The sequence below is a fragment of the Nostoc sp. 2RC genome (assembly GCF_014222165.1).
Taxonomy (GTDB): Bacteria; Cyanobacteriota; Cyanobacteriia; order Cyanobacteriales; family Nostocaceae; genus Nostoc; species Nostoc linckia.
Genome location: NZ_JACKZU010000004.1, coordinates 1 through 57,671, shown reverse-complemented (window position 1 = coordinate 57,671; position 57,671 = coordinate 1). Strand labels below are relative to the sequence as shown.

The 57,671-nt window shown below is 40.9% G+C and carries 44 protein-coding genes; 30 read left to right on the top strand and 14 right to left on the bottom strand.

The window, feature by feature from the left end; translation table 11 throughout:
* The first annotated feature begins 465 nt into the window (after positions 1 to 465).
* Positions 466 to 1,320 carry a cell division protein FtsQ/DivIB gene (locus GNE10_RS01325; RefSeq protein WP_185563313.1) on the top strand — a complete coding sequence of 285 codons (855 nt, stop codon included), beginning with the start codon at positions 466 to 468 and terminating at the stop codon, positions 1,318 to 1,320.
* Between the two features lie 1,067 nt (positions 1,321 to 2,387).
* Positions 2,388 to 3,689 carry a cell division protein FtsZ gene (gene ftsZ / locus GNE10_RS01320; protein ID WP_185563312.1) on the top strand — a complete coding sequence of 434 codons (1,302 nt, stop codon included), beginning with the start codon at positions 2,388 to 2,390 and terminating at the stop codon, positions 3,687 to 3,689.
* Between the two features lie 486 nt (positions 3,690 to 4,175).
* Here the strand turns inward: ftsZ and gshB are convergent, their stop codons facing one another.
* The 4 genes from gshB to hflX all read right to left on the bottom strand — a co-directional run bounded on the left by gshB (position 4,176) and on the right by hflX (position 8,674).
* A complete protein-coding gene (gene gshB / locus GNE10_RS01315; RefSeq protein ID WP_185563311.1) occupies positions 4,176 to 5,150 on the bottom strand; it encodes a glutathione synthase in 975 nt (324 codons plus the stop codon).
* 200 nt (positions 5,151 to 5,350) lie between these two features.
* The gene (gene grxC / locus GNE10_RS01310) at positions 5,351 to 5,623 is read right to left on the bottom strand and encodes a glutaredoxin 3 (protein WP_099067313.1); all 273 of its coding nucleotides are present in this window, start codon (positions 5,621 to 5,623) and stop codon (positions 5,351 to 5,353) included.
* Positions 5,624 to 5,950: 327 nt separating this feature from the next.
* Complete coding sequence (locus GNE10_RS01305; protein WP_185563310.1) at positions 5,951 to 6,676, bottom strand: PEP-CTERM sorting domain-containing protein; 726 nt, start codon at positions 6,674 to 6,676, stop codon at positions 5,951 to 5,953.
* Positions 6,677 to 6,925: 249 nt separating this feature from the next.
* A complete protein-coding gene (gene hflX / locus GNE10_RS01300; protein ID WP_185563319.1) occupies positions 6,926 to 8,674 on the bottom strand; it encodes a GTPase HflX in 1,749 nt (582 codons plus the stop codon).
* A 307-nt stretch (positions 8,675 to 8,981) separates the two neighbouring features.
* On the opposite strand from hflX, the gene GNE10_RS01295 reads away from it, so the two are divergent.
* The 3 genes from GNE10_RS01295 to GNE10_RS01285 all read left to right on the top strand — a co-directional run bounded on the left by GNE10_RS01295 (position 8,982) and on the right by GNE10_RS01285 (position 11,372).
* Positions 8,982 to 9,197, top strand: a complete 216-nt coding sequence (locus GNE10_RS01295) for an antitoxin family protein (RefSeq protein ID WP_185563309.1) — start codon at positions 8,982 to 8,984, stop codon at positions 9,195 to 9,197.
* Positions 9,198 to 9,204: 7 nt separating this feature from the next.
* A complete protein-coding gene (locus tag GNE10_RS01290) occupies positions 9,205 to 9,630 on the top strand; it encodes a type II toxin-antitoxin system VapC family toxin (protein ID WP_185563308.1) in 426 nt (141 codons plus the stop codon).
* Between the two features lie 173 nt (positions 9,631 to 9,803).
* Positions 9,804 to 11,372, top strand: coding sequence for a metallophosphoesterase (locus GNE10_RS01285; RefSeq protein WP_185563307.1), 1,569 nt, complete (start codon positions 9,804 to 9,806; stop codon positions 11,370 to 11,372).
* 13 nt (positions 11,373 to 11,385) lie between these two features.
* On the opposite strand, the gene GNE10_RS01280 is transcribed toward GNE10_RS01285, so the two are convergent.
* Positions 11,386 to 13,647 carry a cation:proton antiporter gene (locus tag GNE10_RS01280; protein ID WP_185563306.1) on the bottom strand — a complete coding sequence of 754 codons (2,262 nt, stop codon included), beginning with the start codon at positions 13,645 to 13,647 and terminating at the stop codon, positions 11,386 to 11,388.
* A gap of 341 nt (positions 13,648 to 13,988) precedes the next feature.
* On the bottom strand, positions 13,989 to 14,807 hold the full coding sequence (locus GNE10_RS01275; protein WP_185563305.1) for a class I SAM-dependent methyltransferase: 819 nt from the start codon (positions 14,805 to 14,807) through the stop codon (positions 13,989 to 13,991).
* A gap of 6 nt (positions 14,808 to 14,813) precedes the next feature.
* Here GNE10_RS01275 and GNE10_RS01270 point away from each other — a divergent pair, with 6 nt between their 5' ends.
* A complete protein-coding gene (locus GNE10_RS01270; protein WP_185563304.1) occupies positions 14,814 to 15,572 on the top strand; it encodes a class I SAM-dependent methyltransferase in 759 nt (252 codons plus the stop codon).
* A gap of 150 nt (positions 15,573 to 15,722) precedes the next feature.
* Here GNE10_RS01270 and GNE10_RS01265 read toward each other — a convergent pair whose 3' ends face one another.
* Both GNE10_RS01265 and GNE10_RS01260 read right to left on the bottom strand, forming a co-directional pair.
* Positions 15,723 to 16,016: a hypothetical protein gene (locus GNE10_RS01265; RefSeq protein ID WP_099067322.1), complete on the bottom strand. Its 294-nt coding sequence runs from the start codon at positions 16,014 to 16,016 to the stop codon at positions 15,723 to 15,725.
* Positions 16,017 to 16,043: 27 nt separating this feature from the next.
* A complete protein-coding gene (locus GNE10_RS01260; protein WP_185563303.1) occupies positions 16,044 to 16,511 on the bottom strand; it encodes a VOC family protein in 468 nt (155 codons plus the stop codon).
* Positions 16,512 to 16,679: 168 nt separating this feature from the next.
* Here GNE10_RS01260 and GNE10_RS01255 point away from each other — a divergent pair, with 168 nt between their 5' ends.
* The 4 genes from GNE10_RS01255 (at position 16,680) to GNE10_RS01240 (ending at position 23,061) form a co-directional block, all read left to right on the top strand.
* Complete coding sequence (locus GNE10_RS01255) at positions 16,680 to 17,135, top strand: DUF4385 domain-containing protein (RefSeq protein ID WP_185563302.1); 456 nt, start codon at positions 16,680 to 16,682, stop codon at positions 17,133 to 17,135.
* Between the two features lie 637 nt (positions 17,136 to 17,772).
* Complete coding sequence (locus tag GNE10_RS01250) at positions 17,773 to 19,122, top strand: glutamine synthetase family protein (RefSeq protein WP_185563301.1); 1,350 nt, start codon at positions 17,773 to 17,775, stop codon at positions 19,120 to 19,122.
* Positions 19,123 to 19,214: 92 nt separating this feature from the next.
* Positions 19,215 to 21,788, top strand: coding sequence for a GAF domain-containing protein (locus GNE10_RS01245; RefSeq protein ID WP_185563300.1), 2,574 nt, complete (start codon positions 19,215 to 19,217; stop codon positions 21,786 to 21,788).
* A gap of 118 nt (positions 21,789 to 21,906) precedes the next feature.
* Positions 21,907 to 23,061, top strand: coding sequence for an amidohydrolase family protein (locus GNE10_RS01240; protein WP_185563299.1), 1,155 nt, complete (start codon positions 21,907 to 21,909; stop codon positions 23,059 to 23,061).
* Here the strand turns inward: GNE10_RS01240 and GNE10_RS01235 are convergent.
* Positions 23,058 to 23,405, bottom strand: coding sequence for a hypothetical protein (locus GNE10_RS01235; RefSeq protein ID WP_185563298.1), 348 nt, complete (start codon positions 23,403 to 23,405; stop codon positions 23,058 to 23,060). The genes GNE10_RS01240 and GNE10_RS01235 overlap by 4 nt on opposite strands.
* 934 nt (positions 23,406 to 24,339) lie before the next feature.
* Positions 24,340 to 25,002, bottom strand: coding sequence for a class I SAM-dependent methyltransferase (locus GNE10_RS01230; RefSeq protein ID WP_185563297.1), 663 nt, complete (start codon positions 25,000 to 25,002; stop codon positions 24,340 to 24,342).
* A 217-nt stretch (positions 25,003 to 25,219) separates the two neighbouring features.
* On the opposite strand from GNE10_RS01230, the gene gloA reads away from it, so the two are divergent.
* From gloA to GNE10_RS01130, 20 genes are all read left to right on the top strand, one after another.
* Positions 25,220 to 25,654: a lactoylglutathione lyase gene (gene gloA, locus GNE10_RS01225; RefSeq protein WP_218963839.1), complete on the top strand. Its 435-nt coding sequence runs from the start codon at positions 25,220 to 25,222 to the stop codon at positions 25,652 to 25,654.
* A gap of 263 nt (positions 25,655 to 25,917) precedes the next feature.
* The gene (clpB, locus tag GNE10_RS01220) at positions 25,918 to 28,560 is read left to right on the top strand and encodes an ATP-dependent chaperone ClpB (protein ID WP_185563296.1); all 2,643 of its coding nucleotides are present in this window, start codon (positions 25,918 to 25,920) and stop codon (positions 28,558 to 28,560) included.
* Between the two features lie 132 nt (positions 28,561 to 28,692).
* Positions 28,693 to 28,896, top strand: coding sequence for a hypothetical protein (locus tag GNE10_RS01215; RefSeq protein WP_185563295.1), 204 nt, complete (start codon positions 28,693 to 28,695; stop codon positions 28,894 to 28,896).
* Entirely contained in the window at positions 28,877 to 29,230 is a 354-nt protein-coding gene (locus GNE10_RS01210; RefSeq protein ID WP_185563294.1) for a type II toxin-antitoxin system PemK/MazF family toxin, read from the top strand. The genes GNE10_RS01215 and GNE10_RS01210 overlap by 20 nt, the downstream gene beginning before the upstream one ends.
* A gap of 281 nt (positions 29,231 to 29,511) precedes the next feature.
* Positions 29,512 to 33,042, top strand: a complete 3,531-nt coding sequence (gene metH, locus GNE10_RS01205; protein ID WP_185563293.1) for a methionine synthase — start codon at positions 29,512 to 29,514, stop codon at positions 33,040 to 33,042.
* Positions 33,043 to 33,662: 620 nt separating this feature from the next.
* On the top strand, positions 33,663 to 38,339 hold the full coding sequence (gene hpsA / locus GNE10_RS01200) for a hormogonium polysaccharide biosynthesis protein HpsA (protein ID WP_185563292.1): 4,677 nt from the start codon (positions 33,663 to 33,665) through the stop codon (positions 38,337 to 38,339).
* A 30-nt stretch (positions 38,340 to 38,369) separates the two neighbouring features.
* The gene (gene hpsB / locus GNE10_RS01195; protein WP_185563291.1) at positions 38,370 to 39,092 is read left to right on the top strand and encodes a hormogonium polysaccharide secretion pseudopilin HpsB; all 723 of its coding nucleotides are present in this window, start codon (positions 38,370 to 38,372) and stop codon (positions 39,090 to 39,092) included.
* A 143-nt stretch (positions 39,093 to 39,235) separates the two neighbouring features.
* Entirely contained in the window at positions 39,236 to 40,249 is a 1,014-nt protein-coding gene (hpsC, locus tag GNE10_RS01190; protein WP_185563290.1) for a hormogonium polysaccharide secretion pseudopilin HpsC, read from the top strand.
* A 37-nt stretch (positions 40,250 to 40,286) separates the two neighbouring features.
* Positions 40,287 to 40,988, top strand: a complete 702-nt coding sequence (locus tag GNE10_RS01185) for a prepilin-type N-terminal cleavage/methylation domain-containing protein (RefSeq protein WP_185563289.1) — start codon at positions 40,287 to 40,289, stop codon at positions 40,986 to 40,988.
* Between the two features lie 305 nt (positions 40,989 to 41,293).
* Positions 41,294 to 42,262 (top strand): hormogonium polysaccharide biosynthesis glycosyltransferase HpsE, encoded by a 969-nt coding sequence (hpsE, locus tag GNE10_RS01180; protein WP_185563318.1) that lies wholly within the window; start codon positions 41,294 to 41,296, stop codon positions 42,260 to 42,262.
* 11 nt (positions 42,263 to 42,273) lie between these two features.
* Positions 42,274 to 43,266: a hormogonium polysaccharide biosynthesis glycosyltransferase HpsE gene (hpsE, locus tag GNE10_RS01175; protein WP_185563288.1), complete on the top strand. Its 993-nt coding sequence runs from the start codon at positions 42,274 to 42,276 to the stop codon at positions 43,264 to 43,266.
* Position 43,267: 1 nt separating this feature from the next.
* Positions 43,268 to 44,338: a glycosyltransferase gene (locus GNE10_RS01170; RefSeq protein ID WP_185563287.1), complete on the top strand. Its 1,071-nt coding sequence runs from the start codon at positions 43,268 to 43,270 to the stop codon at positions 44,336 to 44,338.
* A 105-nt stretch (positions 44,339 to 44,443) separates the two neighbouring features.
* A complete protein-coding gene (locus GNE10_RS01165; RefSeq protein ID WP_185563286.1) occupies positions 44,444 to 45,004 on the top strand; it encodes a Tfp pilus assembly protein FimT/FimU in 561 nt (186 codons plus the stop codon).
* The gene (locus GNE10_RS01160; RefSeq protein ID WP_185563285.1) at positions 44,982 to 45,662 is read left to right on the top strand and encodes a TIGR04282 family arsenosugar biosynthesis glycosyltransferase; all 681 of its coding nucleotides are present in this window, start codon (positions 44,982 to 44,984) and stop codon (positions 45,660 to 45,662) included. Before GNE10_RS01165 ends, GNE10_RS01160 begins: the two co-directional genes overlap by 23 nt.
* Before the next feature lie 367 nt (positions 45,663 to 46,029).
* Positions 46,030 to 46,872 carry an HpsJ family protein gene (locus GNE10_RS01155; RefSeq protein ID WP_185563284.1) on the top strand — a complete coding sequence of 281 codons (843 nt, stop codon included), beginning with the start codon at positions 46,030 to 46,032 and terminating at the stop codon, positions 46,870 to 46,872.
* A 118-nt stretch (positions 46,873 to 46,990) separates the two neighbouring features.
* On the top strand, positions 46,991 to 47,899 hold the full coding sequence (locus GNE10_RS01150; RefSeq protein ID WP_185563283.1) for a glycosyltransferase family 2 protein: 909 nt from the start codon (positions 46,991 to 46,993) through the stop codon (positions 47,897 to 47,899).
* A gap of 411 nt (positions 47,900 to 48,310) precedes the next feature.
* Entirely contained in the window at positions 48,311 to 49,024 is a 714-nt protein-coding gene (locus GNE10_RS01145; RefSeq protein ID WP_185563282.1) for a DUF502 domain-containing protein, read from the top strand.
* Positions 49,025 to 49,146: 122 nt separating this feature from the next.
* Entirely contained in the window at positions 49,147 to 49,788 is a 642-nt protein-coding gene (gene nusB, locus GNE10_RS01140) for a transcription antitermination factor NusB (RefSeq protein ID WP_099067346.1), read from the top strand.
* A 207-nt stretch (positions 49,789 to 49,995) separates the two neighbouring features.
* Entirely contained in the window at positions 49,996 to 51,636 is a 1,641-nt protein-coding gene (ftsY, locus tag GNE10_RS01135; RefSeq protein ID WP_185563281.1) for a signal recognition particle-docking protein FtsY, read from the top strand.
* Between the two features lie 715 nt (positions 51,637 to 52,351).
* A complete protein-coding gene (locus GNE10_RS01130; protein ID WP_185563280.1) occupies positions 52,352 to 53,743 on the top strand; it encodes a PP2C family protein-serine/threonine phosphatase in 1,392 nt (463 codons plus the stop codon).
* Between the two features lie 27 nt (positions 53,744 to 53,770).
* On the opposite strand, the gene plsY is transcribed toward GNE10_RS01130, so the two are convergent.
* From plsY to GNE10_RS01110, 4 genes are all read right to left on the bottom strand, one after another.
* Positions 53,771 to 54,451: a glycerol-3-phosphate 1-O-acyltransferase PlsY gene (plsY, locus tag GNE10_RS01125; protein WP_185563279.1), complete on the bottom strand. Its 681-nt coding sequence runs from the start codon at positions 54,449 to 54,451 to the stop codon at positions 53,771 to 53,773.
* Between the two features lie 202 nt (positions 54,452 to 54,653).
* Complete coding sequence (locus GNE10_RS01120) at positions 54,654 to 55,931, bottom strand: DUF3086 domain-containing protein (protein ID WP_185563278.1); 1,278 nt, start codon at positions 55,929 to 55,931, stop codon at positions 54,654 to 54,656.
* A 194-nt stretch (positions 55,932 to 56,125) separates the two neighbouring features.
* Positions 56,126 to 56,542, bottom strand: a complete 417-nt coding sequence (locus tag GNE10_RS01115; RefSeq protein ID WP_185563317.1) for a DUF3119 family protein — start codon at positions 56,540 to 56,542, stop codon at positions 56,126 to 56,128.
* 255 nt (positions 56,543 to 56,797) lie between these two features.
* Entirely contained in the window at positions 56,798 to 57,595 is a 798-nt protein-coding gene (locus GNE10_RS01110) for an MlaE family lipid ABC transporter permease subunit (protein ID WP_185563277.1), read from the bottom strand.
* Positions 57,596 to 57,671 lie beyond the last annotated feature (76 nt).

Sequence of the window (57,671 nt, the reverse complement as noted above, 5' to 3'; positions counted from 1 at the left end):
CCTTTGTCCTCTTGGTTTGCTTAGCACAAATGTTAATCCTAAAGTTAACAAGTCGCAAAAACTACTAGACTAGATGATTTTCAGTTTGTATAGCTCATGAGGTAGGACTGGTATTAATTATAGCAATGTATACATAAATCTAGTAAATTTTCACTTATCATTTCACATTGTATTTGTCAATAAAACAAAATTTTAAATATTTCAATTAATATTTCGTAATCATTGAGAGAAGAAAGTTCGATGAAAACTTGTCAAAAAGACTACAGTCAGTTCAAAATGGACACCGGAAACTTTAATAACCACTAATGACTAGCGCCACGATTTTTGTTTAGTTACTGTAAAGTGTTACTAAAAATAAAAAAAGTCTTGAGGAGTACGGCTAACAGATGCCGACAGTGTTTACTGAAATTAATTAATGATACAAATACGTCAAGGATTTTGGACTGCAAGGAAAAAGGGGTTTGAATGGCTGGCATAATATCAGTTTCCCGCACGGATCTAGCCCAGCGCCGTAAAAAATTACGTCGGCAAAGGCAGATGAAAATTATTCAGGCGATTTGGCGAACCATTGCCATTACCAGTTTGGCCAGTGGATTGCTGTGGGTGGCAGTCCAACCAATGTGGATGCTCAAAGCTTCTAAGCAAATAGTGATGAAATCAGGCAATAAATTACTGTCCGATGAAACAACTCGATCGCTATTGGTGCTGTCTTACCCCCAGTCATTGTGGCGAATTGAACCGTCGGCCATCGCCAATTCCTTGAAGCAACAACCAACTATTGCCAATGCCACCGTTAGACGCCGCCTATTTCCTCCTGGGTTGATTGTTGACATCCAAGAACGAGTACCTGTGGCGGTGACTCAAACACCAACAGTCCAAAATCAAGGCACTAGTAACAAAAAAGTCACAATTGGCTTACTAGATGCAAGTGGAGTTTGGATACCCTTAGAAAAATATACATCACTCAACCCCACCAGAAAATTACCCAATCTCAGAGTTATTGGATTGCCAAAACAATACTGCCTCTATTGGAATCAAATTCATCAAGCTATCAGTCAAAGCCTGGTGAAAGTGATGGAAATTGATTGCCAAAATCCAACGAATTTAATTTTAAAAACAGAATTAGGAAACGTGCATCTTGGCACTCCAGGGCCGCAATTATCAGAACAAATCAAGGTACTAGCTCAAATGCGCCACATAACAGCAAAACTCAATTCTGGCGAAATAGAGTATATTGATTTGAAAAATCCCGAATTACCATTAGTACAAATGAACCAAAAAAATTCCAAATTAACTCCCAAAATCCCTGGAAACATTTAGACTGTCTGATATGTTCAGCGCTCTTAGTAAATTAAGAAGCTTTATGCTGATAAATATATTTATTATTTTTAGCTTTCTCGCAAACCGCAGGAAAATCGGCATTAACTTCTAATTAAAATGAGAAGACCGATCGTAAAATCTCCATTGTGAGTCAAAAAACCCGTAGTTGCGCTCCTAATATCTATGTAGTGGGGTGCAAGATGCCAGACAATCTAGTGATGGCATATAGCGTGCAAACACTTTCTGCCATACATTCTGCAACTAAATCCAGTGCAAAAAGCAGAAAAATGTTTGAGTTTTCCATTAAAATCTGACTCACAAGCAGAGAACAATCTCTGAGAATGGTTGAGGCCGCTATTAAAGTGCAAAGCCGAGAATGCTCTGACTTTAGTCTTTTTAAGACACTTTGGAACTGGCCAAACAGGGTGTAGCAAGAGAGATTTCGATCTTTTGTTGTCGGTGCAACTCACACAGTCTCTTATACTAGACTATTGCTACAACAAAGTGTCCATTAAGACTCCCCAAATAACAAATTAATCAGGTATAGTCTGACAAGCAAATTATTCCTTACTTCCATCTCTAGGATAAGTAAGTATCATGTAAATTTTGTGTCTTAAATTGCAATCATCCCCAATGGTGAAATCTATTAACAATATTATTAAGGCAAAAAAAATCCAATGTAGTGTGTGCTTACAAGTTATGCCATCTACGGAGGAAAATGAACAGATTAATATCTGGTTAAAGTTATACAGAAGGCTTTTAGATACATGTAGGTATTGCAATATATTCAACATTATGCAGAAATTATTGTTCTTCAGACATATCTGTAGTAGTGTGGCTATATTTGACTACGTAAGATGGAATTCTACTTCTGTAGAATTTGTTGTGCCATCGCCTATTTTAAAAGCGTACCCCAGAGTAAATTTTCGCACAACGAATTCTGTTAGGCTTGGCAGTAGTGAAAACAATAAAAAACACTGCCACAATGTTATGGCAGTGTCAAACTATAGTTGACTCTTAGTTGAATAACACCCCAAAAAGTCGTTTATCTACCTCTCACAAATCCAATGACACTTGATAATAACCAAGGACTTACCTATAAAGATTCCCAATCTACCGGACAGCCCGGTTTCTCTTTGGCAGTTAACTCCACCAATCCCTTTAACTCTGGGTTGAACTTCGGACAAAATCACGATAATAAGAAGATTTCTCCTGAAAACAGCCGCATTGGGGAAATCGTTCCCGGTCGGGTTGCCAATATTAAAGTAATTGGTGTAGGTGGTGGTGGCGGTAATGCTGTTAATCGGATGATCGAGTCTGATGTCTCTGGTGTAGAGTTTTGGTCAATTAATACTGATGCTCAAGCCCTAACTCTAGCTGGCGCTCCTAGTCGATTACAAATTGGACAGAAGCTGACACGGGGTTTGGGAGCAGGTGGTAATCCTGCCATTGGCCAAAAGGCGGCTGAGGAATCACGAGATGAAATTGCCACGGCTTTAGAGGGTGCAGACCTAGTATTTATCACTGCTGGTATGGGAGGTGGTACTGGAACAGGTGCAGCTCCCATTGTGGCCGAAGTAGCCAAAGAAATGGGTGCTCTGACTGTTGGCGTGGTTACACGTCCATTTGTTTTTGAGGGACGCCGCCGCACCAGCCAAGCAGAACAAGGTATTGAAGGACTAAAAAGTAGGGTAGATACGCTGATTATTATCCCCAATAACAAACTCCTGGAAGTGATCCCGGAACAAACCCCGGTACAAGAAGCTTTTCGTTATGCAGATGATGTGCTGCGTCAAGGGGTGCAAGGTATTTCTGATATCATCACGATCCCCGGATTGGTAAACGTTGACTTTGCGGATGTACGAGCTGTAATGGCAGATGCAGGATCGGCATTGATGGGAATCGGCGTTAGCTCTGGAAAATCTAGAGCCAGAGAAGCGGCGATCGCAGCTATTTCCTCTCCTTTGCTAGAATGCTCCATTGAAGGCGCTAGAGGTGTAGTCTTTAATATTACCGGTGGTACTGACTTGACTTTGCATGAAGTGAACGCTGCCGCAGAAGCAATCTATGAAGTAGTCGATCCCAACGCTAATATTATTTTTGGCGCTGTCATTGATGACAGACTCCAAGGCGAGGTCAGAATTACTGTGATTGCTACTGGGTTTACAGGTGAAGTACAAACAGCACCACAACAAAGCGTGGCTAATGTTCGGGTAGCACCCAATACTCCCAAGCGACCAACAACACAACAACCCACAATTAATCCTCCAACTCCAACTCCAGCCCCTACTCCCATTCCAGAACCAAAAGAAAAACTGGGACTAGACATACCTGATTTTCTGAAAAACCGACGTACACCACGGAATTAAGAAATTTTGGATTTGAATTAACTTCAGAGTCTTAGACCAGGCTGAGTGTTGTATAAAATCTGCTAGTTTCAGGGTTTTACCAAAGGTAGGGGTAAGCAATACGTTGCCATCCCTAATATTGCTAATTGGTAGAAAAATTTCTCAACGCTACTTACAAAATCAACTTGGGCAGGAATTCACTGATTTCCATGTCTAGCTGTGCTTTTGTCAAAAAAGCAGAACGACCTGCTCGACTCAGGATGTGTATGTAGACCTTGCCCCTTGTAGATATGGCTACATCTATGATTGTAATTTATTTAACTCAAGAAATATGTTTACTTAATTTTATACCAACTGAAAGAAACAATGCAACAGATACATGCTGGCAAACCCTTGTTATGTCGACTTTCTTAATACGTCAATTTTGATTTGGTATTAAGTAGCGTGAAAAAATTATGCAAGTGTCCTAACTCAGTATATTTGCTAAGAATAGGACACAAATAAAAATTATTTTTTAATTTTTAAAATTTCTTCAATCCATTGAATCACCTGATGAGCCAGACGAGTACCATCTAAGCGGTCAATCTCACGAATACCTGTGGGGCTGGTGACGTTAACTTCAGTCAGATAGCCACCGATAACATCAATACCCACAAAAATTAAGCCTTCTTGGCGTAAACGTTCAGCTATTTGGGTGCAGATTTCATGCTCTCTTGGAGTAATTTCGGTTTGGGCAACTGTACCACCAGTGGCCATATTATTGCGAAAGTCAGTGCCACTGGAAAGGCGATTCAGGGCACCTATGGGTTCGCCATTGAGTAAGATAATTCGTTTATCTCCTTCCTTTGCCTGTGGTAGGTAAGTCTGCACCATCACTGGTACTTTACCTTGGAGAGTACTGAGTTCGATAATGGAGTTGAAATTGCGATCGCTTGATTGCAAAATCAAAATTCCTTCCCCAGCTTTGTTACCCAATGGTTTGAGAACCGCAGTCCCCTTTGCTGCCACAAATTCTCTAATAAACTGCTTATCAGCACTAACAATGGTTTCTGGAATTGCTTTGGTAAACTGGAGGGCGTACATTTTTTCATTAGCCCCCCGGATACCGCTAGGACTATTAATCACCAAAGTTTGATTTTGGTCAATGTAATCGAGAATATAGGTAGCGTACAGGTAGGAATCATTGACAGGTGGATCTGTCCGCATGAATACAGCATCCATTGTTTCTAAGGAAGCGAAAAAGCGTTGGCTCAACTTATACCAAGGATTCGCTGCTATCCACCGTCCCTCAACCAATTCCACCGGTACAAGTTCGACTTGCTGTAGGACAGCCCAAGCTTTGCTCCCGACCACACTCAACAGATTTGTCTGAGTCACCCAAACTTCGTGTCCCAGGATTTGCGCTGCTTCCATCAGGGCAACGCTAGTATCATGACACGGGTCAAGCTGATGGATGGGATCAATGATAAAAGCCAGTTTCACGCTGTCTGCCTCAATCACCAGAAAATTAAATGGTTATTCAACTATTATCTCCTGATGTTCTCACCAATTGATGTATGGGCATAGCTTAGAACCTAATATTTTAATAGACAGCGCTTTTGCACTGCCTTACTTTTAAAGAATTGTAGCGACTGCCGTGTATGTCCAGCGGCTTGTCGCCAGAAAGAGCAATATTTTTTGAACTAAACGCTATTGCTAGAAGTTAGTAATTCGTCTAGCTTGCCTTGATTATCTAAAGCGTGGATATCATCACAACCACCAACATGCTCGTCATTGATGAAAATTTGGGGTAAAGAACGGCGTCCATTTGCTCTTTGAGCCATTTTATTTCTGGCTGCCTCATCTCCGTCAATGCTGTATTCGATAAATTCAACTCCCTTGTTTCTCAGCAGATTTTTAGCACGGATGCAAAATGGGCAAGTCCTCCAAGTGTAAATTTCTACTTTTGCAGCCATAAAGTCCTCAAAATGATTTAATACTCCTTAATTTTAGAACTTTGTTATGGAGTGTAGCTGCCCCATTTTGTTTTGATTTGATTTTGAGAAATAGCTAATTGGTTTCGCAACAATAAAAGTTAGTCAGAAAATAATAACTTTAGGCTTTCGGCTGAGATAATGTTGATGTCAAAATCATTAATATATATGAATTACTAAAAGTATATTTGAGTATCTGATGAATCAAGAAATCTATAAGATTAAAAAAGACACACCCAATCCTACTAAAAGAATAACTAGACATTGTATTCTCTGAGTGAATATGACTGGTGTGTCATTATGCAGTTTTTAGGAAACTGCCATTGAAGTTGGGGCTAAAGTTTTTTTCTTTGCTACTTTCAGCGCACCCAGAGCAAATAGCCCAAGGGCAGCTACTGTACTAGGTTCAGGTACTTTTTTTGGTGGAGGTGGGGGAGGAGTGTAGTAAGGGGCTTGTCCTTTGAGCTTGCTACTGTCTTCGCGGTTGTTTTTAGAACCAACGCTCATTAACCGCACCCCAAAGTTTTGTTCAGAAAATTGAGCCAACGTTAAAGCTTGGGAAGTATGGGATAGGGTAAAGATCGTAGATTGAATGTCACCCTTTCCTTTACCTATACCTTCTTGTCCAATTTCTACCCCCGCATCAAAGAAGCCGCCACCACCATTTAAATTGTTACTACTGCTACCAATGGAGTTAATTGTTCCAGCAGGGCCAAATTTGCTGGCTGTTATATCTGTACCGACTACTTTGAGACCACTGAGGAGTGAGTCATCTTTAATGTTGAAGAAAATACCGCGAATGTCAGCAATTGTGTTACTGCCAGTAGATAAATAATCTACTTTAAACTGAATTTTGCCTGACCCTGCTGCTGCATCATCTAAGGTAAATTTTACCCTAGTATCCGCGCCGGTGAAGTCGTTAATAGTAAAACTCATCGAAGCGGCGTTAGCTGGGGAAAAGGCAGAAGACGATATCACAACGGCAGTAGCAGCTAAAAACGAAGGTATTGCTGCGGTGGAAAATAAATGTTTCATGTTAATCAATGTTTTGGAAAACGAAATGGTAAGACTTTGTTGGTAGTTATGGGAATTTGCTGCTTGCTATCCATGTATAATCAGATGCACCGAGTGAAAAGCCTTCTCCCACTCTAAATACTGGATTTTAAGTTGTCTATAATACAAGACTCATATTCAAAAAGACTTCATTTTTCTCTTCACATAATAAAATCACCCAGTAATAATACTGGGTGATTTGATAATTAAAAAATTATTTGATTTCAGTATTTATCCACAATCAACCGCATATTCAATCAGTTGCCCAAGGCGCTGACGTAAAGTTTCTAATCCCAACCGCTGACTGGCAGAAATAAACACCGCTAAGGGGAATTCTTCTCTAGCCAAAGCCAATGTCTCACTGGTGGCTCGATCGATTTTATTAAAAACAACCAGCGCTGGGCCGGGAGTGACTGGCATTTGTGCGAGGATTTCCCTAACCGAACGAATATGACGCAACCAAGCTGGATGAGATAAATCTACTAAATGTAGTAGGGCATCGGCTTCTGTAACTTCCTCCAAAGTGGCGCGGAAGGCATCCATTAAGGATGGAGGTAGTTCGTGTATGAATCCCACTGTATCTGTGATCAGAATTTCTTGAGGTTCATCAGTTTCGCCATGAGGAATTACTAGGCGGCGGGTAGTAGGATCGAGAGTGGCAAATAGCTGGTCGGCTGTATAAACTTCTGCATTAGTCAGAGCATTTAGTAAAGTAGATTTACCAGCATTGGTGTACCCAACCAAAGCTACTGAAGGAACTTCTCGATGCTGTCGTCGCTGTCGTAAGCGCGAACGATGCGCTTGTAACTGGTTAACTTCTTTTTGTAATCGCGAAATCCGTTGCCCGATCGCACGTCGTTCGGTTTCTAGTTTAGTTTCACCAGGGCCACGAGTCCCAATACCACCACCGAGTCGGGACATGGCGCGACCTCTACCAGTTAGTCGCGGCTGCATATATTCCAACTGTGCTAGTTCTACTTGCAATTTGCCGGCACGGGATTGCGCGCGTTGGGCGAAGATATCTAAAATTACTTCGGTACGGTCAACTACGCGGACACCAATTTGCGCTTCTAGGTTGCGGACTTGGGAGGGTGAGAGGTCGCGGTCAAAGACGACGAGATTCACTCCCAGTGTTTGGGCTGTGAGGGCGATTTCTTGGACTTTGCCTTCACCCACTACTGTTTGGGGATGAATGCGCGATCGCTTTTGTTGTATTGTCTGCAATACATCTCCCCCTGCGGTGTCAACTAAACGTGCCAATTCCGCTAGGGTGTCTTGGAATTGTTGGGGGGTCATTTCATCAGTCATTAACCCCACAATTAACACGCGATCGTGGTCAGCATCTACTTCTTGGGCAACAAATTCTCGCTGGAATTCGGCTTCCAGATTTTCCACCAAATCGATCAAATCCTGCTGTGCCAGTTCTTCCAAATCCAGAGGAGGCGATATATTCCAGATCGGAGATTGGACTTGCTTGTGTTCTGTGTTGAAGCCAGCAGGACTTGTAATCAAAGTCCGCGAGTCTTGTTGCGGCGTCAGATGAGCCAAATAAGCTTCTTTGACGTAGCCAGTAGCGCCGCCTCCCCGCCGGGTAAATCCTGTTCCGGTAATATTTAGCACTACTAAAGCATCTAAACGTTGTAATGCCATAGCCGTAAGTGCCGCTTCATTGGGTGGTTCCGACTTAAGATGAGTGGCGATACAACGAATACCACTGAGTCGTTCTGCGCCATAACGAGGTAATTCCAAAGGTGGAATTTGCGTTTGACGCGGTGTGCCCACCCCAACACGAATCACTTGTCCGCGACGGTTGAGATAGGCACACACAGGGTGATTGAGTTCTGTACTGATTGCTGCCAGACGCTGGGAAAATTCAGACGTGGTGATGCGATCGCCTGGTATGCGCTGGTGATAAAGCCGCTGTAGTTGTTTCAGCTGGCTGGTCTTTAGACCTTGGAGATTTCCAAAGATAGTCTCTATAGGCGTTTCTGACCAGTTAAATGGCCCCCCGAATCCTTCTTTAGTCTATTTTACAACAGCCTAAGGGGTGCAAACTCTTTCCTTTGAGGGATGAAATCTCAATTATTCAGGACTTACGCAGGGAGATTATTGGTTGAGGTTGGGAATAGGACATGGGGCATTGGGTATTGGGCATTGGGCATTGGGTAGGCGAGAGTAATAACTCCCCAGTCACCAGTCAACTGTCAACTCTCAACTTCTCCCTCCACTTAACCTACCCGTATTCCCGCAACCAGCTTAGGATAGACTAAAAGAATTTTTTGAGGAAATGGTAGAAAAAATTACAGCCATATTTAATGGCAAAGTGTTTTATCCGTCTGAACCCATCGTACTGCCAACTAATACCCGCGTGCGAATCAGTATTGAAATTTTACCGCCCAGCGAAGATGAAACAGTATCATTTTTGCAAACAGCGCCATCGCTTAGTCTACAAGGGCCAAGTGATTGGTCTGCCAATATAGACAAGTATTTATACGCTAAATAAACTTTTCATGCATTCTGAAGTTTTTCTGGATACATCATTTGCTATTGCCTTATCTGCACCAAGCGATCGCTTGCATCACCGAGCTTTACATCTCGCTAAAATGTTACAAGCGGCAGAAACTCGTTTAGTGACAACACAAGCTGTGATGTTGGAAATTGGCAATGCCCTATCCCAGCTACCTTATCGTCAGGCAGCGATTATATTATTGAATTCTTTGGTAGCAGACTCGAAAGTCGAAATTGTCCCCCTTTCCCAAGAAATCTACGAACGTGCTTTTCAACTTTATTGCGATCGCACTGAGAAAGAATGGGGATTTGGCGATTGCATATCTTTTATTGTCATGGAATATAGCGGAATTACCGAGGCCTTAACTGCTGACGAGCATTTTCAACAAGCAGGGTTTCGAGCATTATTGCGAGAAAATTTGCCCTGACTGTTGAGTGTTAACTGTTGACTGAGAAATAAGGTCTAGCAACTAGGTAATAGTAAATAAATATTTAGAAATACCTTCTCAGTACCCAATCAACAGTCAACAGTCAACAATCAACACTCCTTATTATTCCGTTACAATCAGCTTGTGCGTTAGGCTTTCACGAGTTATCAGCCATGAATTTGATTTTCGATCCACCGATTCCTGTGAAAATTCAGAAGATGAAGGAACGGGTGCGGTGGATGCATCCGAGTTTTGTGCAACGGGGAATTGACCAAACCACTTTGGCCATCGACGATGGCAAAAATCATAGTCCAGAATTTTCTTTTATGGTTATCGGTGATTCTGGTACTAAATCCCATTCTCCACACCACCCCCAGCGAAAAGTTGCCGAACTGATGCTTCCTCACCGCGAGGATTGCAGTTTTGTGTTGCACACAGGAGATGTAATTTATGTGGTGGGTTCTCATGAGTATTACTCAACAAATTTTATTCAGCCTTATCGGGAATTTCTTGTAGGTGGCCACAACCCCAAAAGCATTTCCTATAACCAAATGGTGTTTAATCTACCATTCTTGCCAGTACTTGGTAATCATGATTACTACGATGTGCCGTTGTTGTACCGTTTATTTACGGGTACAACATGGTCTCTACGTCGGCTGTTGAAGTACAAAGATATTGAGATTGGCTGGCATGGTTCCTATCAAGGGAATGCCTATGCACGGGCGTTTATGGATTACACTGCGGGGATGTCTTCCCAAGAGTTAGAACGGCATTTAGATAGACACTACACTGCTAAAACTGACACAGGACGCTGTTTGCGTTACGAGCCGGGAAAATTCACCCGTTTACCCAATCGCTATTATACGTTTCGTTACGGGGGAATTGACTTTTTTGCACTGGATTCTAATACATTTAATACACCATCACCTTTACCTGCAACTCAAGAGGGAGAGATTTACCGTCAGGAATTGCAAAAGCGCCGTCATGAAATAGATACAGAAGAATTGCAAATTTTGAAAATATGCGATGGACTGAACCCTGATAAACCTACCGAAGCGGAAAAACTAGATGAACTGAGTGCCAAATTAGACCAAATTGATGAAATTAAAATCGATATTGAAAAACAACTAGCATCAGAGAAAATACTTACCATCGATTTTGAACAACTAGAATGGTTACGAACTAGACTTATTGAGTCTTGGAATACCTCCGAGGTGCGGGGACGCGTAATCTTTTTCCACCATCCACCCTATGTTACAGAAGCTACCAAGTGGCATCAGGCACAAACCTTAGCGGTTCGCCATCGTTTGCGCTTGGTGTTTGAACAAGTGGCTAAAACTCTTGGTTCTTTAATAAAAGAGCGCCCCATAGTGGATTTGATTTTAAACGGTCACGCCCATTGTTTGGAATATCTCCGCACAACTGACACAGGATTTGCGGATTCCCACATTAATTGCATTATCTCTGGTGGTAGCGGTCATCGCCCCCGGTATCAACGGCAAGAGGGCACTGAATTGATGGAGACTTTTGCAGAAATGGCTGGCGATCGCACTCGTAAAATTGCTGATTCTAAGCTTTTTATTGGTCGCTATAAATACAATTTACAAAAGCGATTGCCTTACTCTTGCGTGCGGATTGATGTATTAGATGGTAGTCCACCGAAGTTTATTGTCAAACCGCTAGTTACTGAGCGTATTGGTGAACAATGGTATAACAGGGAATTTGAATCTTTTGTGATTTAGGCAGTTAAAAAGACTATGGCCCAGTAATCACAGCTACTGGACAGTGTGCTTTATTGAGAATTGCATCTACTCTATGACCGAAGAAAACACGACCCGTAACCATTCGGATATTGCTCCCTAAAACAATTAAGTCAGCATGTTTGCTTTGGGCAAACTTGAGGATTTCCTTTTCTGGGCTGCTTCCTTGAAGGATATAAGTTTGGACATCAGCGCCTAAATTACGACCAATAGCTGCTTGCTGTTCTAACAGATCTTCGGCGATTTCCTTTACTGGAGCTAGCGATCGCTGTTCGTAAAGAATATACTCAACCTGTGGTAAGTTAATCACGTTGACAATAGTGACTACTGCCCCAGTGTGAGCGGCGATGGTACTTGCTACTTCTACAGCATTTTTACTGTATTCTGTGCCCACTGTTGGCACAAGAATATTTTTCAGCTGTTGTTGAGCGATTTTGCATGTCTCACCTTGGGGCTGGGGTAGGTGCGACTTCACCACCATTGTTGCACAAGGGGCTTCTTGCACCACTCGGTCAACAAGTAAATTGAACAATGCTTTTTGAGGGCGTATCTGTTCAGAAGCTCCCAGTACAATTAAGTCATAGTTTTTGTTTGCTTCATTCAGAATCACCTCTGCCTTACTATGCCCAGACTCCGTTTTTATTTGTAAGGTGGTATCAGCAGATAATTGCATTTCCTCAGTCACACAAGCAAGAGCTTCCTCAGCAGCAGTATCTTTAACTTGGGTTGCTGTACGACGTGCTTTTTTTGGGGGCTGCTTGTCGCTCAAAGCGTATAAAGCTGTGACTTCTACCTGGTTTTGATGAGCCATATAACCAACTAACTGGGCTGCAAGTTGGATGTTACTTCCACCACTAGTCGGCACTAAAATACGATGTATCCGCTTGATAAAGCTACGGCTATACTGTTCTTCTTGCTCTAAACGTCGAGCTTCCTCTTCACCCATAACCACCTTCGACAGGGTGAAACGTAAGAGTGCTGGAGCCATTAAAGAAGTTACGATCGCCACCATGACTATAATTGAGTACATCTGCGGATTGAGGACTCCCAAAGATAAACCAATTGTGGCAACAACAATCTCCATTGCTCCACGCGCATTCATCCCGGAACCCATTGCTAAAGCTTCCCAATGGCTCAACCCCCCTACACGAGAACCAAGATAAGCACCCGTAAATTTACCAATACAGGCCACAGCAAGCACAATCAAACCAAATATCAAGGTCTGGGGAACTAATAGGGCTAGCAAGTTAACTTTCAAGCCAGCGGCGGCAAAGAAAATTGGCGCTAAAAAGCTGGCTGTGAATACTTCTAGCATGTGTCCAGCTTCACTACTAAAGCGCCGGGATTGTCCCGCCAGAATCCCCAACACGAAAGCACCCAAGGCTGCTTCTAGTCCTAATGCGTGGGTGAATGCTGCTGCGGAGAGTGAAAGAACCAGCACAACCGACATACTAGCAGCGATGCCGCCAACGTAGTCATCAACCCAGCGCAAAATCTGGTCTACGATGGTACGCCCAATTGTAAAGGCAATGCCGAGAAACAATACTGCTGCACTCACGGAGTGGAAAATTGTCCCAAAGTCAAATTTGCCGCTGCTAGCTAAACCCGAAACCACAGAAAGTAAAATCCAGCCAATGGTGTCGTCGGTCATACCGGCTGCTAAGGTAACTTGACCAATGTCACGGCGAATCAGGTTCAAGTCCATCAACACCTTAGCAATCACAGGTACTGCTGAAATACTCATTGCTGTGGCGATAAACAGACTGAATACCAGTCGCTTTTCTGGGTCGGCTAAAAAACTATCCGGCAATAGCCAGCCTAGTCCAAATCCGGTGATAAAAGGGACAATAATTCCACCGAGTGAAATCAGCAAAGCCGTTTTACCTTTACGCAGAATCAATTTTAGATCTGTCTCTAGACCTGTGACAATCAACAAAAATAACACCCCTAACCAAGAAATTACTGAAAGTAAATCAGACTGTTCTTGGCTTTTGGGAAAGATATGCGCCTGTAAGTCTGGAAAAAGCAAACCAAATAAAGAAGGGCCAAGGAGCACACCAGCCAGTAATTCTCCAACAACGGGAGGTTGATTAATCCGGCGCATGAACTCACCTAATCCCCGCGCTACTAAAAGCAACAGCGACAGTTGTACCAGCACCAACAGCAGTTCGTGATGACCGAGAGGTTTAATTAGACTAGCACCTGCTCCTTTCTGTGTAGCTAGTACAGGCAGTAACATGAGGGATAGGTTTTGCATAAAAAATTTTGAAAAAGCTAGCTTTCAGTAAAGAGTGTTAGTGTTTACTTCCACATCATTCTAGAAGATTAAAATTTGGTTCCGAAAGGTATGATTATGATGAGCGATCGCCTTGAGCTTGGGAGCATTGCAAATGGGCAAGTTTATCAAACTACGAGATTGTAACTTACCTCAAAGATTGAATCAACAAACCACAAAGGACGCATAGACGCGTTAGCGACTTCCCGCAGAATCGGACACAAAGATAAGAGAGTTCAAAAGGATTTTTGCATGATTTTTGTATATTTTTGCAAAATTGAGATGCTTCCTTGAGTTCTCTGTTCAGTAGCCAAGCCGATGACTTATTTTTGAGCGCGAACAAAGAATTTTGTGGTGTCTTCCCAAATACCTTGAGCAGTTGCTAATTTTTCAATTTCTGCTTTGTATTCAACTTGCAACTGATTTAATTGTTCTGGTGATAATTTAGACAATAGAGGATGACCTTTAAAATTTATATTATTTATTGTCTGTGATAATCTGTTATCTGTTACAGGCCGATAACGTCCTGATGGTTCAATTTTAATTTCGATATCTTTAAAACCTGCTTGAGTGAGCAATTTACGACATTTTTCTGTAGTTCCAAGTGGTTCAAGGATATGTGGTAGCGATACACCCAAAACTTTAGCGCATATTCTTTGCTGAAGAGAGGCCATATAAGCAGTTTCGGGAGGACAAGTAAATGCCACAAACCCTCCTATTTTTAGGAAGCGATACCACTTTTGTAAAGCAGCGAGGATATCAGGAAAAAGTACAATCGCCTCACAGCAAAAGACAACATCAAAACTACTATCACTAAAATTGAAATCTTCAGCATCTGCCTCTATCAATTCTATATTTTGTAATTTTTTCGCGGCAATTTTTTGTCTTGCTTGATGCAACATTCCAGGGGTCATGTCAATCCCAATCACATAGCCTTCCGATCCAACTTTTTTTGCTGCGGATATCGCAACTAAACCTGTTCCAGTGGCCACATCAAGGATTTTCTGACCTGAGTGTAGAGGTACAAATTCAAGTAAAATTTTGGCATCTAGAGGATGGCGAGTACCTTCTTCATGGTCATAAGTAGTTCTACTACCATAAAATTCTTTTAGTTGCTGTTTATAACTATCCACATCAGTCATAAGTAAATGTCAATTTTTCTACACTTTATAGTAACTCTTGTTGTGGTGTTGAGTTGCTTGCTGCTAAATCCAACCTTGATAGCACAAGCCGCGTCTTCACCCACTGTTTACGAAGAGCATATCATCCATAGTCCAGATGGGATCGGCAAATATTACATGGGGCGAGAAATTGCCAAAGTTATGGGATACACCGGTGCCGGTTGGCTAGAAAGACCGAAGCGAGAAGTGGAAGAACAGCCAAGTAAAATAGTTAGCATCCTGAACCTAAAACCTGACAATGTGGTAGCAGATATTGGTGCTGGTACTGGTTATTTAAGCTTTCGCATTGCGCCACTGTTAACAAAAGGCAAAGTGTTGGCTGTTGATGTTCAGCCAGAAATGTTAGAAATTATTGAATTGTTCAAACAAGAAAAAAATATTACCAATGTTGAGCCTGTTTTAGCAACTCTCACTGACCCAAATTTACCATCTGAAAGTATCGATTTGGCATTAATGGTAGATGCATATCATGAATTGGCATATCCCCAAGAAGTGATGCAAAAAATTGTCAACGCCCTGAAACCTGGAGGGAGGGTAGTATTAGTTGAGTATCGGGGTGAAAATCCTTTTATCATGATTAAACCTCTGCATAAAATGACTCAAAAACAAGCCCGCAAAGAAATGCAAGCTGTTGGTTTAGTTTGGCGCGAAACTAAAAATTTGTTACCTCAGCAGCATTTAATGGTGTTTGAAAAACCCAATGGTAGTGATTTTTGGACAAGATAAATATCCAGCAAGTCATAATAAAATAAGCTATTGGGCTTTTAAATTGCACAGTTGTTTGTTAAGTTTGTTGACTGTTGAATGTTGACAGTTAACTGTCAACCGTCAACATTCAACAATCCCAAGTAATATTTCACAAATTATTTAAAATCGCTATATATTTTGAGGTACAAAAGTCGCGGTTTTGGTTGTACTATCCCAAACTATCCAGCTAATAGAATTATCTAAATCATCATCGCTATTGGAAACTTTAAAATAGAGTTTTTCTTCACCTTTAGTTTCAATAGCAAAGTCGGCATTTTGGGCATAAACAACCTTAAAACCTCTGTCCCGCAGACAATACATCGCCCAGGCCTTTAATGATTGTTTGTATGGTTCGTGGGGAATTGGCGGTTTGGTAATTGTGTCTTCAATTACTTTGAATATTTGCGTGAGTTTCGCGCTCATAAGAGATATTTCGTGATTACTCCTGAATTAGCTAGCTTCTGGATCGCAACGAATTTCAATCATAAAGCCATCTGGGTCATAGAAATACACACCTCTACCAGTAGGACGACTGACTGGGCCGTGAGCGATCGCTATTTTATTTTCTCTGATTACTGCCACGGCGCGATCGAATAACTGCGGCTCGATATCAAAAGCTAAATGATAGGCTCTAGTAAATGTCTTTTCAGGATTGGGATCTGGTGGTGATAATTCTGGTTCCCCAAATAAATCTAATATCGTACCATCCGGGGTGATGAAATTCGCTACTTTTCCAGATGCGACCAATTCCACCAAGGTTGCGGGTACTTCCTCGCCGGTAAGTTCATGCAAACCTAGAATAGTCCCGTAAAAATGTCGGGAAGCTTGCATATCCTTGACATTGAGCGCAATATGATGCACTTTCCGCAAATCCCCTGGAACAAGGACACTGTTTGCACATTGACTGCTAGATAGCATAGTAAACAAAATTTCCCTACAGAGATAGAAGTTGAACTTTTTTCTTAAAGTTTACTATTCCTAATGAGAACCTATCAACAAAAGAGTCAAAATTCACAATAAATTTTCTACCCAAGTGGTAGAAAATCCAGCAGATGATTTATTTTGACTCCTGAATTCTGTTTTCCTATGCCTTTTGATTATTCCTTAGACTTTCAAAATATCGATTTTCGTCAACATCCCGAACTTTATCGCATTGGCAAAGGCGAGCAAGGTGTACTTTTAATAGAACCATACAAATCAGAAATTCTTCCTCACTGGCGATTCAAAACCCCTGAAATTGCCAAAGAATCTAGCGAAAAAATCTATGAAATGTTTGTTGCTTATTTAGAACAAAATGATTTTGTTGGAGCAGATATGGCGCGAAAATTTATGCAAATGGGTTATACTCGCTCACGCCGTTATGCTAATCATAAAAGTGGCAGAAAATATAAAAAAGGTTCATCTCAAGAAATTTTACCTTATGAAGTAGACCCAATAAAAGCAGAATCAGCAGCTATTTTTAAAGCTAAATGGCTGCAAGCAAAAACAAACGAAAAATATCTCCAGCTTTTAGCAAGACATAAACAAAACTATGAATTATAGAAATATTATTTAAGTTGTAAAAAATATTGCTGTTGACTGTTGACTGTCATTTTAACTTGTAAAAGGCAGTCTAGATAAAGCAAGTTTCAGAATCCAATATGAAAGTAGTGGTCTATCGTATTAATTTTGATGAGTTTGTAGTAAGCACTTCAGTGCTTAAAAATCAAGGACTAAAGTCCTAACTACAAACTTATTTACCCCTCGTAACTAATGCAATGAACCAGTAGTCTTTTCCCATTCCCTACTTTCTACTCCACACTTTAAAGCTAGTAGAGAAGGGGAATATAGCCAATACGCTTGATGTTAAGAAACTTGATGTGTGGAGGTAAGGGAACAGCGAACAAGGACAAGAAAAAACAGGCTTAAGGAACTCCAAAAAATAAATTATTCTAAGTCAAGCATCACCAGTCAACAGTCAACAGTCTTCTATGGAATATTTTTTTACTTAGAAGTCCCTTATCTGAACTGTATTGGAATATAGCCGAAAAATCACGTAATTAATTTAGTATTTATAAATACAATTAATTAATATTATCTGTTAAGTGTTCTTTCTTTCAAAAGAAATTGAAGTCAAAAAATTGTCAAATTCAACCAAAAACACGATAATTTTCACAAAGTCATTGCGTATTCTGCAAAAATGGCAGCAAATAAAGCGTTTAAGAAAGTTAAAAAATCTCTTGAAGAAGCTGGAATCAAGTTTGTTCGTATTCTCTGGTGTGATAACGCTAACATCATTCGCGGTAAAGCGGTTCATGTGGAAATGTTATCTCATTACTTTGACTATGGCGTAGGCATTTCCGCAGGACAACAGGGAGTACCTGTAATGTATGATGCTGTTATTCCTGAAACTGGTCTTAGTCCAGTAGGTGAAATCCGCTTAATACCAGATTGGTTTAGCTTCACTCCTTTACGCTACGCTCCAGGACATGCTTCTATCATGGGAAACATGGTACTTGATGGTAGTCCTTGGGCCTTGTGTCCGCGTAATTTTTTAGTGCGAATGATTGAAGCCGCCAGACGGGAAGGTTTAGAAATTCGCGCTGCATTTGAAAATGAGTTTTACCTGTTACAGCAAACATCACAGGGAATTGTAGCCGCAGATTCTACGGTTTTCGCTTCTACCCAAGCAATGGATAGAAATCGAGTAGTAATTGATGAAATTGCTCAAGCACTCATTAGCCAAGGAATTCCTGTGGAGCAGTATTATCCAGAATCCGGCCCAGGTCAACAGGAAATCTCCATACGGTATACTAATGCTTTACAGGCAGCAGACTGGCAAATTACTTTTAGAGAAACCGTCAAAGCGATCGCTCATCAACACAACCTTACAGCCTCTTTTTTACCGAAAATTTTTGCTGATGCAGCTGGTAGCGGTTGTCACATTCATCTTAGTGTTTGGCGTAACGGTCAAAATCTCCTACCAGACCCCCAAGGTGTCTGCGGTATTTCCCCCATAGGCGAAGCATTTATCGCTGGTATTCTAAATCGTTTGCCTGCACTCATGGCCTTGACTACCCCTAGTACTAATTCTTACCGCCGCATCCGTCCCCACTGTTGGAGTGGTGCTTTTCGTTGTTGGGGACTAGACAACCGAGAAGCGGCTGTGAGAGTACCAAGCAATCCTGCATTCAATGGTTCCACCCATTTTGAGTTAAAAACCGTTGATGCATCGGCTAATCCTTACCTGGCTTTAGGTGCTGTAATTGCAGCCGGAATCGACGGCGTGCAACGAAACCTCAAACCAGGGAATCCCGTTACAAAAGATCCCGGACATTTGCCAATTGAAGAACGTCATACCAATGGTATTGACCTTTTACCACAAAACTTGGGTGAAGCCCTAGAATTTTTGAAGCGCGATAACATGCTTTTAATTGCTTTGAACCCACAATTGTCACAAGCTTTTTTAGCAGTGCGTCAAGCTGAGTGGGAAGCGATGAAAGATTGGGAATTACAAGCAGAAGTCAAACTTTTATTAGAGAAATACTAAACTTGTAGTAGTTTTCACAAAAATTATTAGGTAATGATAATAAGAAGTTATTTACTTGACTTGCTAAATTGCAACGCATTCAGGTTTCATTTATGAATAAGTCTTTTTCTCAAAATCAAGCAAGGCGAAATCGTCAGCAAAATCTGTGGCAACAAAAATGGAGTTTAAAGACTAAAGCTATAATTTGGGCACTAAGTATCAGTGTCCTACCTGTAGTTGCAATTGGAACAGTTACTTACTATTCCGGTATTGATATAATTACTAAAAAAATCCCGCAAGTAAGACTTGACAATGGCAAAAGTTCAACAGAAATTGAACTAGCTTTAGAAAGAAAACTATCACTTTTATTAACTGGTGTCGGAGTCACAGCAGTTTTGGCGGGTGCGGTGGCAACTTTTGTAGTTAATCGAACTGTTACGCGAATCAAAAACGCTGCTGAAACTACTAACGCCATCAAAAATAAGCTGCGTCCAGATAGTGAGTTTACTCAAGTTTACATTGCCAGTAATGATGAATTAGTGATGTTAGAAAGAAACATCAGCTTATTCACAAAGTTGCTTTCAGTTTTGGAACAGGAAAAAGCAGCCGAAACTGATTACTCACAACTATCGCTCAAAATTACCCGTTGGGTTCGAGAATCATTCAACGAGGAAGACGTTCTTAAAACGACCTCAGAAGAAATTCGTAGAGCTTTAAACCTCGATCGCGTAACTATTTTTTCCTTCAATTCCAACTCTCATGGCAGCTTTATCACAGAATCAGTAGCACCAGGGTTACCAAAAATATTGGGGGTTACAGTCTCTGATCCTGGGTTAGAGGCGGGATACATAGAAAAATATCAAAATGGTGCTATCCGCACCATTGATAATATTTATAAATCCGATCTCACAGATGCTGATATTGATTTACTAGAGCAATTTGCTGTTAAATCTAGTTTAGTAGCACCTATTTTCAAAGATAAACAATTATTCGGTTTATTAATTGCACATCAGTGTTCTAGAATTCGCTTTTGGCAGCAATCTGAAATTGATTTATTCACTCACATAGGTATGCAAATCGGTTTTGCCCTTGATTATGCCACGGTTCTAGAACAGGTAGATACTAAAGCGAATAAAGCTCAGCTATTTATAGAAATTACCCGTAGGATTCGCCAATCCCTCAACGAAGAAGATGTTCTAAAAATAACTGTAGAAGAAGTCCGTAAATTACTTAGTACTGACCGAGTGCTAGTTTATAGCTTTAATCCTGATTGGTCTGGAATTATAATTGCCGAATCAGTGATTCCAGGTTATCCAAAAGTTTTGCGGTCTGAAATTGAAGACCTATGTTTTGGTCAAGGTTACGTACAAAAGTATCAGTCTGGACGCGTTCAAGCCACAAACAACATTTACCAAGCAGGTTTGACTGATTGTCACATCAACTTGCTGGAATCTTTTGCCGTCAAAGCAAATTTAGTTGCACCGATTATCAAAGATAAACAGCTATTTGGCTTATTAATTGCCCATCATTGCTCTAGACCCCGAAATTGGCAACAGTCTGAGATTGATTTATTTTCCCAAATAGCCATCCAAGTGGGATTTGCTCTCGATCATGCGAGACTGCTACAACGCATCGAAGCGGAAGCTGTGCAAAGTCAGTTACTAGCAGATATTATCCGCAGCATTCGCCAATCACTTAACGAAGAAGATGTCCTGAAAATCACTGTAGAAGAAGTTCGTAAAGTACTCAGCGCTGATAGAGTGCTGGTTTATAGCTTTAATCCTAATTGGTCTGGAACCGTAATTGCCGAATCTGTTGTTCTCACCTACCCAAAAATTTTACGAGCTGAAGTCCAAGACCTATGTTTAGGTCAAGGCTATCTACAAGATTATCAATCCGGACGTGTTCTAGCCGTAAACAACATTTATCAAATCGGTTTGGATGATTCTGAGATTAGTCTGTTAGAATCCTTTGGTGTAAAAGCAAACTTAGTTGCACCCATTATTAAAGATCAACAGTTATTCGGCTTGTTAATCGCACATCAATGTTCTAGACCCCGAAATTGGCAACAGTCCGAGATTGATTTATTTGCCCAAATAGCCATCCAAGTGGGATTTGCTCTTGACCATGCTAGACTGCTGCAACGAATCAACGCTGAAAGTATGCGAAGTCAGTTATTGATGGATATTACCCGCAGCATTCGCCAATCACTCAAAGAAGAAGATATCCTCAAAACCACTGTGGAAGAAGTTCGCAAAGCACTTAGTATCGACCGAGTGTTGATTTATAGCTTTTACGCCAATTGGTTCGGAATTATCATTGCAGAATCAGTGGTTCCGGGTTATCCCAAAGTTTTGCGGTCTAAAATCCATGACCCCTGTTTCACTCAAACCTATGTGGAAAAGTACAAATCTGGTCAGGTTGTGGCAATTAAGAACATTTATCAAGCAGGTTTAACAGACTGCCATATTACCTTGCTGGAATCCTTTAGTGTGAAAGCAAATTTAGTTGCACCCATTATCAAAGATGAGCAACTATTTGGTTTGTTGATTGGACATCAGTGTTCTGCCCCCCGTGACTGGGAACAGCCTGAAATTGATTTATTTGCCCAAATAGCCATGCAAGTAGGATTTACTCTCGACCATGCTAGGCTTCTACAAGCGTATCAAGCTGCTGAAAATAACTGAGTAGAGACGTTGCACAGACGTTGCACAGACGTTGCACAAACGTTATACAGACGTTGCACAGACGTTGTAGAGACGTTGCAGTGCAACGTCTCTACAGGGCGCACTATTGCTTATTTTTATGAATCTTGCTGATATTCCCTTAATTGACCAACACGCACACAATTTGTTACGACCTGAAGTAGCTAAGCGTTATCCTTATGCTGCTGCTTTTACCGAAGGCTATGATTCGGAAATTATCAATTATCATGCCCGCCAAACTTTCTTTTATCGGCGCAGCTTAAGAGAAATTGCCACTTTATTAGCATGTGAACCTCAGGAAGCAGCAATTTTGGCACGTCGCGAAAACTTGGGACTAGAAAATTTAACACAAGTTTATTTCAGTGCTGCTAACTTGGAAGCAATTTATTTAGATGATGGATTGCAACCAGAAAATATTTTGCCCATATCATGGCATGAAAAATTTACTTCAGTGCAAAGAATTTTGCGTTTGGAAGTATTAGCAGAACAGTTGATTCCTCAAATCGAAGATTTTGATACTTTTGTGCAAACATTTACCAGCCAAATTGACCCGCCACCAAGTGAAGTTGTAGCTTTTAAAAGCATTGTTTGTTACCGCACTGGCTTAGACATTCAATTTGTTGCTACGGATGTGGCTGCTACTAACTTTTATCAGTTAAAACAACAGGTGCAAAATCAACCTCTGCGGCTGGTAAACAAACCACTGATTGATTTTCTGTTACAACAAGCGTTATTAATTGCCGCTAAATATCGGCTACCAATACAATTGCATACTGGTTACGGCGATCCAGATTTAGATTTACGATTGGCGAATCCTTTACATTTGCGATCGCTCCTCGAATCACCACAATATCGCCATGCACCAATTGTACTGCTACACGCTTCCTATCCTTATATGCGAGAAGCAGGATATCTTGCCTCTGTTTATCCTCAAGTTTATTTGGATTTTGGTTTAGCAATACCATTTTTAAGTGTATCTGGAATGCGAGACACTATACACCAATTATTAGAATTAACTCCTACGAGTAAATTGATGTATTCCTCTGATGCACACTCAATTCCAGAGTTGTATTATTTGGCGGCAAAATGGGGGCGTCAGATGTTGGCAGAAGTACTAGAACAAGCAATTCAAGATTCTGATATTACTGCGAGTGAAGCAGAGGCGATCGCATTGGCAATTTTACGTCAAAATGCCTTGGCTTTGTATACGCGAAAAATTAGCTCCACTCGCCTTGACAATCCCAAATCCTATTAGTTACGTAACTTATTACCATTCCCTAATGATGATAATTGTAACTCAACTGCGCTGAGGTAATATTCATCATTTATAACTTCTGCTGGTAACTTCTTCGCCTTTATGCCAGCCTCAACTACATCTTTTGCAGTTACCTTTCCTATTTGATATTGATATAACAAAGTGCCCATACTGGGAATACCTTGTCCTTCCAAATATCCTTGATAAGCAAGAAAGACAATATTAAATGGTTGTAGATAACTGCCGTTATGATTATTTTTGACTGTTTGAGCGCCAGCAATTGCAGGCATAAAAGTTATAGAGGCAATAATTAAAGCAGAATTTACTAAAGCTCTAAATTTCATAATTTTATCCTCGCCAGAAAATTTGTAGCTGCTTGAAAATTTAAAAATTCCCAAAACCCATCATGTAATATGCAATAAAAGCAGTATCAAAGGATTTCAAGTAATTAATATTGGAATCAGTTTTAGGCAAATTTTGAAAAGTAGTTATTGTGTCGCTTGATGTTTTCTGACTTTTGTTTGCAACTGGAAAATATCTAGATATTTTTAGCATCATAAAACTCCCCATAACAACATATTTAGATTTGATGAAACTGACACTATAAATTCATATAGCGTCTCTCAATTTCGTGAGGTACGAGTACATCACTAATTAAGTTGGGTAAACTTCTGTCTTGAAAAGCTTTGAACGCCGGAAACAAAGGTAACCTGCGGGAAGCAAGCTACAAATTTTTCGTTGTGTACCTATAGCTATAACTGAAAACTAAAGATGCTTTTTTAAGACATCGTAATTTATAACCAAAACAACTTCTTGGTAGCAAGATTATCCTATTGTTACTTATTCAAATCTGCTGGATTTGATATGGTATTTTTTCAGCTTTTTTCTTTAAATCACCAGCTAAAATTTCACTTGCTTTTAGCTAATTAGATTCCTATAAAAATATGTTAGAAAAACTTTCAGAGAAAAACAAATATTTTTAGTTGTCAATTTAATAAATAAAATTAATGAGAGTTAATCAGGACTGACGCAAAATCATGAAAAACTAACCGCAAAGAACGCATAGACACAAAGAAATAAGAATTTCCAAGAGTTTTTGCGTAAGTTACGATTAACACAAGTATCTGGTCAAAATTAATTAGGCATTTTTTTGAGGTGAGGAATGGGGAACTCTTAACAGGTAAAAATAAATAAAACTGTACCTAGCTTCACAAAAATCAAATATGAGTTCTATAACTGTTAACAGTCAACAGTCAACAACTTAACTTTCAAAAAAGATTACTTTTTGAGAGCTAGAGTCAATCCATCAGCGATCGCAATTACACTCAGGTTAACTCGGTCATCTTGATGTAACTTCTGATTAAAAGCACGCATTCTTTTAGTTCTATTATCCTGTACTTGGGGGTTGGCGACCCTGCCAGACCACAGGACATTATCAATGGTAATCAATCCCCCCGGACGTACTAATTGCAGCGATCGCTCATAATAGGCATCATAATTTCTCTTATCTGCATCAATGAAAGCAAAATCAAAAGTTTCTGCTTCTCCTGTTGCCAATAGCCAATCTAAAGTATCCAAAGCTGGAGCAATGTGCAGTTGAATTTTACTTGCGACTCCTGCTTGTTGCCAATAACGTCGAGCGATCGCTGTAAATTCTTCACTAATATCACAAGCTACCACCTTACCGTCCTTCGGTAACGCCAACGCCACCACCAAAGAACTATAGCCCGTAAATACACCAATATCCAAAGTTTTCCTTGCTCCCAACAATTGCACCAGCAAAGCAAGAAACTGCCCTTGTTCCGGAGCAATCTGCATTCTACCTACTGGATACTGGGCTGTTTCTTGCCTCAATTGAGTTAAAACTTCCGGTTCTCGAAGAGAAATCGACAGTAAATAGTCATATAAATTTTGTTCGAGTCCTAGTGTTTGGGTTGTCATAATATTCGAGTTTTGGCACTGGGGTGTTGACTGTTGACTGACAAGTTATCATTCTCCCCTATCTCCCTACCTCCCTACCTCCCTTGTCTCCCCACCTCCCCACTAATGACTTTCCTCGTTTGAGAATTTCAAAACAATACACTTTCAATGGATGGGGTTTGTTTGCAACTTCTGTAAAATGTTGGCAGAAAGCAAAACTCAACACAGCCAAATCAATATGCGATTACTACATACAATGTTGCGGGTGGGAAACCTTGAAGAGTCGTTAAAATTTTATTGTGAAGTTCTGGGTATGAAATTACTGCGCCGAAAAGATTATCCAGGAGGAGAATTTACCCTGGCTTTTGTGGGTTATGGTGACGAAAGCGATAATACAGTGATTGAATTGACTTACAACTGGGGAGTGGAAAAATACGAATTGGGCAATGCTTACGGTCATATTGCTCTTGGAGTTGATGATATTTACACTAAGTGTGAAGAAATCCGCAATCAAGGCGGTAAAATCGTCCGAGAACCAGGGCCAATGAAACATGGTTCTACAGTTATCGCTTTTATTGAAGATCCAGACGGGTATAAAATTGAACTGATTCAACTGGGAACTCAAGGATCTGCTATCAAACAAGAACCACAAGAGCAACTTGTAAGCCAGTAATTCTCACAGTCATAATCTATATACTGTCATTGATGGGTAACGTCAACAGTATAGGCTTAGCCCCTCGTAGACATCGCTCCAATAGCACCATCTGGCAGAGCCATGTTTTCGTTTTAAATTAGGGAATAGATGGGGAATGGGGAAGACAAGGGAGACAAGGGAGACAAGGAGAATAATTCATCAATAATAATGCCCCATGCCCTATGCCCCATGCCCCATGCCCAAATCCCTAACATAAAAATCTCAAATAGAAAATTTTAAAGATGCAACCTACAGATCCTAATAAATTTACAGATAAAGCCTGGGAAGGAATTGTTAAATCTCAGGATATTGTTCGTGCTTATCAACAACAGCAATTAGATGTTGAACATTTAATTATTGCCCTCCTAGAAGAACCCACTAGTCTAGCAATACGTATTTTGGCTAGGGCTGAAGTCGATCCAATTCGCTTGCAACAACAACTAGAAGCTTTTACCCAACGTCAGCCAAAAGTTGGTAAAAGCGATCAGCTTTACCTTGGCCGCGGTTTAGATGTTTTACTAGACCAAGCTGAGGAAATTCGAGCCAAAATGAAAGATTCCTACATTTCTGTGGAACATATTCTGCTGGCTTTTGCTGAGGATGAACGGGTTGGACGGCGGATACTCAAGGGCTTTAATGCAGATGCAGCGAAGTTAGAAGCTGCAATCAAAACTGTTCGCGGGAGTCAAAAGGTAACAGACCAAAACCCAGAATCCCGCTATGAAGCTTTACAAAAGTTTGGCAGGGATTTGACAGAACAGGCAAAAGCTGGGAAACTTGACCCGGTGATTGGGCGTGATGATGAAATTCGCCGGGTAATTCAGGTATTGTCTCGCCGCAGCAAGAATAATCCGGTGTTGATTGGGGAACCGGGAGTTGGTAAAACTGCGATCGCTGAAGCTTTAGCACAACGCATGGTCAATGGTGATGTTCCCGAATCCCTGAAAAATCGCCAGCTGATTTCTTTAGATATGGGTAGCTTAATTGCTGGGGCAAAATACCGGGGTGAGTTTGAAGACCGGTTGAAATCTGTTCTCCGGGAAGTCATGGAATCAGACGGTAAAATTGTCCTTTTTATTGACGAATTACACACCGTAGTGGGTACGGGTTCCAATCAACAAGGGGCGATGGATGCAGGAAATTTACTTAAACCAATGCTGGCGCGGGGAGAATTGCGTTGCATTGGCGCTACTACCTTAGACGAATTCCGCAAACACATAGAGAAAGACGCGGCCCTAGAACGTCGCTTTCAGCAAGTATTTGTCGATCAGCCAACTGTAGAAAATACGATTTCCATTTTGCGGGGATTGAAAGAACGCTACGAAGTGCATCACAACGTCAAAATTTCTGATTCCGCTTTGGTAGCCGCAGCAACTTTATCAGCGCGTTATATTAGCGATCGCTTTTTACCAGATAAAGCCATTGACTTAGTAGATGAAGCAGCCGCACAACTGAAAATGGAGATTACCTCCAAACCAGCCGAACTAGAAACCATTGACCGCCGCCTCATGCAGCTAGAAATGGAAAAGCTATCATTAGCTGGCGAAGAAAAAGGTATTCCCCAAACGCGAGAACGTTTGCAGCGAATTGAGCAAGAAATCGCCAATTTGACGGAGAAGCAGCATATATTTAACGACCAATGGCAAGGTGAAAAGCAATTATTAGAAGCCATAAGTGCTTTAAAGAAAGAAGAAGATGCGTTGCGAGTGCAAATCGAACAAGCAGAACGCGCCTATGATTTGAATAAAGCTGCACAACTGAAGTATGGCAAATTAGAAGGAGTGCAACGCGATCGCGAAGCCAAAGAAACCAAACTTTTAGAAATTCAAAGCCAAGGTTCTACTTTGTTGCGCGAACAAGTCACCGAAGCCGATATTGCCGAAATCGTCGCCAAGTGGACAGGAATCCCCGTCAATCGCTTGTTGGAATCGGAACGCCAAAAATTACTGCAACTTGAAAGTCATTTGCATCAACGAGTGATTGGCCAAGAAGAAGCAGTCGCCGCAGTGGCAGCCGCCATTCGTCGCGCCCGTGCGGGAATGAAAGACCCCTCCCGTCCCATTGGTTCATTTTTGTTCATGGGGCCTACAGGCGTTGGGAAAACCGAACTCGCCCGTGCTTTAGCTCAGTTTCTCTTTGATTCCGATGACGCACTGGTGCGCCTGGATATGTCCGAGTATATGGAAAAACACTCAGTTTCGCGGCTGGTGGGAGCGCCTCCGGGATACATCGGCTACGAAGAAGGCGGTCAACTTTCGGAAGCGATTCGCCGGAAACCATACTCAGTGGTGCTGCTGGATGAAGTGGAAAAGGCACACCCAGATGTGTTTAATATTTTATTGCAAGTTTTAGATGACGGTAGAATTACTGATTCTCAAGGAAGAATGGTAGATTTTCGTAACACCGTCATTGTCATGACCAGTAACATTGGTAGCGAACATATATTGGATGTCTCCGGTGATGATTCAAAATATGAAACCATGAAGAAGCGGGTAATGGACAACTTGCGATCGCATTTTCGCCCCGAATTTCTCAACCGCATCGACGATCCTATTCTCTTCCATACCCTCAGCCGTTCGGAAATGCGGCACATTATCCGTATTCAACTCAAACGAGTAGAAAATCTCCTGCGAGATCAAAAAATCTTCTTGGAAATCTCCCCAGCTGCTTCTGATTATTTAGTAGAAGCAGGCTATGACCCAGTTTACGGTGCCCGTCCACTCAAACGCGCCATTCAGAGGGAAGTAGAAAACCCCCTGGCTACCAAGTTATTGGAAAATGCCTTTATCTCTGGAGACACTATTTTCATTGACACAAGTGAAAACGGCCTGTCTTTCACTAAAAAAGTGCCAGTGAAAGTATCAGTCACACAAATTGCTACGTAGACTACACAAACATGTAGAGACGTTGCATTGCAACGTCTCCACTCCATTCACTGGGTACGCCTACGCACTTCACAAAATTAAAGGCGATCGCCTCATGACATACCATTGAAATAGTTAGCAGTTAGTCATTCCATGAGTATTCGTCAAGAACTTCTAAATGCGATCGAGCAACTAAACGATGACCAGTTATCAACACTGCTGGATTTCGCTCTTTCGCTTAAAAGTGCAAAAAAATCTGTTCATTCTACTGTTGAATCTCAGGCTTATCGGGATTGGGTAAGTCCTGAAAATGATATTTACGACGAAGTATTTGCTGATGAATTTACAGCGCGGTGATGTTGTACTATGTCGAGTCCCCATGCCTTCGACTCAATTGACACAGTTTAAAGTTCGCCCTGCTGTTGTAATTTCGGCAAATCAATTAAACCAAATTCTTGATGATTTTATGGTTGTGCCTTGTACTTCCAACACTAATCGCCCTTTAACCTTGACGCAATACTTAATAACGGGCGATGAAATTGCCAATGCAGGTATCAGAATTGAGTCTGTGGTTCGCTGTGAGTCAATTTTCACTTTGAATAATTCCATGATTCTTAGAAAGCTGGGTTTTCTTTCATCTGAAGCAATTAATCAGGTGAATTTTTGTCTAACAGCAGCTTTGGAATTATAAATCAATACAGTTCAGGTAAGCCTGTTTTTTCTCCCCTCTGTTTCCCGTTCCCTGTTTCGTTAGCTTCACAGCCCTACACACACGGTGATTCAGAATCCAAAATCTAAAATCCGTCTTGAAAAGTTAAGAGCGCCAGCTTCCGGCGCTCTTAACTTTTCGCAAAATCCAAAATGGTATGACTTGAGAATAAACACTGCTGAAACTTGCAAAATTTTAGAAAATAATAAAGTAAGTCGAGTATCACAAGACTCACTTGATTTCCTCATTTTTTCTAGGAAAATATGACTCATCCTTTCCTTGAACGCCTGCGTAGTCCAGATAGCCCAGTCCTCGTCTTTGATGGTGCAATGGGAACCAACCTGCAAACCCAAAACCTGACAGCAGAAGACTTTGGCGGCGCACAATACGAGGGTTGCAACGAATACTTAGTCCACACCAAACCCGAAGCTGTGGCTAAAGTTCACCGCGACTTTCTCGCCGCTGGTGCTGATGTCATCGAAACCGATACCTTTGGCAGTACTTCCATTGTGCTGGCAGAATATGACCTAGCAGACAAAGCCTACTACCTCAGCAAAACAGCCGCAGAACTCGCCAAGCGTGTGGCCGCTGAATTTTCCACGCCCGAAAAACCCCGGTTTGTGGCTGGTTCCATCGGCCCCACAACCAAACTACCCACCTTGGGACACATCGACTTTGACACCATGAAAGCCACTTTTGCCGAACAAGCCGAGGCGTTGTGGGATGGTGGCGTGGATTTATTTATTGTGGAAACTTGCCAAGATGTGCTGCAAATCAAAGCTGCACTCAATGGTATTGAAGAAGTATTTGCCAAAAAAGGCGATCGCCGCCCGTTGATGGTGTCTGTGACAATGGAAAGCATGGGCACAATGTTGGTGGGTTCAGAAATCAGCGCTGTGCTGACAATTTTAGAACCATACCCAATTGACATTCTCGGCTTAAACTGCGCCACAGGCCCAGACTTGATGAAACCACATATCAAGTATCTGGCAGAACATTCACCTTTCATCGTCTCCTGTATTCCCAACGCAGGTTTACCAGAAAACGTAGGTGGTCAAGCACACTACCGCCTCACACCGTTGGAATTACGTATGGCGCTAATGCATTTTGTTGAAGATTTAGGTGTCCAAGTGATCGGGGGTTGCTGTGGGACACGTCCAGAACACATTCAACAATTGGCAGAAATCGCCAAAGATTTAAAGCCAAAAGTTAGACAGCCGACTTTAGAACCAGCAGCCGCATCAATTTACACCACTCAGCCCTACGAGCAAGATAATTCCTTCTTGATTATCGGCGAACGCCTCAACGCCAGTGGTTCCAAGAAATGCCGTGATTTGCTAAACGCCGAAGATTGGGACGGACTCGTGTCAATGGCGAGGGCGCAAGTCAAAGAAGGCGCACACATCCTCGATGTCAACGTCGATTATGTGGGACGCAACGGTGTGCGAGATATGCACGAACTCGTTTCGCGTTTGGTAAATAACGTCACATTGCCTTTAATGCTTGACTCCACCGAATGGGAAAAAATGGAAGCAGGTTTAAAGGTAGCCGGCGGTAAATGTTTACTCAACTCCACCAACTACGAAGACGGCGAACCACGCTTTTTGAAAGTCCTAGAATTGGCGAAAAAGTATGGTGCTGGCGTCGTCATTGGTACAATTGACGAAGAAGGCATGGCGCGCACAGCCGAGAAAAAGTTTCAAATTGCCCAACGCGCTTACCGCCAAGCTGTAGAATACGGCATACCAGCCACAGAAATATTCTTTGATACCCTAGCTCTACCAATTTCCACGGGGATAGAAGAAGACCGAGAAAACGGCAAAGCTACCGTAGAAGCCATTCAACGCATTCGCCAAGAATTGCCTGGGTGTCATGTAGTTTTGGGTGTGTCTAATATTTCCTTCGGTTTAAATCCCGCAGCGCGGATAGTGCTGAACTCAGTGTTTTTGCACGAAGCCATGAAAGTGGGAATGGATGCCGCAATTGTCAGCGCCAGCAAGATTTTACCGCTGTCCAAGATTGAAGAACGGCATCAAGAAATTTGTCGCCAATTGATTTATGACCAGCGGAGATTTGAAGGTGATGTTTGCGTTTACGATCCTTTGGCAGAGCTTACCACATTGTTTGCGGGGGTGACGACAAAACGCGATCGCTCCTTAGATGAAAGTCTCCCCATCGAAGAACGCCTCAAACGCCACATCATCGACGGCGAACGCATCGGCTTAGAAGAAAACCTCAAAAAAGCCTTAGAACAATATCCCCCTTTAGAAATTATCAACACCTTCCTCTTGGATGGCATGAAAGTTGTCGGGGAATTATTCGGTTCTGGACAAATGCAATTACCCTTCGTATTACAGTCAGCCGAAACCATGAAATCAGCGGTGGCATTTTTAGAACCCTTCATGGAAAAATCCGAATCAGGCAACAATTCTAAGGGAACCTTTATCATTGCCACAGTCAAAGGCGATGTCCACGACATTGGTAAAAATTTAGTAGACATCATCTTGTCTAACAATGGCTACAAAGTAATTAACCTGGGAATTAAGCAGCCGGTGGAAAACATCATTGAGGCTTACAAACAGCACAAAGCTGATTGTATTGCCATGAGTGGTTTGTTAGTGAAATCCACCGCTTTTATGAAAGAGAATTTGGAGGTATTTAACGAAAAGGGAATTACCGTCCCTGTGATTTTAGGCGGTGCAGCCTTAACTCCCAAATTTGTCCATGAAGATTGCCAAAACACCTACAAAGGTCAAGTAGTTTATGGCAAAGATGCCTTTTCTGACTTGCATTTCATGGATAAATTAATGCCAGCGAAAACCACTGGTAACTGGGATGATTTGCAGGGATTTTTAAACGAAGTTGAAACTGCTGGAGTTTCCACCAATGGTCACAAAGAATCAGCAACCATAACTCCTCAAGAAACAGTATCTACAGAACCAAAACAGATAGATACAAGACGTTCTGAAGCAGTAGCCACAGATATTGAACGCCCGACACCACCTTTCTGGGGAACAAAATTATTGCAGCCTAGTGATATTCCCATAGAGGAAATATTCTGGCACTTGGATTTGCAAGCACTGATAGCCGGACAATGGCAATTCCGCAAACCAAAAGAGCAATCTAAGGAAGAATATCAAGCTTTCTTGGCCCAAAAAGTCTACCCAGTTTTAGAAACTTGGAAACAGCGAATTATAGAGGAAAATCTCTTACATCCGCAAGTGATTTATGGTTATTTTCCTTGTCAAGCCGAGGGAAATTCTCTATATATATATAACCCAGAGAACCAATTACAACAAATCGCAACTTTCGAGTTTCCCAGACAAAAGTCATTAAGGCGGCTGTGCATAGCAGATTTCTTTGCACCCAAAGAATCGGGAATCATTGATGTCTTTCCCATGCAGGCGGTGACTGTGGGTGAAATTGCCACAGAATTTGCTCAAAAGCTGTTTGCAGAGAATCAATACACCGATTATCTGTATTTCCACGGTATGGCAGTGCAAATGGCAGAGGCATTGGCAGAGTGGACACACGCTAGAATTCGCCGTGAGTTAGGCTTTGCTGCCGAAGAACCCGATAACATCCGGGATATCTTGGCACAACGTTATCGTGGTTCCCGGTATAGTTTCGGCTATCCCGCCTGCCCAAATATCCAAGATCAGTACAAGCAACTGGAGTTATTGCAGACTGACAGAATTAACTTATATATGGATGAAAGCGAACAACTTTATCCAGAACAGTCTACAACAGCGATCATTACCTACCATCCAGTAGCGAAATACTTTAGCGCGTAGAATTCCCATACCCCATAGCGGTTGTCACTTGTACCTATAAATTAATACGCTTGTATTAAGAAAGTTTATCTGTGGAGGTAAGGGAATAGGGAACACGGGGAAGAAAAAACAGGCTTATCTAAACCGTATTGAGGTATAAATCTTTCGTAGGGTAGTACAGCTAGGCTGTGCTACCCTACTCGCTATTGGTAATTAATAATCTTAAATCACAAAATTCATAATTGCTCCAGGAAACTATAAATCTGGACGGAACTGATATCTTTCTTTAATAAGTGGGTACTATAAGCTTGTTTTTCTAACATCATCTTTATAAATTGACCTACCAATAAAGTACATTTCCGCAAATTTACCGTCAAATTCTGTTCTTATTACTCATCAGAATCAATGGGAATAGTTTTGAAAAAATCAGTATTTACCGGATCAAATCAAAAATTCATGAATGATATAACTTTAATAAATTGTCTTTTGTGTGTAGTCTTTGATTTTAAAATTTGTCAAACAAAATGTACTAGTGGCATAAACATACTCTCATCCTTTGCCTGAGAAAAAATTTTTCAGGTCTAATTAAAAATTTCGTAAAAATTAAAAATCTGGTAAAACCACTTGACAGGAAAGCAGCTATGTCTGAAAAAAATAAGCTAGTCAAGGTAATTCAAAGAACCTTCAAACTCATTGGCAATAAATTTTTATCTGCCATTAACAAACGAATTGTTTGGCTATTACGGACTATCTTTCTCACGAGAAGAAAACGCACTTCACCGAATGCTGGCTTTGTGCTACCAACAGTGGCAATGGTAACTTTGGTAGTCGTTCTATTAACAACTGCAATTTTGTTTCGCTCATTTGAGCGTTCTAAAAACGCTAGTAACGTCAGGGTAAATCAAGCTGTTTTGAATGCTGCTACCCCAGCGATCGACCGTGCCAGAGCTAAATTAGACAAACTATTTGACGATCGCCGATTACCACGAGCCACACCTTCAGATACAGCTTTGGAGAGTACTTTAAAAAATTATTTGACAGAATACACTTTTGGTGATGAAACTCAATTAAATCTGAATTATACCGGTCAAACAGCACTACCAAGTGCGTGGATGTTCCCCATCGATACAGATAACAATGGCAAATTTGACACCTATACTCTTTATGGAATTTATTTCCGAAATCCGCCTATAAGTAGTGGCACATATAATCGTGCGAGAAATCCTCTAGAGGCCAGAACTCCACCCATGACCTCTGGTAGTGTGAGCAACGGTTGTGAAGATACTCTAGGAACAAGTGCTACTTTAGTGGGGAGTACTGGCTGGTTTAATATTGCTGGTAAGCTCAAGAAAAGCTTTTTTGTTTATACCGCTAATGTTCCCATCAGTACCCTACCTACAACTGATAGCGATAAGTACGAAACTTTCAAGGGTAATAAAGGCTTTTCAGGTTTAGAGTATCAACAAGACCGCGTACAACTACCGCTAGTTAACAATGCAGTGGTTTATGAGGATGATATAGAACTTACTCCCGGCCCTATATTTAATCTAAACGGACGGATATTAACTAATAGTAACTTCCTCACTGGTAGTAATGGTAATGGAGTCACATTGTATCAGGTCAGTAGTAAAAATTCCTGCTTCTATGATGATGAGAACGCCAAAATTGTTGTTGGTGGCAATTTAGGTGCAGGTCTTTTCACCAGTGATACTGATGATGCAAACGTAAGTACTTTAGTCCATTTATTTCAAGGCAAAGGAGCTAATCCAAATACTTCTTATGGGGTTAGAGATAACAAATCAGTAAATGGAACAGCCAATAAGCTTGCTTACAATAGTTTAGCTTATGTACAGCGGATTAATCTTTTGGTGCAAGCACAGACTGAGGCTGATAATTCTGGATCTACTGACCCACAAGAAGTCAAAGATGGCATTGCACAGCAACTAAAAGTATTAAAGCTAGATACATCCACTGCCTCCACAGACCAACAAACTAGTATCCGTAATAACCAGCTAACACTTTATTTCAAAAAACGTACACGACGTGTACCCTATGCTGAAATTGGTTTTGGTGGAAATGCATTAGGGACTTATACTAAGACTACAGTTCTACAAGGAAGTGGTGATTCACTACGTCCACCAGACACTTGGGTTTATCCCTTCGATCCCAGTGATGGTAAAACTAGAACTAATTATGCGAATTTAACACTCAAGCCTAATACTTCTGATAGTACTAAACTGTTACCTAGTGCTACAGAGCCAACTAAGCAACAACAACTAGGTAAAGAACAGTATATTGGCGATCGCATTTTGCTTGGTAATAACCTACCTGCATTGTGGTGGAACGGGACGAGATTTATTGGTTCGGATAGTACAGATACCCAAGATATTAAAGATATTAACTGGGATGATGGCACTGGAACTCGCAATCGCCGTAGTCGCGTACAGCAACTAGCTGATTTAGGAACTGTTGACCGAGATGGAGATTGGGAATCGGCAGCTGCTACAGTACCAAGCACTCCCCAAGATCCTGTAGGTGGTTTAAGGGTAGTAACTGGTGCAGGGATTTATTTACCTAAAGGTTTCACTACTAGTAGTACCAAAGCTACCTTAGACGCGGCTGTTGCTATTACAAACAGAATTTGGTCAGATATGATGCCCGTGCCTAATACTATTAGCATCAATCCTGATAAATCAATCCAAGATAACAGAAATGATAATGGTAGTGAAATTGTTCAATTACCGGAGAGCAACAATACACCGTATTTACGGATGCGGGCTACAGCTGTTTATCACTACCAAAAAAGTGGCTACGACTCAAAAACCCCCACACCAATTGCTTGTATAAGTAGTTTCTACGACCCCACCAATAGCACTACAGCTAAGAATCTCAATAGTCTTCCCTCTGCAACAAGTTTTATATATGACAAAGCCACAAATGGTAGATCTCACAATGGTATTGTCTACGCAGCTCCAACAAAAGCTGTTTCTGACTACTCAGATTTACTAAACTACCAAGCTAGTTTAATGTATCCCAATGGGCGGTTAGTGAATGAAGTACTGAGTAACGCTCTGCCAAAAGCAGCTTCCTCTCGAACACTTTCAGAGCAGTCTGCTATTGATGCTGCTATTTGTGCCATCCAAATATTAGATGGTAGCATCGGCGATCCAGATAATAGCATTATCCCTCATGGTGCAATTTACGAAACTGCCTTTTTGGATGCAAGGCAGATTAAAGCAATTCATAAAGACGTATCAACCGCTGGTGTAGAAACATTCACCAACGCTGATGGTGTAAATGGAAATGGAAATGTAACTGGGACGCCACCAACGCTTTGTTACTTTAAATATGTCTGTACTATTGTTCCTGGTGTAAGTGGAACTGGAACTGTAGCAAGCCCGTCCACAGACTACGAACTTGCCAAAGAAACCCGCCAACCTCTGGAAATTCGCGCCACTGTATTAGACATTAGTAAGTTGCGGACAACAACTTATGGCACAGCAACACCACAAGAATATTTAATTCCCAATAGCGGTATTATCTACGCTACTCGTGATGATGCACTTTTAGATTTGAGTACTGCTTCTGGCATTACAGCGGCAGACACGGATACACAAATACAGAACAAAAAAGATATTCAAAAATCAAGTAGCTCGGTAGACTTCAAACTTGACCCAACTCGCCGTCCTAACGCCATCGCGTTGATCAATGGCAACCCAATTTGGCGTACAAGTGATTACAGAGATGGAGAAAAAGGTTTGATTCTAGCTTCTAATTTACCCGTGTATATTAGAGGTGACTTTAATATACATAGCCAAGAAGAGTTTACAACAGCTCTAGCTAGTGATTGGAGCAATTTTTACTCTCGCACTGCATCAACCCGTAATACTCAGTTTGCTTGTCGTAAAGAAGACACCAGGCTACCAAACAAGTGTCGGCCAGATGGAGATCAATGGCGACCTGCCAGTGTGTTGTCAGATGCTATTACGCTTCTTTCTAATAACTTTAACGGGGGTTACCGCAGTGATGGAGACTATGATCTAAATAATAACCTGGGGGATAACGCTTCAATTACTGCATTTCGGAACAATGGGTTTGCTACCAATAACGCCAATGTTATCAATGCTGCTTGGTATGGTAGTGATGGCTTGCCCCTTAGCAGTAAAAGTAGTTCTTACCTCAATAACTTTGTTACACCCATCCAGCGAAGGATAAATGATACAAGTAATTTAAAACCAGAATATTTAATGGAAGTTTGTCCGAAACTACCTGTTTCAGCTTGCGATCCGGGTACTGATTGGTGGGTAACACTACCTGGCGATCTTGCTGCATATCCAGCAGGTCTCAGAGCCTCGGATGTTACTGGTACTCCTGGACAAACTTTTTCTCTAGCTACACATTTAGCAGGTACAACAGCAAAATTACCAACTAATTCTAAATATCTGAGCTATCCTCGGCGTGTTGCCTTTCTCCGTAGTACAGATGTTAGTACATTGGGACAACTCACGGTTAGTAGCAATCAACCAACCATTATAGGTATCAAGAGCGGGCAAATCACTTCATTTCTACTGAGTAATTTTAATGCTAGTAATAGACCAGATTTGACAGCTAATGCTCTATGGTTCAAATCAAATAACAGTGATGTCAATAATCCCCCAATATTTTCACCAACAACATTTACTGCTAATACAACAATCCAACCAATTTTATCGCCAGTGTTACAAATTAATGTGGCTTTCAGCACTAACGATCAAGCAGCATCACCAGTTGGACAGAATAACCTAATGGGCCCTGGCAATACACAGAATACTTATTGGATGCAGTGGGCAACACCTACCACTTTTAACCTAGCCGCAGCAGGAGGAGATACACCAGCCCGCCCTACAGAAGATAATGGTGGTTTACATAATTTTGTTCGGTTCTTAGAAAATTGGAACCCAACTGGAGACGTAAATGCTGCTATTGCGGCTAAGATTAATGGCTCCTTTATTCAAAGATCTCGTAGTGCCTATGCAACTGCACCATTTGTAGCATACTTAAATGGCTCATCTTTGGCAGCATATCCGCTCACTAATTCTGGTGGTCAAATACCTTTTTATCTAGCTCCTAAAAGGCAGTGGGGTTACGATGTTGGCTTGCTGTCGCAATCACCAGATGCATTTTCTCAAAAGTTAGCGATAACACCAGATGACAAACCCAATGAATACTTCCGTGAAGTTGGCCGAGATGATGCATGGGTGCAAACGTTGTTGTGTGCCAAAAAAGCTTCAGATAGTAATTATCTTCTCGATGCCGAGCAGCGTCGTGGCTGTAGTTAATCTTCAATTTCTAGAAACTGGTGAATAACTATGATTAAGCGCAAACAACAGCAAGTAAGTCACCCATCTGATGAGGCTGGTTTTACCATCATTGAGTCGCTAGTAGCAATACTATTAATTACTATTTTGCTGGCAGCGATCGCACCTACCATCATAATTGCAACAGCAACTCGCGTTCAATCAAAACGCGTAGAGCTAGCCACGCAAGCTGCTAGGACTTTTATTGATGGTGTGAAAACAGGAGCAGTGACAACTCCTGCTACCACTATTACACCCAATGGAACATTAGGTGGCAATTTACTTAACACTACAAATATGCCAGCTCCTGCAACATCAACATCGCAATATTTATATTGCGTGACAAAAGACACAAATAACAACTTAGCTATTCTAAAAGACCCAGATTGTACAAGCAACACAAACAAAATATTTTACATCCAGGCTGCAAAAATTATAGTAACAGGAAGCACTCCGGCTGATAGCACAGGTATACCAAAAGATGGTTACCGTCTAGGAATTCGCGTTTATCGGTCAGATATTGATTTCACTAATGCCAAAGCTAGCAATGGTACTGACAAAAAAACACAAAATACTTTCACTGGAACTTTAGGCGATCGTCAATCGCCATTAGTAGAAATGACAACTGAAATTGGCTCTAGAAACACTTCTTTCAATGCTTTGTGCCAACGTCTTGCTATTAGTGAAGACACGATTGATATTACTGGCAATGAAAGTAACAAGACTTGTAATTAATTGCTATGCAGGGAGCTTGAAAGATACAACTTTTAATAAGGTAGTCATTTAACAACTGTAATGGTTAACATTGTGAATTCATCGTCTAAGCGTACACCATTATTTTATAGGTGTGTTCTATCACTAAGGAGCAGACCATAGTTATGAAGAATTTATTCAGATTTCTTCTTAGCATTCAGCTGAAACACTCTAAGTTTATTCGACAAGTTAATGGTTTTACCCTGATAGAACTTTTGGTAGCTTTGTTGCTAGCATTCTTAGTGTTGACACCGCTACTAGGATTCATGGTTAATATTCTCAGTACAGATCAGAAGGAGCAAGCAAAGGCAAATTCTGAACAAGAAATCCAGATGGCAGCTGATTACATTGCCAATGATTTACAACAAGCTGTCTACATATATGATGGAACTGCATTAACTAACAATTCAAACACTGTCGCAACAAGCTCAGGAATTAAAGACCAAATACCTCCTGTTAAAAAAGCTGGTTTTTGTGATTCTTCTAGTACAGGTGTTACTTGTCAACCAATTCTAGTGTTTTGGAAACGTAAGTTTCTCCAAGATGGGATTGCACTTTCTAGTAGCACTACACCAGACACAAAAGATGACACTTTTGTTTACTCACTAGTTGCCTACTATTTAATCAAAGACAATAACGAAACTTGGTCAAAAGCTGCTCGAATTGCCAGATTTGAAATTAGTGATGGAATTCTCGCAGCTGGCGGCGTCAGTTGTGGTACTGATTATCCCAACGATAAATATAGTGATGCCGACCACTGCCCCAAACCAGGTTTTCAGCGTTTTAACTTGAATTTACCAGGTGCCGCAGGTATAAAAAACCAAATGAATTCATGGAAAACAGCTAGTTCAGCTTATGATGCAACAAAAACACCTGTTGTAGTACTAGTCGATTTTATCGATCAAACCTCTATTGCAACAAATCCTACTTGCGCCACTGGAACAACACTTAGCAAGGGTAGCTTTATGGGCTTTTATGCTTGCGTTGATGTTACCAATACAACAGCACAAGTATTTTTACGAGGCAATGCACTAGCTCGGTTGCAAAATAGTAATTTTGATTACTCTTCAAATAACAAAACTTATTTTCCTACAGCAAGTGTCCGGGTGCAGGGACGGGGATATTTATTTACAAGATGAATTTAACAATACACACCACAATTAATAGTGGGGGATTATGGACAACCTAACTTTAAAGTTATTGCACACTAGGATCTGTAATCAAGACGCCAAGGAGCGATTTCATCCTCAATCTGATGCTGGTTTTACTTTAATAGAAGTACTTGTAGTGGTGTTAATTATTGCAGTTTTAGCAGCGATCGCTGCTCCTGGTTGGCTTGCCTTTGTAAATCGACAGCGAGTAAATAAAGCTAATGATGCTGTTTTAGCTGCACTACAGGAAGGACAGCGCGAAGCCCAAAAGAAAAAACTTAGTTACAGTGTCAGTTTTCGGAAAGTTGACACAACCCAAAATGTAGAGGTTGCCATTTATCCTACTAAAAAGAGTGATGGTAGTAATTTTACTGATGCTGAAATCTCTACATGGAAACCTTTGGGAACGGATGTAGCAGTCGATTCTGAGAAATTACTTCTGGGCGGAAATCTGAGCGGAGAAAACACAGCTAAACTTACTGAAAATTCTCCTGTAGATTACCCTTTAAACACATTATATAAAATTACCTTTAACTATATGGGAACTCTACCAAATGCAAACTTTGGCACAATCCCAACAGGTTCAACAGAGCCACCTGGATTAAAAATTGTGGTAGCTATACCAAGTGCTGCAAATTCTACATCTGCTAGTAGCGTCAAGCGATGCGTGATTGTCCAAACTTTGTTAGGCTCAATGATTACAGGAAAAGACTCCAAATGTAATTAACTAACTTTCATAGCAAAAATTTATAAAAATACGAAATAATACTGAACATAAAACTGCACATTGATAGCAAAATTGAAGCATCAGGTGTAGTTTTTTATTCTATCGATTTGATTTGTTGATTACTGCGTTACAGATTGGAGATTCGCAGAATAAGTAATTAATTAGACATAAATAAATTAAAGTTTGTAGTCATGACTTTAGTCACGATAATCCTGAATCAGCTATTAAGCGCTGACTACCAATGAGGATTTTATTTAATGTTTAGTCATATCTATCTATCAAAATCTCAAAATATCTTTCACATCATGACTGATTGCTTAGATTTTACTGTAGCTATCCCAACTTACAACGGTGAAAGTCGTTTGCCTGAACTACTAGAGCGGCTAAAAAATCAACTTCACACGGAAAATTTATCTTGGGAAATTATAGTTGTAGACAATAACAGCACTGATAACACTGCTAAAATTGTTCAAGCTTATCAAAAAAATTGGCAATGTTCTTACCCTTTAAAGTACTGCTTTGAAGTAAAGCAAGGTGCGGCTTATGCACGCAAAAAAGCAGTAGCAGAAGCTAAAGGTAAATTGATAGGTTTTCTAGATGATGATAATTACCCAATATCAAATTGGGTAGCCGCAGCTTATAGTTTTGCCCAAAAATATCCCAAGGTAGGGGCTTATGGTAGCCAAATTCATCCTGATTGGGAAGTAGAACCACCACAAAATTTTCAGCGAATCGCTCCATTTTTAGCAATTACGGAACGAGGTAATTTACCCCTATTATATGAAGCTAAAAATAAATTATTACCTCCTTCTGCTGGACTAGTTGTCCGGAAACAAGCTTGGCTAGAAAGCTTACCAGATAAGTGCATTTTAACTGGCAGAGTTAAAGGTAATATGCTTACCAGCGAAGATTTAGAAATGTTGTCTTATATTCAAAAAGCAGGATGGGAAATTTGGTATAATCCAGAAATGGAGATTTATCATAAAATACCAAATTCTCGATTACAAAAAGACTATTTAATTCCATTTTTTCGCGGAATCGGACTCAGTCGTTATGTAACTAGAATGGTAAATATACAACCTTACTATAGACCGATCGCTTTTTTAGCATACATGATTAATGACCTACGTAAAATAACTTTACATTTGCTTAAATATCGGACTCAGTTAAAAAATGATTTAGTAGCTGCTTGCGAAATGCAACTTTTTTTAAGTAGTTTAATAAGTCCTTTTTATCTTTGGAAAAATGGTTATTTGAAAAATAAATTATCATAACATTAATAATTATGCCTGAATCAGCGAATGAAAAATTAGATATTACTGTAGCTATTCCTACATACAACGGAGCAAGCCGTTTACCTAATATTTTGGATAAGCTCTTAACTCAAACAGGTGTACAAAATCTTAAATGGGAAGTTCTTATTGTCGATAACAATAGTTCTGACAATACATCTGAAATCATCCAAAATTATCAAAAACTATATGATGGGAATTGCCATTTAAGATATGTCTTTGAAAGAGAACAAGGAGCCGCTTTTGCAAGATTGCGAGCAGTCAAGGAAGCTAGAGGCGAGTTAATTGCATTTTTAGATGATGATAACTTACCTGCACCTGATTGGTTAGCCCAAGGATATGCTTTTGGATTAGAGTATCCTCAAGCTGGTGTTTGGAGTGGACAAATTCATGGTGATTTTCAAGTAAAACCACCAGAGAACTTTGAAAAAATTCAAGGGTTTCTTGCTATCAGAGAACATGGTTCAAAACCATATTTATTTGATGTAGATAATTTAAGGCTTCCCCCTGGTGCAGCACTTATTGTTCGCAAAAAAGCGTGGCGTGAAAATGTACCAGAACGACCTATTTTAAGCGGTAAGTTACCTGGTATTTTGGTGCAAGGTGAAGATTATGAACCATTACTTCATATACACAATGCGGGCTGGCAAATTTGGTATAATCCTAACATGCATACTTACCACCAAATACCAAGCTGGCGATTTGAAAAAGATTATCTAGTAAATCTTGCACGTGGTTGTGGTTTGTGTATTTTTCAACTCAGGTTAATAAATGCTAAAAATTGGCAAAAGCCAATAGTATTTGTCAAAACTGTTTTAGGAAATTTACGGCGAGTATTACAGTCTCTTGTTCAATATAAAGGACAATTAAAACACAATCTAATCGCACTTGTTGAAATGGAATTTTATTTGGCTAGTATGATAAGTCCTTTTTATTACTTGAAATGTAATTTAAGGAAACTATTCAAAAATAAGGCAGCCATATAAAATGATTAATTGTAACCAAAGCCAAAACTTACCAAAAATTTCTGTAATTATACCTGCTTACAATAGTGAAAATACTATTATTCATACAATTAATTCTGTTTTAAATCAAACTTTTACTGATTTAGAATTAATTGTAATTAATGATGGTTCGCAAGATTCTACTCTGGATATTGTTAAGCAAATACAAGACCCACGAATCAAAGTATTTTCTTATTCTAATGCAGGTGGAAATGTCAGTCGTAACAGAGGACTAAAACTTGCAGTTGGAGAATTTGTTAGTTTCCTAGATGCTGACGATCTTTGGACACCTAATAAACTTGAATCTCAATTAAAAGCTCTGGAAAAAAACTTGAGTGCTAAAGTTGCTTATAGTTGGACTGATTACATTGATATCAATGGTGATTTTGTCCTTTCAGGTAAACGCATAAATATCAATGGAGATGTTTACGAAAATTTATTAGTTAGTAACTTTCTAGAGAATGGCTCTAATCCTTTAATTTATAGAACAGCTTTAATTTCATTAGGTGGCTTTGATGAATCTCTAGCTGCGGCTCAGGATTGGGATATGTGGCTGCGATTAGCATCTAAATTTGATTTCGCCTGTGTGCCATCTGTGCAAATATTATACCGAATTAGTGCTAATTCAGTTTCTTCAAATCTTGTCAGGCAAGAAAAAGCTTGCTTGCAGTTACTTGAAAGAGCATATCAAGAAAGACCATCAGCATTCAAGCAAAATTGGAGTATAAGCATTGCAAATCTATATAAATATCTTACTTGTAAAGCTTTGCAAAAGCCATTAAACCGCAAAAAAGGTATAACAGCAGCTAAATTTTTGTGGAGGTATTTTATTCATGATTCTTCAAGATTTCAAAATATAAATTTTAGCTCGAAATTATTATTGAAAATTTTCATAATTCTCATACTGCCTACCTTTTTTCACAGTATTACTAGCCAGCGTCAACTCAAAAGCGAAAAAACTGAAATATTACTCAATAACTGGGTGGTTCACGACTTACGCAGCGATCCGAAAAATCAAAAGTTTGGGAAAGGCTGTAAGGGTATAGAGGTATAAGTTTTCAAAAGGCTTAGCTCTATACCCTTAAACGTTTACATCCAGTCTAAAAAAATAACCAAGCCTGCATAAGTCTTGTACTTGAAAAAAGACCAGAAACTAACAATGAATACCCAGGTGTATTTACCGTTTCTAGTTAATACAAAGAATGTTTTGAATAATCGCTCTAGTAGTGGTTTTACTGTCCTTGAAACTTTAGTAATTGTTGTACTGATTGGTTTATTAGCCGCACTGGGAATACCGAACTGGATAACTTTTGTGGCTACTCGCCAACTTAATACTGCTCAAAACGAAGTTTACTATGCGATGCGGCAAGCTCAAACACAAGCAACCAAAGAAAAATCGACTTGGCAAGCTAGTTTTCGCGAGCAAAACGGCATTGTTCAATGGGCTGTTCATCCTGCTACAGTAAGCCCATCTAATGCAAATTGGAATAATTTAGATTCCAATGTGCGCCTTGATTCGGAGACAAACTTTGAAGCGCTCACTACAGTACAGCAAGTTAGATTTGACTACAGAGGTAACGCTAAAGATTTAGGACGAATTACCCTATCGAGTAAGTCTGGTGGTAAAGCGAAGCGTTGTGTTATTGTTTCTACAATCATAGGAGCAATACGAACTGCAAAGGAACATACTAGAGCCGATGGGGGTAAGTATTGCTATTAATATATTTTTAGTTTCTTCAAGTAAAGTATTGCGTAGCTCAAAACAACGCTTGATTATTTTTACTCGCTACCCTGAACCAGGTAAGACGAAAACCCGGCTGATACCTGTTTTGGGATCTTTTGGCGCTGCTAATCTTCAACGCCAAATGACTGAACACACAATATTGCAGGTTAAACAATTGCAAAAAGCCATTGACATATCTGTAGAAATATGGTTTTCCGATGGCGATTTACAACTGATGCAAAAATGGTTGGGGTTGGATTTAGTTTACCAGCCTCAAGGGGAAGGAGATCTGGGTTTGCGGATGGCGCGATCGCTCCTCCAAGCTTTTCAATCTGGTGCAGAAAAAGCAATTATCATCGGTACAGATTGCCCTGGACTAAATCCCGAAATTTTAGCAACAGCCTTTGATAAGTTACGCACCTTTGACCTCGTACTTGGCCCAGCATTGGACGGTGGATATTACTTAATTGGTTTGCGGCAACTCATTCCCGAATTATTCGCTAATATCGAGTGGGGAACTGCTAACGTGTTCCAAAAAACTGTGGAGATTGCCCAGAAAGTTAATTTATCATATGTGAATTTGGTGTCTTTAGCTGACGTTGACCGACCAGAGGATCTATCTATTTGGCAACAGTCCTTTGTGACAGAAGGATAAAGTAACAAGAAGGTACGGCGACGCGGTGAAGAAATTAGAGCTTTGGGCATTACTTCCTTGAAGTCGCCATAGCTACCTAAATTTGTGCCTCTTTTCCTTCAAGTCTCTAGGAATCTAATTTTTACAAGAAATCGAGAATCTGAATCTACAGCCCCGCATAAACTTCGTATCTTCAAATACTAGGAATTTTCTGAAGACACCGGGCATAACAAATGTTACTGTGGCCTAGTTGAAAACCAAGAGGCCAGAAAGTTCACAATTCTTGAATCTGATTTGTGTTTCTATAGAACAGTTACGGTCATGGGCACAATATTCGAGTAACTTGAAATATGAAAATCATTCGTATTGACTGCAAGTTTGAAAAACTATGGTTAACCGTTTTACTTCCGTGAGTACTGCCTTCACTGTTAAGGTAGTTGGAATAATCTGCATTTTGTTGTTTTTTGTTGATTTTTTGATTCTCTTGTTGCCTTTTCAACCGACCGATCGCGGATGGCAAATAAATTTGGCAACAGCACTAGTGGATCGGGGAATTGTTCCTTTGGTGGGTTTGGGGCTTTTGTTCGCTGGCTATTGGATTGATAGCGCTGAAGCGGGAAGCGATCGCACCCAAGGTGTTGACTTAAGATTTCCGGCTCTAATTCTCTCAAGTATTTTAGGCTTGATGTTCTTACTGATTTTTCCTCTGCATCTTAATAATGTGAATCAAGCCAAAAATCAAACAGTGAACCGAATTATCGAAGAAGCAGATCAAGCAGAAAATCAACTTAACAATCGCTTATCGCAATTGCAAGCACAACTAAATACCGAACAAGGAAAAACCCAGCTAGAACAGCTGCGAACTCAGACCAAAGCTCAGTTTACAGAATTACTCAAAGATGACCAAAGATACAAGCAAGCACTTGAAAGTTCCCAAGTTCCTCCAGCTATCAAGGACTTACTAAAAAAGGCTAAAACAGATCCCCAAGCACTTGACAAAGCCATCGAACAGCAAACAGATATTCAGACCTTAAGAACTCAACAATTGAGCCAAATTCGGCAACGCAGGGATGAAGCTGATAAACAAGCTAGAGATAGTGCATGGAAGTCTGGATTGCGGATTGGTATTAGCAGTTTACTGTTGTCTATTGGTTACATCATCATCGGCTGGACAGGCTTAAGAAGCAGGGGTGCTTTACAAGGTGGTAAACCCAAAGCTAGTGCACGCTAATTTTTTCGGGAGATGGGGAGATGGGGAAGACAAGGGGACATAACAGTCATCAGTCAACAGTCACCACTCCTAACTCCTAACTCTTAACTCCTAACTTTATAAGTATAAAACCTGGGGAATGTTCTCAATTTACATACTGACATATAACGAAGAATTAGATATTGCTGCTTGTATCGAATCAGCGATGCTATCTGATGACATCATTGTTGTAGACTCATGCAGTAGCGATCGCACTGTGGAAATCGCTAATCGCTATCCCATCCGCGTTGTCCAACACGCCTTTGAAAGCCACGGACGCCAACGTACCTGGATGCTAGAGTCTATTCCCCCAAAGTATCAATGGGTTTACATTCTGGAAGCTGATGAGCGCATGACACCAGAATTGTTCGCGGAATGCCAAAAGGCAAGTCAAAGTCCAGACTACATCGGCTACTATGTCGCTGAACGCGTTATGTTCATGAATCACTGGATTCGTTACAGCACGCAGTATCCCCGTTATCAAATGCGCTTGTTTCGTCACGGTAAAGTTTGGTTCACTGACTACGGCCACACTGAACGAGAAGTTTGTGACGGTGCAACTAGCTTTTTAAAAGAAACATATCCCCACTATACTTGTAGCAAAGGCTTAACTCGCTGGATTGAAAAGCATAACCGTTATTCCACTGATGAAGCTCAAGAAACTTTATATCAATTAGAACAAGGCAAGATAAACTGGCAAGAGCTATTTTTTGGCAAATCAGAAGTCGAAAGACGCCGCGCTCTCAAAGATTTGTCTCTGCGTCTGCCTGCTAGACCTTTGTTACGCTTTATATATATGTATTTTCTTTTGGGCGGTTGCTTAGACGGAAGTGCCGGTCTTGCTTGGTGTACATTGCAAGCATTTTATGAATACTTGATTTTGCTCAAAGTTTGGGAAATGAAGTATCTACCACAACCTGACTTAAACACAAAAGTAACTGTAGCTCAGGAAAGTACACAACAGGTGCAGTGCGGGAGTTCAGAATCCACACACGCTGATGCAGTTTAAAACCTGAAGTACTGGGTTGGACAAAACCCTCATCGTACGATCGCATTTATCAGAATTTACAGGGAAATAGCCATTTATAGGGACGCACAGCTAGCTGTGCGTCCCTATACGTGCTTTATTTAGAATAAGTTAATATTTTTAACGCAGTTTTTTCACAAAAGCTGTTCTCGGCAATGTCTCAAGAATTGAGCAAACAAAATAATTTTCAGCTTACCCAGTCGTGCTTTGAGAATCATGAGCAACTTTTCACTCTACGCGATAAATTAGTAATAACTTGAGAAACTTGTAACAATCATTTACAAGTTATATAAAGAAAAGTAACATCTTCTCAGAATAGCCAGTGGTTATTCAGTTAATTCATCTCTGTGTGTATTCTTGTAGGAAAATAGCTTAAAACAGGAGAATCGGCGCTTGGTAATCGATCGCCTAAAGCAGGACTTAAAAAATGACCTGATTGCTGGTTTGTTGGTAGTCATTCCTCTAGCAACTACCATCTGGCTAACAATTACCATTGCGAATTGGGTAATCAACTTTCTCACCCAAATTCCTAAACAACTGAATCCCTTTGATGGCTTACATCCCATCTTAGTAAATATACTGAATTTATTAGTAGGTCTAGCCGTACCATTGCTGAGTATTCTCGTAATTGGGTTAATGGCTAGAAATATTGTTGGGCGTTGGTTGTTAGATTTCGGTGAGCGTTTATTACAGGCAATTCCTTTAGCTGGACAGGTATATAAAACACTCAAGCAGCTTTTAGAAACAATACTCAAAGACTCCAATGGCAAATTTCGGCGTGTAGTTTTAGTGGAGTATCCCCGCCGAGGAATTTGGGCCATCGCCTTTGTAACTGGTGCAATCAGCAGTGATATCCAAGCCCAAATGTCTCGTCCGATGCTGAGTGTTTTTATTCCCACCACTCCAAATCCCACTACTGGATGGTATGCAGCCGTTCCAGAGGATGAAGTGGTGAACCTTTCCATGTCCATTGAAGACGCTTTTAAAATAGTTGTGTCAGGTGGAATTGTCGCCCCCAATACGCCGTTGATTTTACCCAAAGACTCCACATCTGAAATGAAACACGACGCAACCAGACAGCAAGTGATTCACGTAGAAGAAACTTAAACTCTATCAGGCAAAGTCACAAGCAAATGCGTAATTTTGTTGTTTGACTGTGCCAAAATTGATAGACTGATAAGCTTGTCACTCCTGGTTAATCAATTCTTGCACAATCACCCTTCACTTTTATGCAACCTCGTAAACCCCAGCAAATTGCTCGTGAATTGGCACTTTTAAGTCTTAGCCAACTGCCAGTCAGCCCGAAGAAATTAGATAAATTAGAAGACGAGCAACTAGTATCAAAGTTGGTGCTAGGAGCAGTACGCACCTTGACTTCAGAAGTGCAAGATACCCTAAATAATGCTGCCGGTGAACTGCAACGCAGTAACGATCGCCTTTTGAGTAGCCAAACTCGCGCCTCTGACCTCAACACTGCTAGAACCATGCTGCAAGAGGCCATCGCATGTACCCAAACAGCGATTAATCAGTTGGGTACTGCTGTTGATTTTCCAGAATTAATTCAGCTAGCTAATCAGGACAAGGGAGTTCGGAATTACGCTAAAGAGCTTGTAATTACAGTGAACGAAAATCGACAAATTATAGATGAACTCATATCCAATGCCCTGGTAGATTGGCAAGTAACTCGCCTTGCTCAAATTGACCGGGATATCTTGCAAATCGCTGTAGCAGAAATGAAATTCTTAGGAGTTCCAGATAGTATTGCCATTAACGAAGCTGTGGAGCTAGCTAAACGGTACAGTGGAGACGAAGGTCATCGATTTATTAACGGTGTTTTACGCCGAGTTAGCGAGCAAAAGAAAAGTGCATAGTTTTTTATACTTAGTTTCTAAAGTCAGGGAAAGGAGGAGATGAGGGAGATCGGGAGGTAGGGGAGCAGGGGAGAAAATCTTAACCTCTGCCAAGAACTGCTTCTTCTCAATGTCCAATGCCCAATGCCCCATGCCCAATGCCCCATTTGGCACAAGTTAAATTAAACTCATAATTCGTAACTTATAACAACAACTAATACTGCTGCAATGGTTTTTAACTGGTTCCGCCGTCAATATAACGATCCGTCTGACTCCTCCTCTGTTGAGAAGCAGGAAGAAACTCCTGCTGTACAAGAACCCCAACCAGAGACAGCCGAAACTTCCTCAGATAGTACAACAGCAGACTTGTTAGCGTTTGCTAAAGCTGCTTACAAAAATATCCAACAAAAACAACAATCTCAGACAGTAGAAACTCCGCCTGATTCATCAACAGAAGCGGCTGAGGCTACTGAAACTACAACTTCTCAAGAAACTGTAGAAACTCAAGTTAGTGAGGAACCTGCTCTCACCAGCCCAGAAGCAACACAGGTACAAGATATCCAAACAACCACAGAAGAATCTACTACAGAGGAAGAAACTACAGAAGATTCTGTAGTGGCTGCAATTACTAAGGAACCTGATGTCTCCAGCTTAGAATTAACCACAAGTGAAGTACAGACAACACCCGTTGAACCACAAACTACGCCAGAGGCAACACAGCCAACAGCACCATCTTTCCTAGAACGTGCGGCGGCGGAACGGCAAGCAAAGCTGGAACAACTCATAGCCAGCGCCATTGAAGTCCCAGAACCAGAGGTAGTACAGCCAGCATCAAAAACAGAAGAAGAAATTCCCGAATTAGTATTTGATGATGGATTTGTCTGGTCAGCGGAAGTGTTAGCAGCCCAAGGTAGACGCGCACAAGACGTTTCTATTGAAGAAATTACCTGGCTCAAAAAGCTGCGGCAAGGTTTAGATAAAACTCGCCGTAACATCCTCAACCAACTAAAAGCGATCGTTGGACAAGGGCCGCTTAACCAAGCTGCGGTATCAGAAATAGAGTCGTTGCTGCTGCAAGCTGATGTGGGGGTAGAAGCCACAGACTTGATTATCGATGCTCTACAGAAAAAATTACTCCAAGAAGTCACCCCTCCAGAAGAAGCGATCGCTTACTTGAAAAAAATCATCCGGGATATGCTGGATGCACCAAGCAAAACATCGCACAAATCTAGCTTTGCCCCAGAAAAAGAAACTTTAAACATTTGGTTAATCACTGGGGTAAATGGTGCTGGCAAAACCACCACCATTGGCAAAATTGCCCACCTGGGGCAAAAATCTGGTTATAAATGTTTGATTGGAGCAGCAGACACTTTCCGTGCTGCGGCTGTAGAACAAGTCAAAGTTTGGGGTAGCAGAAGTGGCGTTGAAGTCATTGCCAATCCCGGAAAGAATACAGATCCAGCAGCAGTTGTATTCGATGCGATCGCTGCCGCCCAAGCGCGTCAAACAGAATTACTTCTCGTAGATACTGCTGGGCGACTGCAAAATAAGAAAAATTTAATGGACGAACTCAGTAAAATTCGCCGAATTATCGATAAAAAAGCCCCAAATGCAAAAGTAGAATCACTGTTGGTTCTAGATGCCACTTTAGGTCAAAATGGACTGCGGCAAGCTGAAGTTTTCTCCCAAGCTGCCCAACTAAGTGGCGTTGTCTTAACCAAGCTTGATGGCACTGCCAAAGGCGGTGTTGCCCTTGCTGTTGTGCAACAATTAGGTTTACCCATTCGCTTTATTGGTGCTGGTGAAGGTATTGAAGACCTCCGCCCCTTTTCTAGCTACGAGTTTGTTGAAGCCCTGTTAAGCGGTTAGCAATTCCTTAAGTAAAAAGTGGCAACTTGAGAGGGATGGGGGATATGGACTGTTTTAAATTCTGCAAACTTGGCTTGACAGATGATTAGTCCGAAAAATTGAGCTTAAAAATTTGGTTGACAAAATGATACATTTAGGAGTCACTTAATCTGATATTATCGCTGGAATTAACCACAAACAAAATACCGGAAACAGTTTAAGTCTTAAAATCATCAACTCCTGTGATTAAAATGCTACCCCACTCTCAAGCCTCTTTAAATCTAATACTCCCGAAAGTATCCAGTAATCTTTTGTGAAGTAAATCTGGAAATTTAAAATATTTGGTTACTAGCCATTGGTCATTATGAAGAAATGATGAAGGACAAAACGAACACTTCTTCTAAAAACCTGAGTAATTATTCTTTGATTAAAGTATTTTTACAACTAGAGAGATATGTTTTGGCACTTCAGTTATGAAAAAATGAAAAACCCCGCCAAGTGTCATCCCAAATTACTATTTTTGAGAGATTAGATTTTGATTAAAAATATAGAATTACAACTGAGGAATCTGGAATCAAGAATGTAATTAGCAAATAAAATACTCATAAAGTTTACCTGTTACGTCTTTATACTCTTGCTAAAATCACAAGTCTTGTCTAAATATGGTTTAGCAATATTAAAGCGACAAAATTTATAAATAATTTCAAACCTACCAAAAATAAAGTGTAAAAAAACTGTGCCTGTGTCTCAACTGCCCTCTCAACCCACTGACAACAATAGTAGCGCCACGACTGATGTCACACCAGTCGTAGCGCTGAAAGAACTCGTGGCAAGGTTGCACCGGGAACAGAATAAAATTCAAGATTTGCTCAGTTCTCTTGGATTCGCACTTAGAAGCTTCAACAATTTGAATCAGTTTTTGGAACTGATTCCGCTGATGGCAACAAGGGTCACAGATGCTGATGGTAGCGCCTTGTTTCTTTACAAACCTAATGGTCAAGTCAGGTTAGAACAACTACACTGGCAAGATAGCCACCAGCGAAAGAATATCCGCAAGGCACTAGAAATAGCTAGCAGTCAAATCACACTTGTACCCAATGCTGTCCCTTTAGCAAGTACTACAGGGATTTTGGATGACCAAATGCATCGCTATTTGGGGCCAGATGTGCAAATCTTTGGAACGGCGATTTTAGTCAAGCATACAGAAAGGGGTTGGCTGTATGTTTTGAGTCGCGATCCGGAATATAGCTGGACGGAAACCAGGCAAAAATTAGTTAGATTAGTGGCAGACCAAACAGCAGTAGCCATCGAAAACGATGAACTAGCTGTAGAACTGAGAAAAAAAGAACGTTTAGACCAAGAACTAGAGATTGGTGCAGAAATTCAACGGCGACTTCTGCCTCGGCAATGTCCTACAATACCTGGTGCAGTGTTGGCAGCACGTTGTAAACCTGCCAATCGGGTAGGTGGAGATTATTACGACTTTATTGCTACTAATAATAATCAAATTCAGCCAAACGCTAAAAATGGCACAGGAACTGGTCGTTGGGGTTTGGTGATTGGAGATGTTATGGGCAAAGGTGTTCCCGCTGGGCTGATTATGACAATGATGCGGGGAATGCTACGAGGAGAAGTTTTACACGGTAATTCTCCAGCCGGAATTCTACAAAACTTAAATCGAGTTATGTATGCGGATTTAGAAAATTCCCATCGCTTTGTAACGCTTTTTTATTCAGAATATAATCCCCATAATCGAGTTTTGTCTTATAGCAATGCAGCACACAACCCTCCTTTATGGTGGCACGCTGCTACAAAAACAGTTAGCCGTTTAGATACTTTAGGAATGCTAATTGGTTTAGATGCTAACAGCCAATATGAAGATGCCCAGGCACAGCTAGAACCGGGAGATACAATTATTTACTATACAGATGGTTTAACGGATGCTGCGGCAGCTAGTGGCGATCGCTTTGACGAAGAAAACTTTATTGCTGATTTCAATACAGCTTGTAAATACTGCAACGGGCCGCAGGAAATTGTCGATTATTTATTCGACCAAGTTCAGAAATTCATCGGTGCTGATAAGCAAAATACCGATGATATGACACTAGTTGTTTTGCAAATTCTTTAGTTATGGCAGGCTATTGCCTATTGCTAACTATGCAGTTTGTTTCGGTTCTGTGGATAAATTTTGCCCAATTTTAGGCTCAGTACCAGCAATTAATCGTTCGATATTACTGCGATGGCGCAAAATCACATATAATCCACCGGCAATACCAAACAAAATATATGGTAAAGGTTGACGCAAAAGCAACATAAAAATAGAAACAGCGATCGCCCCTGCAATCGAACTCAAAGAAACAATCCGCGATATAGCTACAACAACGGCAAATACACCTGCTGTTGCCAAACCTACCTGCCAATTCATTGCCAACAAAATCCCCAAACTAGTAGCAACGGATTTACCACCAGTGAAGCCTAAAAAAATTGATTTACTATGTCCAAGAATCGCAGCTAAACCAACTAAAGTTACTATCCACGGTTGCCATAATTTTACATCTACCGTTGGAGGGATAATATTTTGACTAGCGGCAAAATTGAACAACCAATAACCAAGAGCGATCGCTAATGCTCCCTTCAAAGAATCAAGTACTAAAACGAATGCTCCTGGCCCTTTACCCAAAGTTCTTAGCACATTTGTTGCGCCAGTGGAACCAGAACCAACTTGTCGAATATCAATACCTTTTAACTGCTTGACAGCAATGTACCCGGTGGGAAAGGAACCCAGCAGGTAAGCTATAAATACAGTTACTCCGCACAGAGTTAACCAGATAGCCATGATAACAATTCAAAATTCAAAACTTGTACTGAGCGCAGCCGAAGTATTCAAAATTCCCAAATCCAGAGAAAACCTCTCGATACAAATTACACAAAACTCCACAGTGGAAAGGCAATTCATCAATTATCCCTAAGTGAATAAACAACAGCCTCACATAGAATTGGTATGACCAATGACTAATGACCAGTGACTAATGACTAAGCTAAAAGTCATCATCATAGTTTCTCACTGTTTTGGGGTCGGGGGCAAAGGCTAACCATAAAGGAAATTGCAGCAGAGACAAACTGATTTGCTCTTCTGAATCATCAATAATAATTAAAGGCAATTGATTGGCTTTTACCAACCGATCTGCTTTTTGGGCTACAGCTTCCGATGCCTCAAATAATACCACGCCTCTGTCTGGGCCAAAATCTGGGCGACCGATTCCCAGGCAGTCTTGCAAGCCACGACGCCATTCACCTAATCGTTCTGGTGTATTAGCTAAAACTAAGGTACGGACGCGATCGCCATACAGCTTGTGTAATATCGAAATTGCAGCAGAGGCAATTAGGATATTCTGCAATCGACTACCCATCGTCCGCAAAGCACCCCGTCCTCCTTGGCTGAAAAACCAGTTAGAAACTCGTTCTGCATGGACTGGCTCAAACGTCCGGCGTAACTGCCAAGCGGGGCCATAGTAATCTGGCTTATTGCGGTATTGGTCAATTAAACGGCGAATTTGCTTTGTAGTATCTTGAAACTGTTGTTGGGCAAATTGCGGTATTCCTGGCTGAGGTTCGGCTGGTTTCACCTCTTTGATATTCGGTTTTTCTCTTTCTACCACAGCTGGCGTTAGTTGCAGCTGCTCAGCAGCAGCGGCCAAATCCTGTAAGCTACCCGTGAGATAATCTTTAAAACCCTGCACTCGAATTGCCAAGTCTTGGGATGCTCCCGCAAAAGTGGTTCGCATTTCGTTGCGGATACGTTCTTGACGACGTTCAAGCTGTTCTATGGAAATTTGCAGGGCTTGTTTGCGTTGTTCTAACTGCACTAGTGATTCTTTTACGAGTTGTCCCAGAGAAGTTTGAGTTTCACTCAATTGTGCCTGAAGGATTTTGTAAGAAGCTTGCAGGTTAGCTATTTCTTCTTTCAGTGCTGCTTCAGTACTCTGCAAGTTTGCCACTCGCTGCTCTGTTGCAACGTATAATAAACTGTCTTCTGATTTTGATGTGTCTGAACCCAGTGTGGCAGTTTCCGGTTCCAACTGCTGTAAAGATTCGCCATTGGAACTTTCTGTTGGCTCTACCGTAGAATTTACCTCATCGGCTGTATTAGAAATAGTTGAATCAAAACTTGCGTCCTCTTCTGATGAGCCAATAGGTGCTGTTTGTGCCAGTGAATCAACAGATGGGTTTGTTGGATGTTCGACTCCATTGGTTTGTTCTTCTTGTGTCAACCATTCATCAATTGGTTCTGGGGTTTGAGATGCCTCTGGGTTCATAAACAATACTGTAATTCCTATGATGCGAATAAATAACTTTCAGAAATATTACAATTAACAAGCTTTCAAAGTTCTAAGTTTTGGGAGGTACTCAATTTTGGTCTTTGAGTATAGATTAGAACTACTTGTCATTACTACATAAATTTGAGCGGCGGCTTTTACCGCTCAAATCTTTTGTGAGTCAAGACTTAGTACTAAATATGCGGACAACGTTGTTCCAAGCAAGTTTTCAAGGTGTCGGGGTCAAATAAAATAGGCAAAAAGTGAATGCTTTTAACTTCTTTAAAGTAAAACAATATGGGGACTTTATTCCAGAAGATACGCCAATTTTGCCATTCCTGGTAGGGAAAACGTCGAATCAATTTTTCGCCTCTGTAAATATCTAAATCGGTAGCGGTAAATTGCAAGCGCAGTGTTAAGGTTTGAAACATCAAAAACAAGCCAAACAGCATGACAATAGAGCCTATCCACGGTTGTAGCAATATTAGTGGAATAGCAGCAATCACCAACACCACAGGTATATTGTAACTGGGCTTGAGTTCCACAGTTGCAGTGGAGTTAGGGGCAAATGAAGTGGTCACAGTCTTAAATCCTGCTTTGTTACTACATATCTCTTTTATTTTAGGAGTTAGGGGTTAGGAGTTAGGAGTTAGGAGTTAGGAGTTAGGAGTTAGGGGTTAGGAGTTAGGAGTTAGGAGCTTTGACTCATATAGCGGTTAAAACATAGTTTAAGACATAAATTGCTCCTAAAACCCCGACCCGATGAGACTTTCTTTGCCTGTTAGCTTTTGCTTATTGCCTGTTCCCTGCCATCACTGATAACTCCTCACTCTTAACTCTTAACTTTTAATCTCAACTCTCAACTTTTAAAATCCTTGCAGGAATGCACTTCCAGTTCCTTGAAACATTAACCAAGAAAGAAAGAAGTTGCTAACAAAGATAATTAGCAAGGCAGTCACAACAGCAGTTGTAGTAGACTGTCCTACACCTTTAGCTCCTCCTGTTGTTGTCAAGCCCCAACTGCAACCAATTACAGCGATGAGAATACCAAAGCAGCACGCTTTGATAGTGGCACTCACAATATCCCAAGCGCGAAGAAAGTCACGGGCTGAGTCTAGAAACACTGTATCAGATAGGTTGTAAATATTTGTCGCAACTAGAAATCCCCCAAACATCCCTGTGACCAAAGACAATAGGGTTAAAATTGGTAGCATCAACAAACAAGCAAGGACGCGGGGAATAACTAGATAATCGATTGGATCTGTTCTGAGCATCAACATAGCATCGATTTGTTCTGTTACGCGCATAGTACCTATTTCTGCTGCAAAGGCAGAACCCACTCGCCCCGCCAAAACCACTGCTGTTAATACAGGAGAAAGTTCTCGTGTCAAAGCCACGGAAAGTACTCCGCCAATAATGTTTCCTGCACCAAAATTAATAAATTCTCGTGCTACCTGGATGGTAAACACCGCGCCCACGAAAATAGCCGTTAATAAAGCAATAAAAAGGGAATCTGGCCCAACTGTTGCCATTTGCTCTATGGTGTTGCGCCGATGGATCTTACCCCTTAATAGGTGAACTAGTACTTGCCCACCCAAAAAAATCGCTGCCAGCAATCGCTGACTCCACTCTCCTAAACTGGATTTGGATGTAGTCTGGTTCAATGTTCTGTAGCTAACTCGGTAACTGCCTTAAGAATAGCGGAAGTAATGGGGAATGGGGAATGGGGCATTGGGGCAT

Bases quoted from the DNA above. Each gene is read 5' to 3' on its own strand.
- GNE10_RS01285 (WP_185563307.1), top strand. From the start codon at position 9,804: ATGAATTTGATTTTCGATCCACCGATTCCTGTGAAAATTCAGAAGATG.
- GNE10_RS01295 (WP_185563309.1), top strand. From the start codon at position 8,982: ATGGTAGAAAAAATTACAGCCATATTTAATGGCAAAGTGTTTTATCCG.
- GNE10_RS01230 (WP_185563297.1), bottom strand. From the start codon at position 25,002: ATGACAACCCAAACACTAGGACTCGAACAAAATTTATATGACTATTTA.
- GNE10_RS01165 (WP_185563286.1), top strand. From the start codon at position 44,444: ATGAATACCCAGGTGTATTTACCGTTTCTAGTTAATACAAAGAATGTT.
- nusB (WP_099067346.1), top strand. From the start codon at position 49,147: ATGCAACCTCGTAAACCCCAGCAAATTGCTCGTGAATTGGCACTTTTA.
- ftsZ (WP_185563312.1), top strand. From the start codon at position 2,388: ATGACACTTGATAATAACCAAGGACTTACCTATAAAGATTCCCAATCT.
- grxC (WP_099067313.1), bottom strand. From the start codon at position 5,623: ATGGCTGCAAAAGTAGAAATTTACACTTGGAGGACTTGCCCATTTTGC.
- GNE10_RS01250 (WP_185563301.1), top strand. From the start codon at position 17,773: ATGGCAGCAAATAAAGCGTTTAAGAAAGTTAAAAAATCTCTTGAAGAA.
- GNE10_RS01260 (WP_185563303.1), bottom strand. From the start codon at position 16,511: ATGCTATCTAGCAGTCAATGTGCAAACAGTGTCCTTGTTCCAGGGGAT.
- hpsE (WP_185563318.1), top strand. From the start codon at position 41,294: ATGACTGATTGCTTAGATTTTACTGTAGCTATCCCAACTTACAACGGT.
- hpsC (WP_185563290.1), top strand. From the start codon at position 39,236: ATGAAGAATTTATTCAGATTTCTTCTTAGCATTCAGCTGAAACACTCT.
- GNE10_RS01325 (WP_185563313.1), top strand. From the start codon at position 466: ATGGCTGGCATAATATCAGTTTCCCGCACGGATCTAGCCCAGCGCCGT.
- hpsE (WP_185563288.1), top strand. From the start codon at position 42,274: ATGCCTGAATCAGCGAATGAAAAATTAGATATTACTGTAGCTATTCCT.
- gloA (WP_218963839.1), top strand. From the start codon at position 25,220: ATGCGATTACTACATACAATGTTGCGGGTGGGAAACCTTGAAGAGTCG.
- GNE10_RS01170 (WP_185563287.1), top strand. From the start codon at position 43,268: ATGATTAATTGTAACCAAAGCCAAAACTTACCAAAAATTTCTGTAATT.
- GNE10_RS01150 (WP_185563283.1), top strand. From the start codon at position 46,991: ATGTTCTCAATTTACATACTGACATATAACGAAGAATTAGATATTGCT.
- plsY (WP_185563279.1), bottom strand. From the start codon at position 54,451: ATGGCTATCTGGTTAACTCTGTGCGGAGTAACTGTATTTATAGCTTAC.
- ftsY (WP_185563281.1), top strand. From the start codon at position 49,996: ATGGTTTTTAACTGGTTCCGCCGTCAATATAACGATCCGTCTGACTCC.
- GNE10_RS01305 (WP_185563310.1), bottom strand. From the start codon at position 6,676: ATGAAACATTTATTTTCCACCGCAGCAATACCTTCGTTTTTAGCTGCT.
- GNE10_RS01240 (WP_185563299.1), top strand. From the start codon at position 21,907: ATGAATCTTGCTGATATTCCCTTAATTGACCAACACGCACACAATTTG.
- metH (WP_185563293.1), top strand. From the start codon at position 29,512: ATGACTCATCCTTTCCTTGAACGCCTGCGTAGTCCAGATAGCCCAGTC.
- GNE10_RS01185 (WP_185563289.1), top strand. From the start codon at position 40,287: ATGGACAACCTAACTTTAAAGTTATTGCACACTAGGATCTGTAATCAA.
- GNE10_RS01270 (WP_185563304.1), top strand. From the start codon at position 14,814: ATGTCAATTTTTCTACACTTTATAGTAACTCTTGTTGTGGTGTTGAGT.
- GNE10_RS01155 (WP_185563284.1), top strand. From the start codon at position 46,030: ATGGTTAACCGTTTTACTTCCGTGAGTACTGCCTTCACTGTTAAGGTA.
- GNE10_RS01275 (WP_185563305.1), bottom strand. From the start codon at position 14,807: ATGACTGATGTGGATAGTTATAAACAGCAACTAAAAGAATTTTATGGT.
- GNE10_RS01265 (WP_099067322.1), bottom strand. From the start codon at position 16,016: ATGAGCGCGAAACTCACGCAAATATTCAAAGTAATTGAAGACACAATT.
- hpsB (WP_185563291.1), top strand. From the start codon at position 38,370: ATGATTAAGCGCAAACAACAGCAAGTAAGTCACCCATCTGATGAGGCT.
- GNE10_RS01235 (WP_185563298.1), bottom strand. From the start codon at position 23,405: ATGAAATTTAGAGCTTTAGTAAATTCTGCTTTAATTATTGCCTCTATA.
- GNE10_RS01280 (WP_185563306.1), bottom strand. From the start codon at position 13,647: ATGCAAAACCTATCCCTCATGTTACTGCCTGTACTAGCTACACAGAAA.
- GNE10_RS01290 (WP_185563308.1), top strand. From the start codon at position 9,205: ATGCATTCTGAAGTTTTTCTGGATACATCATTTGCTATTGCCTTATCT.
- GNE10_RS01160 (WP_185563285.1), top strand. From the start codon at position 44,982: ATGGGGGTAAGTATTGCTATTAATATATTTTTAGTTTCTTCAAGTAAA.
- GNE10_RS01120 (WP_185563278.1), bottom strand. From the start codon at position 55,931: ATGAACCCAGAGGCATCTCAAACCCCAGAACCAATTGATGAATGGTTG.
- clpB (WP_185563296.1), top strand. From the start codon at position 25,918: ATGCAACCTACAGATCCTAATAAATTTACAGATAAAGCCTGGGAAGGA.
- GNE10_RS01245 (WP_185563300.1), top strand. From the start codon at position 19,215: ATGAATAAGTCTTTTTCTCAAAATCAAGCAAGGCGAAATCGTCAGCAA.
- GNE10_RS01215 (WP_185563295.1), top strand. From the start codon at position 28,693: ATGAGTATTCGTCAAGAACTTCTAAATGCGATCGAGCAACTAAACGAT.
- hpsA (WP_185563292.1), top strand. From the start codon at position 33,663: ATGTCTGAAAAAAATAAGCTAGTCAAGGTAATTCAAAGAACCTTCAAA.
- GNE10_RS01255 (WP_185563302.1), top strand. From the start codon at position 16,680: ATGCCTTTTGATTATTCCTTAGACTTTCAAAATATCGATTTTCGTCAA.
- GNE10_RS01210 (WP_185563294.1), top strand. From the start codon at position 28,877: ATGAATTTACAGCGCGGTGATGTTGTACTATGTCGAGTCCCCATGCCT.